Genomic DNA, 57,114 nt, shown 5'->3' with positions numbered 1-57,114 from the left:
CACCGAGGCGGACATGAAAAAGAAGCGCTCGCTTCACTTCACGTCGCTGACCGGGCTCGCCGACCACATCAAGCTGACCGACGGAAGAATGCCGCAGGACGGCGCGGCGGACGGCGTATACGAGGTGCTGGTGACGGACGGGGCGCTGCGCAATATAAACACGGTGCTGAATACGGTTTTCACCGCTAAGGACAGCAAGGGCAACGTGCTGGTTCGCTTTAAGCCGGTCGGCGTGTTCGAGAAGAAACGGGACGACGATCCTTATTTTTACGACGTCTCGCTGTCCGGCTTCAGCTCCGCGGTGGTGATCGATTCCGCCGTCATGGACCGCGACTTCCGCGACCTTGACAAAGTGTCGGTATCGAACGCCAGCTGGTATACCGTCATGGACTATTCCCATATGGAGCTTCGCCAGGTCGACCCTTTCCTGGCCGCGAACAAGCTGGACCAGACCTTTTTCAAAAGCAAGGTGGGAACGTACCAGACCGATTTCAAGACGCCGGCACTGGAGACGCTTCAGACGTATCTGACGCGGGCCAAGCATTTGAAGACGCTGATGTGGTCGCTCAACGTACCGGTGCTCATCATGCTCGGCTTCTATATGTTCATGGTCGCGAACCTGATCGCCGAGCGGCAGAAGAACGAGATCGCCGTGCTCCGCAGCCGGGGCGCCGCTAGGTGGCAGATCATGGCGGCCTTCTCCGTCGAAGGCCTGCTGCTCAGCGCCATCGCCTGGGCGCTCGGTCCGCCGCTCGGCCTGCTGCTGACCGCGGTGCTGGGAGCGTCCAACGGCTTCCTCAGCTTCGTCTCGAGAGCCGCGCTTCCCGTCCGCTTGACGGCCGCATCCTACGAATACGGCGCCATCGCGGCGGGCGCCGCTTTGATCATGCTGCTGATCCCGGTGTTCATGGCGACGCGCGCCACGATCGTCGGTCACAAGCAGCAGCTCGCGCGCCAGCAGCGAACGCCGCTCTGGCATAAGCTGTACCTCGACCTCGTCGCGGTCGCCATCGCGATCTACGGCCTCTATACGTTCCGTACGCGGCTCGACAACTTGAAGAACCTGGGACTTGGCCAGACGGACCTGAACATCGATCCGCTGCAGTTCATCGTGCCCGCGCTGTTCACCGTCGGCGCCGGCTTGCTGCTGCTTCGGCTGTATCCGTACGCGCTAAGGCTGATCTATTGGATCGGCCGGAAGTGGTGGCGTCCGTCCATGTACGCCACGCTCATTCAGGTCGGCCGTTCCAGCAGCCAGTATCAGTTCCTGATGGTCTTCCTCATTCTGACGATCGCCACCGGCGTGTTCAGCGCGAGCGCGGCACGTACGATCAACAGCAACACGGAGGACCGGATCCGGTACGGCAACGGGGCGGACATGACGATGACGGCCCAATGGATCAACGACAAGCCGCCTCCCGCCATGGGCGGCGGACCGGAGCAGACCCAATCGGCCGCGGCGGATACGAACAAACCGGTCCACTATTTGGAGCCGGCGTTCGAGCCGTTCCAGACGCTGCCCGGCGTGGAGCATGCGGCCAAAGTGTTCGTCAAGGAGAACGCCTCGTTCTCGGTCGGAGACAACAGCGGCAGCGCGCTGCTGATGGGCATCGATACCGACGACTTCGGGGAGACCGCCTGGTTCCGGAACGGCCTGCTCGGCTATCCGTTGAACGACTACTTGAACCTGATGGCGTCCGATACGAGGGCCGTGCTGATCTCGAGGACGCTGGCCAAGCAGAAGAACGTCAAGGAAGGGGATACCGTCTGGATCGGATGGGAGGACGCGGCTTCCCAGCCGTTCGTCGTCTACGGGATCGTCGATTATTTTCCGACCTTCAATCCGAACCCGCCGGTCGGCTCGGTCGATGCCGGCGACGAAGAATCGAAGAACAACGCTCCGATGCTGATCGTCGCCCATCTGTCCCGCATCCAGCTTCAATTGGCGCTGGAGCCGTACGAAGTCTGGTATAAGATGAAGCCGGGTTACTCGACGACCGACTTCTATCAAGCGATCGAAGACCGCAGTTTGCCGGTGCTCAGCCTGCTCAATACCCAGTCGGATTTGAACGCCGCGAAGAACGATCCGTTCCTGATGGCGCTGAACGGCATCCTGACGCTCGGCTTCCTGATCTCGATCGCGGTCAGCTTCGTCGGCTTCCTGCTGTACTGGATTTTGTCGCTCCGCGGCCGAACGCTGCAGAACGGCATCATGAGGGCGATCGGCGTGTCCGTGCGCAGCATGTTCGGCATGCTCGTCGCCGAGCAGATTCTTACGTCCGGCGTCGCCGTGCTGATCGGCATCGCGGTCGGCAACCTGGCGAGCAGCCTGTTCGTGCCGAATTTTCAGATCGCCTTCAATCCGGGCACGCTCGTTCCGCCGTTCAAAGTCATCTTCGATTCGCTCGACTACGCGCGGCTTTATACGGTCGTCGGCGCCATGCTGGTGCTCGGGCTCGGCATCCTCGGCTTTATGGTGTCGAGGACCCGCATCCACCAGGCGCTGAAGCTGGGGGAGGACTGACCGATGATCCATTGCGACGGATTGGTGAAAATCTACAAGACCGCCGACCTCGAAGTGTTCGCGCTTCAAGGACTCGACCTGCATATCGAAGACGGAGAGCTGATGGCGATCATCGGCAACAGCGGCAGCGGCAAATCGACGCTGCTCAATATGCTCGGCGGCCTCGACCGGCCGACCGCGGGGACGCTGACCGTGGACGGCAAGGATATGCTGAAGATGACCGAGCGCGAGCGGGTGCGCTACAAGCGTCACAGCGTCGGGTTCGTCTGGCAGAACAACGCGCGCAACCTCATCCCTTATTTGACGGCGCTGGAGAACGTCGAGCTGCCGATTCTGCTCTCGGGCCGGCGCAAGCGGCTGCGGGCGCTGGAGCTGCTTGAATCCGTCGGGCTGATGCACCGCGCCCGCAACAAGCTGCATCAGCTGTCGGGCGGCGAACAGCAGCGCGTGGCGATCGCGATCGCGCTGGCCAACCAGCCGCGGCTGCTGCTCGCGGACGAACCGACCGGCTCGGTCGATTCGAAGATGGCGGACCAGATTCTCGACCTGTTCCGCGAGCTGAACCGCAAGCTGGGCATCACGATCGTCATCGTTACCCACGATCCGCTGCTGGCCAAGAAAGTGGACCGCGTCGTCGCCATCCGGGACGGCAAAATCTCGTCGGAGATGATCCGCCGCAAGAGCTACGCCGAAGAGCTGGAGGAGCTGGAGCGGGGAATCGCCCAGGAAGAGGAGACCCACGTCGAGTACGCCATCCTGGACAAGGCGGGTCGGCTTCAGGTGCCGTCCGGCTATCTGGAATCGATCGGCATCAAGAACACGAACAAAGTGAAGGTCGAGCTTGCGGACGGCAAGATCGTTCTGACTTCGCCCGAGGAGAAGCCCCCGGAAGAAGCTTCCTGAAATTTGGATTCTCCCTTCCGGCGTGGTAAGCTGATCATACCAGGCCCGAAGGGAGAGTCGGTCGATTTGCAACCGCAGGAAATGAGAGAATGGGGCAAGCTGCTCCTCAATTATAAGTTCGCGTTGGACGAAGTCAGCACGAAGTTGAACATTCTAAACGAAGAGCTCCAATTCATCCAAAATTACAATCCGATCGAGCATATGAAGACGAGAATCAAAACTCCGGAGAGCATCCGGGACAAGCTCCAGCGCAAAGGGTACGCCATCACGGTCGAGAACGCCGTCGCCCGCATTCAGGATATCGCCGGCGTGCGAATTATCTGCTCCTTCTCCACCGACGTGTACCGCATCTGCGAGATGATCAGCAATCAGCAGGACGTCACCGTGCTCGAAGTGAAGGACTACATTGCGAAGCCGAAGCCGAACGGCTATCAGAGCCTTCATCTGATCATCGAGATCCCGGTGTTTCTGACCGACCGCATCGTTCAGGTGCCCGTCGAGATCCAGATCCGCACCATCGCGATGGACTTCTGGGCCAGCCTGGAGCATAAGATCTACTACAAATTCGACGCCCGCGTGCCGGGCGACATCGGCCATCAGCTGAAGGAAGCGGCCGATCTGATCGCTTCGCTCGACGAGCGGATGTTCGCGCTGAACGAACGCATGCAGGAGTACCGGCTGGAACAGGAAGTATGACCGATTGACGTCATGACTGGCAAACCGTCAATCCGCCGGACGGCGGCCGGATGAAATCGGCGGAACTCAAGGAGGCTGCAGGGCAGCTTCCTTTTTTTTTGCAATATAAGCGTATAAGTTCCCGGGGTCCCCGCAAAGTACCTGAGTAAGCTTCTAAGCCAAGCCCCACTTTGCGGGGTTATTTTGCGTCTTTCCGCCGATATTCCCGTCCTTCAGGACGTGCCCCGCGGCTTCTTTCAACGCCCTCGTTCAACCGGCAAACCGAACCGGCTTGAACCGGAAAATCTCCTTTCGTTTAGGTAGGAAAGCCCCGCAAGTCGCAACGAACGGGAAAACCTCTCTAAAATAATGCGGTATAAGCCCATTTGCAGCGTGCGGAAGACAATATGGGGCGATTTTCCGGTCCAATACCCCAAACCGTCGGAAATGCAGAGTTTATGCGGAGAATTTCCCTCTCGCGGCACTCCGGAAGGAGAAGGGAAGAACATTTTTTTACCAAATATCTTACGTTAACGTAAACGATATGTTATGATCGAGAGCGGATTAAGGAAAACGGGGAGAGATGAGAAGTGCAGTCAGGCAGCAGGAAATGGTGGATACTGTCGGTCACCAGCTTGGGATCGCTTTTGTCGGCGCTTAATTTCAGCACGTTGATCATTGCGCTTCCGGACCTCATTACCGGACTTCAGTCGTCCCTGCTTCAGGCAATGTGGATCATGCTGGCGTACATGGTGGCGCAGACGGTCATCGTGCTGATGGCCGGCAGTCTGGCGGACCGGTTCGGGCGGAAGCGGCTTTATATTTGGGGAATGGTGCTGTTCACTGTCGTGTCGTTTGCGTCCGGTTTCGCGGAGAACGCCCCGCTGCTGATCATCATGCGGATTCTGCAGGGGATCGGCGGGGCGATGGTCATGGCCAACAGCACGGCGATCGTGGCGGACGCTTTTCCCAAGGAGGAACTGGGCCGCGCGCTCGGAATCAACATCATGGTCGTCGCCGTAGGCCAGATCATCGGACCGGTGCTCGGCGGCTGGCTGACGACGGAGTACGGCTGGGAATGGACGTTCTGGTTCAACGTTCCGTTCGGCGTCATCTCCGTCTTGTGGGGATTGTGGGCGATGGGCATGAAGGACGAGAAAACCAAAGGGCAGACGAAAAAGCTGGACACCGTCGGCATTCTGACCTATATGTTCTCGGTCACCGGGCTGCTGCTCGCTTTGACGTGGGGGCCGATTCAGACCTGGAATTCCCCTGTCGTCTGGATCTCGCTGGCCGTGTTCGTCGTCTGCTTCCCGATCTTCATTCGGGTCGAGAAGCGGCATCCGGCGGCGATATTGCACTTGCCTCTGTTCGCGAACCGGATTTTTTCGCTGGGCATTTTCTCGGCGACGCTGAACGCGATCGCGCGGATGGCGGTCATGTTCATGCTCATCTTTTTCTTTCAAGGGGCTCAATCGTACGACGCGCTGGAAGCGGGAATTCTGACGATTCCGCTAGCGGCGGGCATGCTCGTCTTCTCGCCGGTGGCGGGATGGCTGGGCGACCGGTTCGGCGAGACGACGCCGGCTTCCATCGGACTGTTCGTCAGCATGTGGGGGCTGATCGGGCTGGCGGTCGATACGGACATCCATACGCCGTATTGGCATCTGGCGCTGTGGATGACGCTCATCAGCATCGGCTCCGGTCTGTTCAATTCGCCGAACTCGAGCAGCGTCATGAATACGGCCGGGCCGAAATACCGCGGCGAAGCGTCCGGCATCCGATCGTTGACCACCAACCTCGGGATGATGCTCAGCATCGCCTTCTCGATGCCGATCGTGACGCACAGCATCCCGCGCGACATGATGCTGGCGATCTTCTCCGGCACGCAGGTCGGGATGACCGGCTCCGAATCGTCGCTAGGCGGCTTCATCCACGGCTTGCAGAGCGTCTTCTGGTTTATGGCGGCGCTTATGCTGCTGGCGACGATCCTGTCGGTGCTTCGCTTCGGCGGCAAACGCCGGGCGGCCGACCATCAGACCGCTTCCGTCGGGAAAGGCTAAGGAAGCTAAAGGCAAAAAGGGCTGTTCCGCAGGTCTATCGAGACCAGCGGAACAGCCCTTTTGCTTTCATGCTTCCGCCAGACCGATCTCCGCGAGCCGGCGGTCGAAGCGATCCCGCAGCCGCCGCTTGCCCGCATCGTCGAGGAAAGAGACATCGACGGCGTTGCGCATCAGCCGGGCGATCTCCGGCAGCGAGAAGCCGAGCCGTTCGGCGACCGCCACGCATTCTTCCGACCACGTCGTCCCGGAGACGGTCGGATTGTCCGTGTGGAACGTAACCGACAGACCGCGGTCCCTATAGTCCCGCAACGGATGGTCGTCCCAGCCGGCGACCGCCTTGGTCTGGACGTTGCTGGTCGGGCACATCTCCAGCGGGATTCGCCGCTCGCGGATCCGCTCCAGCAGCGCGGGATCTTCCCGCAGCCGCACGCCGTGTCCGATGCGGACGGCGCCGAGCCCGTCGATCGCCTCGGCGATCGAATCCGGGCCGCTCGCTTCGCCGGCATGGATCGTGCACGGGATGCCGAGCTCTCGGGCGCGGGCGAACACGCGGCGGAACCGGCTTGCCGGAAAGCCTGCTTCGTCCCCGGCGAGATCGACCGCGACGAGCCCGCGGCCGAAATGTTCCGCCGCCGCTTCGATCGCCGCAAGGTTGCGCTCCTCCGGGTGATGCCGCATGCAGATCGCGATCGCGCGGGCGACGATGCCGCTGCTCGCTTCCGCGCGGCGCAGCCCGGCAAGCACCGCATCGATGGCATCGGAACAAGTCAGCCCTTTGCCGACGTGGAGCTGAGGAGCGAACCGAACTTCCACGTACAGGCAGCCGTCCCCGGCGGCCCATTCCGCCAATTCGCGGGCGACCCTCTCGAGCGCGCCGCGCGTCTGAAGGAGAGGGAGGACGAAATCGAATTTGGCCAAATAATCGGCCAGGCTTCCACAGTCATCTCCGACCTGCATATACGGCAGAAGGCCGGCGGAATCTTCCGCCGGAAGCGAGATCCCTTCCGACCGGGCGAGTTCAAGCGCCGTCTCTGGCCGCACGGCGCCGTCCAGGTGAAGGTGCAGGTCGACTTTAGGAAGCCGTTTGACAAGATGGAGTTCGCTCTTCATCGCGGCTTCGACCCTTTCTCCGACGCCGAGGAAGAACTCTCGTCGTCCGCACCCAGCAGCCGATCTTCGATGGCGCCGCGGTAATCTTCGAACGCTCCTTCTCCGCTCCAGCCTCTCTGCTCCATGAGCGACCGGTACCGGAACTGCACCAGCGACAGGCGCTGCCGAAGCCGGCCGCGTTCGTCTTCGTCCCGGCAGCAGGCCAGCAGATCGCCGATCGCCAGCATCTCCTTGCGCAGCTCCAGCTCCGGCGGAATCGCGCCGGCGTTGCGCAGCAGCTTGAAGCCGACGCGCAGCTCATCCGGCACGCCCTCCAGCTCGTCGGGAGGCAGCGGCTTGCCTTTGCCGCTCACGTCATCGAACTCGCCCTTCGCGATCGCTTCCCGAATTTTCTCGTCCGCCAGCGACCACCGCCAATCCATTTTGCATCGGCCTCCTTGCTCCACGAGAGTGTTGAACCGATTGTATCAGGAATCGCGAACGGAAACTACAGCAAAAAGAAGCGCCCTCAGGACGCTTCCCGTTCCGCCAGACCCGCTTCCCGGGAGGCGGGCCGAAGGTGCAGAAGCGAAAGATAGACGAGCAGGCCGACAAACACCGAGACGGCCGCGAGGAGAAACATGGTTCGGTCGCTCGACGCGGAACCGACGCTCCCGAGGAGAACCGAGCCGATGCCGATCCCCCCGTCGAAAAAAATAAACAGCGTGCCGGTGGCGAGGCCGGTCCGCTCCGGCGGGGCCGACTGCACCGCGATCGTCTGCAGGCAGGGGAACAGGCTGCCGAAGCCGAGTCCGATCAGCGCCGCCGACAGCAGGAACGCGAACGCCGAATGAGCCGTCGCCAGAACGATCAGCCCGACGATATAGAGGGCCAGCGTCGGATAGACGATCACGTTGCGGTGGAACCGGTCGAACAGCTTGCCCGTGAAAGGGCGGGCGAGAACGATCATAACGGCATAGACGACGAAGTAGTAGCTGGAGATGTTCTCGAGGCCGAGCTCCTTGGCATAACCGGGAACGAACGACAGAATGCCGCTGTACGCGATCGACAGGAACAGCGCGACAAGCGAGATCGGCATGGAGCGGGGTTCCAGGAACGACTTCCAGTGGAACCGGCGTCCGGCCGCCTGCGGCTTCGGCTTTGCGGAAGCTGCCTCCGGTCTGCGGCTCTTCGCCGTCGCCAGGCCGAACAGCAAGCCCAGTACGCCGAACACGATCATAATCGTGTACAGGACGTTGAAGCTGGACCGCTGAATGACGGTCAAGCCGAGGAACGGACCGAGCACCATCGCCAGGTTCATGGCCAGCGTGTAGTAGCCGAGCCCTTCGCCTTTGCGATGGGCGGGAATCAGTTCCGTGACGATCGCGCCGTTGCCCGTCGTCGCGGCTCCGAAGCTGAGTCCGTGCGCGAACCGGAGCAGCAGAAGCACGCCGAAGGCGGAAATGACCGGATAAGCGAAGGCGGACAGCATATAGACGATGAATGAAAGGATCAGGACGATTCGCCGGGCCGGTCCGTCCATCCAACGGCCGGCGAACGGCCGCATCAGCACGGAGGCGATGACGAACGCGGTCATGACCCAACCGGCCTGCTGCTGATTGCCATGGAGGTGATCGGTGACGAAGGTCGGCAGAGTGGCCGTCAATGCGTAAAAAGAAATGAAAATAAAAAAACTGCTGAAGCAGATGCTGAAGAACCGGCGCGTCCACAAGCGTTCTGACTCTTGATGTCCATTCATTTTTTTTCGGATCGCCTCTTCTTGTTGGATTGGCTAGAGATTCAGCCGTTGCAGCGAATTGTCGGTTACCCGGACCAGAAGCTCCTTCAGCTTCGCAAGGTCTTCGCTGCCGATGCCGGAGGTCGCCTCGGCGACGACATCCTTCTCGATCGGAAGCAGCAGCAGGTAAACCCGATTGCCTTCTTCCGTCACATAAGGGAGGAAGGAACGGCGATCGTCCGGATTCGGACGCCGAACGACAAGCTGCTTGCGCTCCAGCTGATCGAGAATGCGGGTTACGTTCGTCTGGTCCTTGCCGACGCGAAAAGCCAGCTCCTTCTGGCTGATCCCGTCCTCCTCGCGCAGCCGCGCCAGCACCGACCACTGTTCGGTCGTGACTTCATACGGCGCGAAGCGCTGGGCGAGCAGCTGGGAGATCCGCCTCCCGGCCTGATTGATCAGAAATCCGATCGAATCGTCCAGGCTCATGCGATATCGTTCCTCCTTGCAATTAGATGCTATAGCAATTATATATACAACAACGAAGTGGCGTCAAGCTTGTGCATTGGCTTCCGAATTGTTACGCTAAGGACGAATCAAGTCCTATCATGGAGAGTGGCCTTCTGTTATGATCACCCGCACCATCACCGCCTCGGAGAGCGGCAAGCGGCTGCACCGCTATTTGCGGACGCTGATGCCGAACCTTCCGCTCGGCCAGATTTATAAGATGATCGATCAAGGCAAGGCGAAGATCAACGGCAAGCGCAAAAATCAAAATTACGAGCTGGCGGCCGGCGACGAGCTGACGCTTTACGTGGAAGAAGAACGGTACGCGGAAGCGTCCAAAGGGCAGAAAAAAACGAAGTACGTCGGCGTCAACGCGAACATCGACGTGGCGTACGAGGACGAGCAGCTGCTCGTCGCGCGGAAGCCGGCCGGCATGCTTACCCATCCCGACCGCAGCGACCAGAAGGATACGCTGATCAACCGGGTGCATGCCTACCTGTATCGGAAGGGCGAGCTGGACAGTCCGCTGTTCATGCCGGCGACGGCCAACCGGCTGGACCGGAACACGAGCGGTCTCGTGCTCGTCGGGAAAACGGCGGGGATGCTGCATCAGCTCAACCAATGGATCCAGAAGCACGAGATGGAGAAATACTACGTCACCGCCGTAGAAGGCTGGATGGAGGGAGAAGGGGAGCTGACCGGCGACCTGATCCGGGACGAGCGCGGCAACCGGACGAGGGTTGCCCCGCAGCCGGCGGAGTCGGACGGACCGTCCGGCGAAAGCCGCGGCAAATCGGCGATGACGCGCTACCGCGTCCTGCAGAGCGGCCGCCGTTATTCGCTCATCGAGGTCGAATTGATCAGCGGCCGTACGCACCAGATCCGCGCCCACTTTCAGAGCATCGGCCACCCGCTGCTCGGAGACGTCAAATACGGAGGCAAGCCGTTTGCCGGCGTCAACCATCAGCTGCTTCATGCCTGGCGGATTCGGCTGCCCGACGGGCGGGAGTTCCGGGCGCCGCTTCCTCCGCGAATGAGGCAGACGCTGGAAGAGGCGGGTCTCCGCGCAGATGCGCTGATTCTCGAATAAAGACGCTTGAGGACATACGGACCGCATCATCCGGGTACCCGATCGGGGCCCGGATTTTTTTGCCGCGCCTATTGCTCTATGTGTATTAAGTGATATAATACACTTAAGTCAAGGGATACATGGAGGAGGTGCCCGCTTGAATGAGACCACCGTAGGCGGGATGAAGTTCGTTCTCGATTTAAGCCAGCCTCTTTACGAGCAGGTGCTCGCTCAGGTCCGAAGTTCCATTGCGAAAGGTGAGATAGCGTTGGGTGAGAAAATTCCTTCCGTCCGGGAGATGGCGCAAGGGCTGAAGATCAATCCGAATACGGTCATGCGGGCTTACCAGGAGCTGGAACGCGACCAGCTTACGGAGACGAGGCGTGGGCAAGGGACGTTCATTACGACCGACTCCGAAAAGGTGCGGACGATTCGCTACCGGCTCGCGGAAGAAGCGGTGGATGAATTTCTCGCCAAGCTGGGCAGCCTCGGCTTCACGGCGTCGGAAGTGGCCGCCATCCTGCGGAGCAAAGGAGGCGAAGCGCGATGAAGTCAGCGATTCACGCCGCGAATCTGACGAAGAAGTACGGCAAGCGAATGGCGCTCGCCGGATTGGACGTCGATATTCCGGAGCATGCCGTCACCGCGATTCTCGGACCGAACGGCGCGGGCAAATCGACGTTCATGAGAATGCTGACCGGACTCGTCTCGCCCGATCAAGGAACGCTCAGCATCTTGGGACAGTATCCGTCCTGGCAGCTGAACGCCAGCATCTCCTACCTGCCGGACCGGGCCCGCTGGTTCGAATCGCATCGAGTAGAGCACGCCGTAGAATGGGGAGCTTCCCTGCTGCCCGGATTCGATAAAGACCGCGCCTGGGAACTTGTCCGCGCGCTCGGGCTGGACGCCGAGATGGACGTTCGCGGCATGTCCAAAGGGCAGGAGGCGCGGCTCATGCTGGCGATCTGCCTGGCCCGCGACGTTCCGCTGCTCGTGCTGGACGAACCGTTCTCCGGCATCGACATGATCTCCCGGGAGAAGATCGTCGCGGCGCTGATCGACTCGTTCTCGGAGCGGCGGCAGACGGTTCTGATCTGCACGCACGAGATCGCGGAGACGGAGAGTCTGTTCGACTACGCGGTGTTCATGAAGGACGGGCGCAACGCCATGTCGGGCCACGTCGAAGAGCTGCGGGCCTCGCGCGGGTCGGTGCAGGACATTTACCGGCAGCTCTACAGCTAAGGAGGAAGCGATGATGAAAAGCGGCACGTTCAACGCCTTGTACCGGCATGAATTTCATATGGAATTTCGCCGATGGCTGAGCCGGAAGGGGGTCTGGATGTACGTCGGCGCTCTCGTAGTGCTGGCGCTGGCCGCGCTGACGATCTGGGGGGGCCGGGGAGACTTCAAGCCCGAATACATGCTGTACGCTACCTATGCCTTTCCGTATCTCGTGTTCGGCATTTCGTACCGGCTTGTGAAGCGGGAATGGTCGAACGGAACGTACGGCTGGTGGCTGACCCTTCCGTTCTCGCGTTCCAAGCTGATGCTGGCCAAATATGCCGCCTCGCTGGCGCAAGCCGGGCTAACGCTGCTCGTTTATTTCGCGGCGATCGTCCTGCTCGCGCTCTACAATGCGGCGCTCCACGGCACGACGGCGGAGGGAGTGAGAAGCTTCGGCGCCGTCGCCGCCCAATATTTGCTGGTGGTTGCGGCCATCGCTCCTTTTATGCTGTCGCTCGGTTTGCTGGCCGGCGTCTTGGTCCGCTCCAGGCTAAAGGGGATATCGCCGCTTGTCTGGATCTCTTTCGGCGTGCTCGGCAATGCGCTCAATTGGCTCAATATCGCCAGATCCGCCGATTCGAACGGCGATTACGAAATGTCTCTGTTTTCGTCGCATTCGGCATTGGCGTTCTGGATCAGTTTTCCCGTGATCTGGCTGCTCGCCGCGCTGATGCTTGCCGGTTCCGTTCAAATATGCAAGAAATTCATGACCTTATAAGGCGGAGAGGGAGGATCGGCATGGGAAAAGCGATCGAGATGGCGCAAGTCGCGAAATCGTACGACGGCAAGCCGGCGCTCAAGGAGATATCGTTCGAAGTGCGGGAAGGAAGCTGCTTCGGTCTGCTCGGGCCGAACGGAGCGGGGAAATCCACGTCGATGAAGATTTTGTCGGGGTTGCTCGAGCCCGACCGGGGAAGCGTGTCCGTCTTCGGGCGGGACGTAAGGAAAAGCGCCCGGGAGATCCGGCAGCAGATCGGTTACGTGCCCCAAGGAATTACGCTGTACGAGAAGCTGAGCGCGTTCGATAACCTCGCTTTTTTCGGGGAGATGTACGGGGTGCGCGGAAGCGCCTTGAAGCGGCGGATCGGAGAAGTGCTGGAGCAGGTCGGTCTCGCGGACCGGGCCAAGGACGCCGTGGAGAAGTTCTCCGGCGGCATGAAGCGGCGGGTGAACCTCGCGGCGGCGCTGCTGCACCGGCCGAAGCTGATCATCATGGACGAACCGACCGTCGGCATCGACCCGCAGTCCCGCAATCATATTTTCGAGATGATCCGGTCCTTGCAGCAGGGCGGGGTGACGGTCCTGTACTCGACCCACTACATGGAAGAAGTCGAGACGCTGTGCGACGAGCTGGCGATCATCGACCACGGCGAAGTGATCGCGAAGGGCGAGCTCGGCGAAGTACTGGACCGGTTCGGCATGCAGGCCGTTTACTTGGAGCTGCAGGAAGGCGGGGCGCTTCCTCCGGTTCCGTCCGGATTCGGCAAGCCGGCGCCGAGGGAGCGGGGCTGGGTGCTGGAGACGCCGTCTCCGCTCGACGCGCTGACCGCCTGGGCTTCCGCCTGCAAGGCCAGGTCGCTGAAAGTGAAGCAGCTCGAGATCGTACGGCCTTCCCTCGAATCGGTGTTCCTGTCGTTGACGGGCACGACGCTTCGGGACAATTAAGGGAGCTTGGAGAGGGGACATTCATATGGCGCTTAGCATTGCGATGAAGGAATGGAAGCTGCTTTTGAAGGAAAAAGGAACGTTCTTCTGGCTGCTGCTGATGCCGGTTCTGTTCATCATCCTGTTCGGCTCCGTATTCAGCCACTTGGGCAGTTCATCGATCTCGCTGCCTTATATCGACCTCGACCGGACGCAGGCGTCGCAATCGTTTCTCGATTCCCTGGCCCAGAAAAGCGGCTTCCGGCTGGAAGCGAAGGATGCAAGTACGCTGGACGACCAGGTGGACCGGATCCGGAACGGCAAGATGAGCTCGCTGCTCGTCATTCCGCAAGGATTCGCCGACGAGATCGGCGGAGCGGGCGGGAAGCAGGCTTCCGTCGAGCTGTACAGCGACTCGTCTTCGAATACGGTCGCGGCCGTTCGGGCGTCGCTGGAGAACGTCGCGAACGATCTGCGCGAGACGAAGATCGACGGAGCGCTGAAGGCGGCGGGCGAGAACGTCGATCAGCGGAAGCAGGCGCTCGCGTCGCCGCTGCTCATCGACGACAAGCCGCAGAACGCGACCGCCGTCAATACGATCGCGCAAGTCGTTCCCGGGTATACGGTCATGTTCGTTTTCTACGTGACCATCTCGATGATTCGCCGCTTCCTCGGCGACAAGTCGTCCGGCATGACCGCGCGGCTGCGCACGACGCGGCTCGCCCCGCTGAACTACCTGCTCGGCATGTGGCTGGCGTACATGGTCGTCGCGCTTGCCCAATGCGCGGTGCTGCTCGGATTCGGACATTTCGTCTACGGCCTTGAACTCGGAAACGTGGCGGCGATCGTCGTGCTCGTCATCCTGCTGGCGCTGTGCGGCACCGGAATCGGGCTCGCGCTGTGCATGCTCGTTCGCGGCGAGAACCAGGGCATGGCGTTCACCCAGCTGGTGGCGATGGGCGGCGCCGTGCTCGGCGGACTATGGTTCCCGGCCGAGCTCATGCCAAAGACAATGCGGACGATCAGCCACTTCATCCCGCAATACTGGGCGCAGAGCGCGTTCCAGGACATCATGCTGCGCGGCGCTCATCTGGGTGCGATTCTGCCGTCGCTCGGCGTGCTCGCCGCCTTCGCGGCCGCCGGCCTGCTCGTCGCGCTGCTCCGCTTCCGCGGCTTTATGAAGTCCGCGATGAGCTAAAAGGAGAAAAAGCCCGCTGTCTGCGATGTTTTTTATCGCAAACAGCGGGCTTTGGGCTTGGCGAAAGGGCGGATGCGATATAAAACATCGCATCCGGAGCTTCCTAAAAAAGCATTTCGTCCGGGTTCGGGCCGAACCGGCGGTTCTCGTTCAGCGCGTCGAGGCGCGCGACTTCTTCATCGGTCAACGAGAAGTCGAAGATGCCGGCGTTCTCCGCGATCCGCGAAGGCGTCACCGACTTCGGAATGGTGACGACGCCATGCTGCAGATCCCAGCGGAGCACGATCTGCGCCGGCGTTTTGCCGTGCGCCGCCGCAATGTCGGCGAGCGCCGGGTGGTCGAGATGGCCCTGCATGAGCGGGCTCCACGCTTCCAGCTGAATGCCGTTGGCGCGGCAGTAGGAGAGCAGTTCCTTCTGGGTGAGCAGCGGATGGAATTCTACCTGGTTGACCATCGGCGTCATGCGGCCGGCGGCGGCGAGCGCCTCCAGATGGCGAACCTGGAAGTTGCTTACTCCGATCGCGCGGACGCTGCCTTCCTCGTACAGCTTCTCCAAGGCGCGCCAGGTGTCGACGTAGCGGTCCTTGCCCGGCCAGTGGATGAGCAGCAGATCGATCACGTCCAGCCCCAGCCGCTTGCGGCTTCCCTCGAACGCGGCCAGCGTCCGGTCGTATCCCTGATCCTCGTTCCATATTTTGGTCGTGACGAACAGTTTGTCGCGGGACACGCCGCACGTGCGGATCGCTTCCCCGACGTCGGCTTCGTTGCCGTACACTTTCGCCGTATCGATGCTGCGGTAGCCCGCTGCGACAGCGGCGTGAACGGCGCGCTCGACCTCTTCCTTGACCTTCACTTTCCAGACGCCGAGGCCGAGCCACGGCATTTCCACGCCGTTCGAAAGCTTGGCGCTCGCTTGAATCGAAGAAACCATTGGAATTCCTCCTCACATTCTACAAATGCGGCGATTTTGGGTAAAAGCGAATTTCGCTAGGCGAACTTTCGCTGGGCGATTTTCGCTATTGGCGACTTGAACGGGAAATGCTCCCTTTATCGCTCATGAAATGACCATCCGAGCCACGTGAACCGGAAAATCTCCTCTTATTTCGATCGGATCGCGTCCATTGCCGTGCATGATGGAGATCATAGGGAGATTTTCCCTTTCCATCGCCAGTATAGGCTTTATAGGCCGGATTGGATGGAGATTTTCCGGTTCGCGATCGTTCGCAAGAAGGGTTTCGCCCCAATTAGCCGACGAACGACTGGAATCGGGTCCCGTTAGACACCGACGGATCATTCGCTTCCGACGTCGAATGTCCCCGGCCTTCTCGAGCAGAATTAATTCTAGCCGACGATCAAGGAGAACCATTCCTCCCGTTCGACCGGTCCGAAGTAGAACGTCAGGTCGACGCCTTCCAGCGCCGCTTCCACGGACGGCCGATCGTAGCGGACGCCGGTCAGCTTGTCCGTCACGTCCGACACCTCGCCCCGCCCGAAAAAGTCCCCGTATACGGCCGCCTCGCGAATGACGCCCTGCACGACGTTCAGGCGCACGTCGAAGGTGCCGGCGCTCAGCCGCTTGGCCTGGCGCACGTTGAACGCGGGAGATAGGCCGTAATTCCAGTCCCAATTGCGGTACCGGTTGTCGGCCAGCTCGCGGACGGCGGCCCAATCGGTGCCGGCGAGCTCATAGCGCTCGATCGCGGAGCCGCCGAAGATCGATTCCAGCACGGCCTGACGGAACTGTTCGATCGTCATCGGCTCCCGCAAAAATTCCGAGATGTTGGCCACCCGGCTGCGCACCGACTTCGTCGCTTTCGACTCGAACTTGAGCGGGTTCGCGTTCAAAGCCGAGGCGACGTTCTCCATCCGCGAATCGAACAGCAGCGTGCCGTGGCTGAACATGCGGCCTCTCGTGGAAAATTGCGCGTTGCCCGAAATTTTCCGTTCGCCGACCTGAATGTCGTTGCGTCCGGTAAGCTCCGCCTCGACGCCCATTTTGCGCAGCGCTTCGACGACCGGAGCGGTGAACTTGCGAAAGTTATGGAACGATTGTCCGTCGTCTTGCGTGATGAAGCTGAAGTTCAGATTGCCGAGATCGTGATAGACCGCGCCTCCGCCGGACAGCCGCCGAACGACGTGAATCCCGTGCTCCCTCACGTAATCTGCGTTCACTTCCTCGGCGGTATTCTGATTTTTGCCGATAATGATCGACGGTTCGTTGATATAGAAGAGCAAGTAGTCGTTCTCCGCCGGAAGCTTCCGCAAAATATATTCCTCGAGCGCCAGGTTGAGCGCGGGATCGTGCCCGCCGCCATTGTCGACAAACAACAGGTGAATCCCCTCCTTTCAGACCATCCGTTACGCAAGCTTTATTTTACGCGAGCGCGCCGCCCGGCACAAATTTCCTTCGACCAAGCCCGTTCGCTCGGAAGACGGTTGACTTTCGGTCCTCATCGTAATAAGATGTGTTTACGTAAAAAATAATTTTTATGGTGATGATGAAGCGATGGATTCCCAAGCAAAACCGGAGACAGCCGACGTGTACCGGCTTGAGATGCCGGAACAGGCGCTTGCGCTGCTCAATCCGATGCGGGCGGACATTCTCCGCTTGCTGGCGGAGCCGGCGTCCGCTTCGGAAGTCGGCCGGCGAATGGGCGAAGCGCCGCAGAAGATTAACTATCATCTGAAGAGCCTGGAGAAGGTCGGCCTCGTCCGCCGCGACGGCACCCGCCAGGTCAAAAACCTGGTCGAGGTGCTGTACCGGGCGGTAGCGCGCACGTTCGTCATTCCCGATTCGTTCGGCTGGTCCGAGGAGCTGACCGGGCGGATGAAGGACGAAGGAGCGCTGCGCCAGTTGATCAACGCGGCCGAACGGATCCGGACCGACGCGATGAAGCTGATGGAAGTGTCGGAGAACCGCGGCGAAGTGCCGAGCGCGGTGCTCGAGACGGAGCTCTCGCTGCCGGACGAGGCGACCCGCGAGCGGTTCCTGCAAGATTACGCCGAAGCGGTTAAGGGCGTCGTCCGGAAATACCGGGCCGAGGGCGCAGCGGATGGCGAAAGCTTCCGTGCCGTTCTGGCCGTCTACCCTCAAATGGATCAAGGAGGAACGGGACATGAATGAGAACCAGCCCAGCAAGCCCGTCATCGTCTGGGAATCGCGACGCGAGGAGCGAAGCGTCGGACAGTCGGAAGGAGAGGCGACCAGCCGCGTGATCCCGTTGGGCGACGCGGCGGACGCAGCTGCGCCCGTCATCCGGATCAGCTCGTCCGGCTTCGGCGGAGCGGTCCGATTGACGGCAAGGCCGTCGCACGGCAGCCCGCGGGCCGAGCTGCGCAGCGCTGCCTGACGAACATTTTTCGCGAAAAAAAAAGGAGGGTTATTCCATGAGCTTCGTACCGGTAGTGGTTGAACAAACGAATCGAGGCGAGAGATCCTACGACATTTATTCCCGCCTCCTGAAGGACCGGATCATCTTCCTCGGCTCGGCGATCGACGACAATGTCGCCAACGCGGTCATCGCTCAGCTGTTGTTCCTGGCTGCAGACGATCCGGAGAAAGATATTCAGATGTACATCAACTGTCCGGGCGGATCGACGACAGCAGGCCTCGCCATCTACGACACGATGCAGTTCGTAAAGCCGGACGTCTCGACGATCTGCGTCGGCTTTGCGGCATCCTTCGGAGCCGTGCTCCTGACCGCGGGGGCGAAGGGCAAGCGAATCGCCCTGCCGAACGCGGAGATCATGATCCATCAGCCTTGGACGAGCGGCGGCGGCCGAATGCAGGCGTCCGACGTCGCGATCCACGCCGAGAACATTATCAAGACGCGCGACCGGCTGAACCGGATTTTGGCGGAACGGTCGGGCCAGCCGCTGGAGAAAGTCGAGAAGGATACCGACCGGGATTACTATATGACGGCGGAAGAAGCGCAAAGCTACGGCCTGATCGACCGGGTTCTCCAATAAAGAAGGCAACGCTTATCTTGTTCGATAAAGCCGACCGGAAGTCCGACAGAGACTTGCCGGCCGGCTTTTTTTGCATGCCAAGCAAAGTTGTTATTGACGTAGTGAGTATTCACTACGTATAATGACGACAGGGAGTCGAAACGAATAAAGGAAAGAGGCGTTGCCAAGATGGATTCGAACGATCAAGATCAACCCGTCCGAAAACGCGCCCGCGGGATGAGCGTCGAGGAGCGGAGGGCGATGATCGTCCAGGCGGCGCTTCCGCTGCTGGCGGAAGTGGGGCCCTCCGTTACGACGCTGCAGATCGCCCGCGCGGCCGGCATCAGCGAACCGACGATTTTCCGGGCGTTCGCGGACAAGAATGAAGTTCTGCAAGCCTGCCTGGAGGAAGTGACCGATCCCGAACATATCGCGGTCGAGTTGAACGCCATCGACACGGATTCGAGCTTGGAGGAGCGGCTCGTCGAACTGATCGAGGCGATTCAGGCACAGGGGAAACGAACGGGCGCGGTATTGAACGCGATCCGCCTCGCTTCGCCCCCGAATCCGAACTTGAACGAGATGAAAGACCGCCAGGCGGCCTTTCATCGGAAATGGGTCGAGCGGTATGCCGCGGTCCATGCTGCCGTATGCGGCGTTCTGGAACCGGACGAGCCGCGGCTCAGAATCTCCGTGTCCGATATGGCGACGCTCGTCCTGTCCATCGTCTTTTCGCTCGGACGAAACGCTGTTGCGGAGCAGGAGAGCATCACGACGAAGCAGCTGGCGGATCTCCTTCTGAACGGCGCTCTGAAAGGAGCCTGATTCGCGTAGCGGGATTTTACTCAAGAAGGATTGATTTGCGGAGCCGAATCGGTTATCGTCAAATGCATAAACAGTTTAAATATTAAAGGGTGTAAGGAAAATTCAGGGTGGAAAGGGCGATGGCATGGGGAAGGAGCTTGAACAATACGTCGAGCGTTATTACGCAGCCAACGAGACGTTCAGCCGGAATACCCGCAACGCCTTCGTCCATCTGCTCGAGGAGCTGGGGATTGAGCTGACCCGTCCGCAATATTTCATGCTTAAGACGATTCAGGAGAACGAACCGTGCGCCATCTCCCCGCTGGCCGAGAAGATGGGGGTGAAGCCGAGCGCCGTGACGGTCATGCTTGACCGGCTGGAGCTGTCGGGCTACGTTTATCGCCGCCACGACGACCAGGATCGCCGGATCGTCCTCGTTCAACTGACCCCGAAGGGGTTTGACGCCTTAAGGAAGGTGGACGGGGCGCGCAAAGAGAAGCTGGGACAAGTTCTGAACCGCTTGGAGGCGGAAGAACTGAGAATTTTCGTGCAAACGTACGAGAAGCTGGCGCGAATCAACTTTCAGTCCTAACGGCGGCAGTTCATATTCAGTTCATAATGAGACCCTACTTTATATGATAAGGAAAAAGAGACACTGGAGATGATCGATCGATGCTAAAGCTGTTCCGGTTCCTTAGGCCGTACAAGTGGAGCGTGGCGCTGATCATGGCGCTCGTCCTGCTGCAGTCGCTCTCCGGCCTTTATCTGCCGACCTTGATGTCCGACATCGTGGACAAGGGCGTCATTCAGGGAGACACCGGCTATATTCTCCGGGTCGGCGGCTACATGCTGCTCGTTACGCTAGGCGGTGCCGCCGTATCCGTTCTGGCAAGCTTCTATTCCTCCCGCGTCTCGTCGAGCTTCGGCCGGGACGTTCGCGGCAAGCTGTTCGGGCATGTCGAGCAGTTTTCCCTGCAAGAGTTCGACAAGGTCGGGACCGCTTCTCTCATCACGCGCACGACGAACGACGTCACACAGGTCCAAGGCGTGCTCATGATGATCCTGCGCCTCATGACGATGGCGCCGATGATGTGCATCGGCGGCTTGATCATGGCGCTGTCCAAGGACGCGAAACTGACGCTCGTGCTGGCGGTGGCGCTTCCGGTGCTCGCTCTGACGATCTGGGCGATCGCCAGCCGCGGCATTCCGCTGTTCAGGCAAATTCAGAAAAAGCTGGACAAGCTGAACCTGGTGCTGCGCGAAAATTTGACCGGCATCCGCGTCATTCGCTCCTTCAACCGGCTGGAGCACGAGAAGAAGCGGTTCCGGGAAGCGAACGGCGATCTGATGGACACCTCGATCCGGGTCAACCAGATCATGGCGCTGTTGATGCCGATGATGATGCTGATCATGAACTTCGTCCAAATCGCGATTATTTGGTTCGGCGGCCTGCGCATTAGCGACGGCGACATGCAGGTCGGCGACCTGATGGCTTTCCTGCAGTACGCCATGCAGATCATGTTCTCCCTGCTGATGCTGTCGATGATGTTCGTCATGGTGCCGCGCGCCTCCGCGTCCGCCGTGCGGATCAACGAGGTGCTGGAGATCGATCCGGTGATCCAAGACGATAGCCGTTCGGAAAATCGGTTGGCGAATCGGTCCGGAGGTCTGGTGGAGTTCGACAACGTGACGTTCAGCTACCCCGGCGCCGAGCAGCCGGCCGTCGAGAACATTTCGTTCCGCGCGCAGCCCGGCGAAGTGACCGCGATCATCGGCGGCACCGGTTCGGGCAAGTCGACGCTGCTCAACCTCATTCCGCGTTTTTACGATGTCGCCTCCGGCAGTATCCGCATCGACGGGATAGACGTTCGCGAATATACGCAGGAGCAGCTGCGCGCCAAGATCGGCCTCGTGCCCCAGAAAGCGGTGTTGTTCACCGGTACGATCGAAGACAATATCCGCTACGGGAAGGATGACGCGACGGAGGAGGAAGTTCGCCATGCCGCCGATGTCGCGCAAGCTTCCGAATTTATTTCGAAGATGCCGGACGGCTTCGCGTCGGTTCTCGCCCAAGGCGGAACGAACGTGTCCGGCGGCCAGAAGCAGCGGCTGTCGATCGCCAGAGCGCTCGTGCGCCGGCCGGACATTTACTTGTTCGACGACAGCTTCTCGGCGCTCGATTACAAGACGGACGCCCGCCTGCGGGCCGCTCTTCTGCAGGAGACGACGGACGCTTCCGTCATCATCGTCGCTCAACGGGTCAGCACGATCATGGACGCTGACCGGATCATCGTGCTGGACGAAGGCAAGATCGCGGGCATCGGCAATCATCGTGAATTAATGGCTTCCTGCGACGTCTATCGCGAGATTGTCATGTCGCAGCTGTCGGAGGAGGAGATCGCATGAGTGAGCAACCGAAGGGACCGCAAGGCGGCATGCCGCCGGGAGGACCCAGACCCGGAGGCGGACCGAGACCCGGCGGCCCCGGGTTCGGCCCGGGCGGCATGATGATGATGCCCGGCCAGAAACCCAAAAACTTCAAAGGCTCGTTCCGGCGGCTGCTCGGCTATTTGCGTCCGCACCGCTTCAAGCTGATCGGCGTGTTCGCGACGGCGATCCTGAGCACCGTCTTCTCGATTCTGAGCCCGAAGATTCTCGGGAAAGCGACCGACAAGCTTTTCGCAGGGATTATGGGGAATGCCCCCTTCGATTTCCAGGGGATTTGGCAAATCGTCTCCCTGCTGGCCGGCCTGTATGTCATCAGCGCGATCTTCAGCTACGTCCAGCAATTCCTGATGGCGGGCGTCGCTCAGCGCACCGTATCCCAGCTGCGGAACGAGTTGAACGACAAGCTGTCGAGGCTGCCGCTCAAATTTTTCGATTCCCGCACGCACGGGGAAATCCTGAGCCGGGTCGTCAATGACGTCGACAACATCAGCAACACGCTGCAGCAAAGCTTGACGCAGCTCATCACTTCGATCGTGACGCTGATCGGCGCCATCGTCATGATGCTGACGATCAGTCCGCTGCTCACGCTTATCCTCGTCTTGACGCTGCCGCTCAGCTTCCTCGTCATCAGGGCGATCGCCGGGCGTTCCCAACGATACTTCAAGGGACAGCAGGCGGAGCTCGGCCGGTTGAACGGACATGTGGAAGAGATGTATACGGGACATTCGATCGTCAAGGCGTTCGGCCGCGAGCGCCAATCGAAGGAAAAGTTCGACGACATCAACGACAAGCTGTACCATTCGAGCTGGCGGGCGCAATTCGTCTCCGGCATCATCATGCCGCTGATGAACTTCATCGGCAACATCGGCTACGTGGCCATCAGCGTCGTCGGCGGCGTGCTCGTCACCCACCGGTCCATCAGCGTCGGCGACATTCAGGCATTCATTCAATATACCAACCAGTTCACGCAGCCGATCATGCAAACCGCGAACATCGCGAACATCATCCAATCGACGATCGCGTCGGCGGAGCGGGTGTTCGAGCTGCTGGACGAACCGGAGGAAGAGCCGGAACGGGACGGCCGGCTGACTTCCGCGATGGTGAAGGGCGACGTGGCTTTCCAAGGCGTCAACTTCGGCTACAAGCCGGAGGAGCCGCTCATCGAGGACATGAACATCAACGTGAAGAGCGGCCAGACCGTCGCCATCGTCGGTCCGACCGGCGCCGGCAAGACGACGCTCGTCAACCTGCTCATGCGCTTCTATGAGGTGAACGACGGGGCGATTACGGTCGACGGCAAAAATATTACCGATCTGAAGCGCGGCGATCTGCGCAGCCTGTTCGGCATGGTGCTCCAGGACACGTGGCTGTTCAACGGCACGATCCGCGACAACATCGCGTACGGCCGCGAAGGCGCGACGGAGCAAGAGGTGGTGGAAGCGGCCAAGGCGGCGCACGCCGACCACTTCATCCGCACGCTGCCCGACGGATACGACACGATTCTGAACGAGGAAGGGTCCAACATCTCGCAGGGCCAGAAGCAACTGCTCACGATCGCTCGCGCCATTCTGGCGAATCCGGCGATCCTCATTCTGGACGAAGCGACGAGCAGCGTCGATACGCGGACCGAGATCTACATTCAGAAGGCGATGAACGAGCTGATGAAAAACCGCACGAGCTTCGTCATCGCGCACCGCCTGTCGACGATCCGCGACGCGGACCTGATCCTCGTCATGAACAAAGGAAGCGTCATCGAGCAGGGCACGCACGCGGAACTGCTCGCCCAGGGAGGCTTCTACGCCGATCTGTACAACAGCCAGTTCTCGGAAAGCGAGCAGCCGAGCGCGGTGTAAGCGAGGCTGCGGCGTCTCTCCGTTTTGCCTGAACCCTCTCCCTCCGGGCCGGTTGCCCGGAGGGATTTTTTCGGTTCGAACGTTCGCAAGCTCTGCCGACGAACCCCGTCTTTCGGATGCAGGCGAGGCAGGACGGGACATGAAGGTACGGACTTTAACGGGACGTTAAGGTCACGGCTTTTTCCTTTTTATCTGGGACTAAGCTTTCGTTCATCGTCCGTTCACGGGCGCATGGTAATTTTCGGGTAGTCGATAGGCAAGGAGGATCATTCGGGAATGGTGAGAAAGTGGAATCTGGCGATCGGCGGCGCGCTGGCGCTGTCGCTGCTGGCGGGCTGCGGCTCGGGCAAAACGGAGAACGATGCGAGCGGCGCGGCCGTGCAGACGGAAGCCGACGGCGGAAGCGGACAGAACGCGCAGACAAGTCAGAACGGCTCCGGAGGCGGCATGCGCGTCGGAATGGGAATGGTGGACGAGAATGGGAACGCCGCGACCTTGATGGGCAAAATCAAGAGCATCAACGGTCAGACGGTCACCGTGTACAAATCGTCGTTCGACCCGAGCAAAATGGGGGCTCGCCCGAATGGCGGAAACGGAAACGGCGGTCCCGATCCGAATGCTTCCGGGCAGAATGGCGGCCATGCGCAAGCGGGAGACGGGCAAGCTCCTCCGAGCGGAGGACAAGCGTCCGGCAATCAGAATGGGCAGAATGGCCAGGGCGGCCAGAACGGCGGCCGGGCCGGCGGCTTTAATCGGGACGGCATGTTCACGGACGAGACGGAGGACATTACGATTACCGATTCGACCAAGCTGGAGACGACGACGTTCGAGAACAACCAGGCTACGACCAAGGATGTAACCCTTGCCGACCTGAAGGAAGGAGACGTGCTGACGATCTGGCTGAAGGACGGCTCGCAGGAAGCGACGACGATCCGCGTAGGCGGATTCGGCGGCGGCGGGTACGGACGCGGCCGTCAGGGCGGGCAGCAGAACGGCCAGGCGGGCGGTCAGCAGGGCCAGCAACCGCAAGCCTCCGGAGCCGCCGCATCTTCCTCGACAACGAACGGCTGATCCCATCGCTAACAAACCCTTTTCTATAGAAAAGCGAGAAACCGTTCCCGGCGTAGCCGAGGGCGGTTTTTTAACCAAATGATGATTTTCGGCAACAGCCGCCGCATTTCCTAGCCCAGCCCCCTACGAGGAGGCTTCGCGTCGATAAGCCGAGGGGGTCGTGCCGACGATGCGCTTGAACAAGCGGTGGAAGTGCGGCAAGCTCTCGAAGCCGCAGGCGGCGGCGATGGCGCCGACGCCGTCGTCGGACGCGAGCAGAAGCTCCTTCGCGCGAATCATCCGTTTGGTGGCGATGAAGGCGGTGACGTTCATGCCCGTCAGCTGCTTGAACAGCCGGCTGAAATGAGCGGGGCTGACGGACGCCCGGGCGCTCAGCTCGGCGAGGCCGATATTTTCGCAGTAATGGTCGTCGATGTAGAGCAGGATGTCCTGCATCCACCCCGGGGCGATATCGCCGCCCGCCCGAGCTTCCGGGAGCGAGCTGGTCTCCCGGTGGATCGCCAGAAGCAAGCCGTGCAGCAGCAGCGTCACCGAGTGACGGAAGCCGGGTATGCCCGCTTCAAGCTCGTCGTGCATCCGGTCCACGACCGATTCGATCTCTAACCGCAGCGCCGGCGTCGTGTTCAGCTTGAAGCGGCGGCGGGCTTGAGCCTGCTCGAAGCAGCGCAAGTACGAGAACGGCTCGCCGAGCGGGGTCTGCTGGATCAGGATCGGGCTGAAAAAAACGGCCGTCGAGGTGACCGGGTCCACTTTATCGGGAAATGCGCGGTGAATCGTGTTCCCGGGAATGGCGAACAGATCGCCTTCGCGCATCTCGTCGAACGACCGGTCGATGAAGAAGGCCCCGCTGCCGCTGTGCACGTACACGAGCTCGTACCAGTCGTGGAGATGGTCGGTCAGCTCGGTCCGGTAGTTTTTTTTCTCCCGGTAGTCGATCGCGAAAGGGAAGGAAGGCAGGGCGTCGAACTGTTTGCGGAACGGCTTCACGATTCAGATCCTCCCTCATCGGCGTCTCCATCGAACATATCAAAAAACAGTACAAATTTGCAAGAATCCGTTCTTTTCGTATGCATAAATGCTGTTAAAGTAAAAGGGAGAGCGGTTCCATAACGAATCGAGGAGAAGGAGACCGGGAAGCGATGACCAGATTGAACAAAGATGCGCTCAAGGCAGCGGAACGCCGATCCTACGAAGCGGCGGCCCGCGATCCCGTCACGGTGCTGCAGATCGGGGAAGGCAACTTTTTGCGCGGATTTTTCGATTGGATGATTCAGGAATGCCGCAAGGAAGGTCTGTTCGACGGAAGCGTGGCGGTCGTTCAGCCGCGGCCGTCCGGCAAGCCGAAGATCGACGCGCTGGCGGCGCAGGACGGGCTGTATACGCTCGTCACCCGCGGACTGGAGAACGGGCGGCCGGTGGAGCGGACGGAGATCGTCTCCGTGTTCGCGGAGGCGTTCGATCCGTATTCGGAGTGGGACCGGTTCGGCCGGATGGCCGAACGGCCGGAACTCCGGTTCGTCGTCTCCAATACGACGGAGGCGGGTTTGGCCTATAAGCCGGAAGAGCTGAAGGAAGGCGAGCCGATTCAGTCGTTCCCGGGAAAAGCCGCCTGGCTGCTGTACCGCAGATATTTGGCGCTAGGCGGCATGGAGGCGCCCGGCCTCATTTTCCTGCCGTGCGAGCTGCTGGAGGGCAACGGCGACGAGCTCAAGCGCTGCGTGCTGCGCTATTGCGACGATTGGGCGCTGCCGGAGGACTTCCGCCGCTGGGTGGAGAAGAGCAACCGGTTCTTGAATTCGCTCGTCGACCGGATCGTGACGGGCTATGCCGCCGACCGGGCCGACGAATGGTTCCGGGAATGGGGCTACGAAGATCCGCTGCTGAACACGGCGGAGCCGTACCATCTGTGGGCGATCGAGGCGGAGCCCGAGCTCGACGCCGAATTGCCGCTGCAACGCGCCGGACTGAACGTTCATTGGACCCGCGATTTGCGACCTTACCAGCAGCGGAAAGTGCGGATTCTGAACGGCGCCCATACGCTGATGACGCCGATCGCCTTGCTGCACGGCATTACGTACGTTCGCGAGGCGATGGAGCATCCGCGCTTCGGTCCGTTCGTGCGGGAAGGCGTCGAGCAAGAGATCGTCCCGGCGGTTCCGCTGCCGGCAGACGAACTGCTTGCGTATGCGGGCACCGTATACGACCGGTTCTTGAATCCGTATTTGAACCACCGGCTGTCGGATATCGCCATGAACAGCCTGAGCAAGTTCAAAGTGCGCGTCCTCCCGTCGCTGCTTCATTATGCGGACAACGGGCTGCCGCTGCCGGAACGGCTTGTCCTCTCGCTTGCCGGATTGCTCCGCTATTACAAGGCCGAGCGGACGGAAGACGGCTACGCGGGCGCGACGCTCGCGGGGGATCGGTACCTCGTTCGCGACGACGCGGCGCTGCTGGAGAAGATATCGGCGATCTGGGCTGCCGGTCAGACGACCGAGGCCTCCGTCGGCAAGCTGCTGGCCTTGAAAGACATTTGGGGAACGGACCTGTCGGCCGTCGGCGGTCTGGCCGCGCGGGTAGCGGAACAAATTCGGGAGATGGAGGAGGCGGCGAAATGAATAGCTGGGTTCGGCTGCACGAGAACGATCATGTCGTGATCGCCCTGCAGCCGCTAAGCAAGGGTCAGAAGCTGACGCTGGAGGACGGATCCGAGTTGACGGTCGAGGACGACGTTCCCAAAGGGCATAAAGTGTTGACGAAGCCGGCGCGGGCCGGAGAGCACGTGCTCAAGTTCGGCTATTCCATCGGCGTGGCCAAGCAGGATTTGCAGCCGGGCTGCTGGGTGCATACGCACAACCTTGGAACCGGCCTCGGCGGCCTGCTCGAGTACAGCTACGAGCCTGCGCCCGGAAGCGGGACCGCGTCGGCCGCCGCGTCCCCCGTTACATTCCAGGGCTACGTTCGGGAAAACGGGGACGTCGGAATTCGCAACGAGATCTGGATCATCAACACGGTCGGCTGCATCAACAAAACGTGCGAGACGATCGCGAAAAGAGCGGAAGCGATGTTCGGTTCGCAGGTGGACGGCGTTCATCATTTCGCCCATCCGTTCGGCTGTTCGCAGCTCGGAGACGATCTGAAGCATACGCAGAAGCTTCTCGCCGCGCTCGTGAATCATCCGAACGCCGCCGGCGTGCTCGTCGTCGGGCTCGGCTGCGAGAACAACCAGATCGACAGCTTCAAGACGGCGATCGGCGATTACAATCCGGACCGCGTCAAATTCATGAAGTCTCAAGCCGTCGAGGACGAGCTGGAGGAAGGTCTGTCTCTGATCGGCGAACTGGTCGACTACGCGGTCCGGTTCAAACGGGAGCCGGTGCCGCTGGCGAAGCTGAAGCTGGGGCTGAAGTGCGGCGGCTCGGACGGCTTGTCGGGCATCACCGCCAATCCGCTGGTCGGCGCGGTGTCCGACCGGCTCATCGCGGCGGGCGGCACCGCCCTGCTGACCGAGGTGCCGGAGATGTTCGGCGCCGAGACGATTCTGATGAACCGCGCCGCCGACGAGCGGGTATTCGGACAGATCGTCAGCCTGATCAACGATTTCAAGCAATATTTTATCCGGCATGGCCAGGAGATTTACGAGAACCCGTCTCCCGGCAACAAGGACGGCGGAATCAGCACCCTTGAAGAGAAGTCGCTCGGCTGCACGCAGAAGGGCGGGCAGGCGACCGTCACCGACGTGCTCGCATACGGGGAACGGGCCGTCAAGCCGGGACTGAACTTGCTGGAAGCGCCGGGCAACGATCTCGTGTCCGTCACCGCGTTGTCGGCGGCGGGCGCGCATATCGTGCTGTTCACGACCGGCCGCGGAACGCCGTTCGGCGGACCGGTGCCGACGGTGAAGATCGCGACGAACAGCGAGCTGGCCCAGCGCAAGAAGAACTGGATCGATTTCAACGCCGGAAGGCTGCTCGAAGACCGCGGCATGAGCGAGCTGGCGGACGATCTGCTGGCGCAAATCGTCCGTATCGCTTCGGGGGATACGCAGACGAACAACGAGCGGAACGGGTTTCGCGAGATCGCCATTTTCAAGGACGGCGTCATTCTGTAATGCGGCGCGGAAACGGGGCGTACCGGGGGCGGACGCCGGTACGCTCCCGGTACCGGCCGCCCCGATTCTTTTCAAGCGGCGGTACATGGTGGTAAACTGGTTGTGTCGGGACCTGGGGAAAAAGGTCTTGCGAGTTCGCAACTCATCATAGCAATGGTCGAGCGGAAACGCGTACGGCGCTTGGCCGAAAGGGGTTCTTATGTCCACGAACTTATTGGAAACGTTGTCCCGGGAAAAGATTGTCGCCATCATCCGCGGAATCGAAGCGGACAAGGGGGATGCGACGGCACAGGCTTTGGCCGACGGCGGCATCGTGTTTCTCGAGGTGACGCTCAACACGGACGGCGCGCTCGGCATGATCTCGCGGTTCCGCGAGAAATACGAAGACCGGATGCGCATCGGGGCGGGAACGGTGCTTGACCTTGGCCAAGCGAAGGAAGCCGTCGCCGCCGGCGCGGAATATATCATCTCCCCGAACCTGGACGAAGAAGTGATCTATTACGGCGTCGAGCAGGGCGTCGCCGTTTGGCCGGGCACGATGACGCCGTCCGAGATCGTCCGCGCTTACAAGGCGGGCGCTTCCGCGGTCAAAGTTTTCCCGATGGGCGCGCTCGGCGTCAACTATTTGAAGGAAGTGCGCGCGCCGCTGGATCATATTCCGATGATCGGCACCGGCGGCGTGAACCTGTCGAACATCCGGACGGTGCTGGAAGCGGGAGCGATCGCCGTCGGTCTCGGCGGCAACCTCGTGGACAAGAAGCTCGTGAAGGAAGGCAAGTTCGACGAGCTGACGAAGCTGGCGCAAGCGTTCGTGTCCGAGGTCAAAGGAGACAAATGACGATGAGCGGAACTCGTGCGGCCGATGTCGTGACGCTCGGAGAGAGCATGGTTCTGCTTCAGCCGATGAGCGAAGGGCCGCTTGCCTACGCGCCTCTGTTTACGCGTTCGCTCGCCGGAGCGGAGTCGAACGTAGCCATCGGCTTGTCCCGGCTCGGGCTGAGCGTGCGCTGGATCAGCCGGCTCGGCGCCGACCCGTTCGGCGATTACGTCCTGGCGACGCTGGCCGGCGAAGGCGTCGACGTATCCCTGACGGAACGGGACGGCGCCTTCCCGACCGCCGTCTATTTCAAGGAATTCAAAGGATACGGCGACCCGAACGTCTATTACTATCGCAAAGGCTCGGCCGTCAGCCAGTGGACGCCGGACCGGGTCGACCGGAACTGGTTCGAGGGCGCGCGGCATCTTCACGTGACGGGCATTACGCCGGCGCTCGGACCGGGGACCGCCGATACGGTTCGCAAAGCGATGACCGTTGCCCGAGAGATGGGGCTGACCGTCTCGTTCGACCCGAACTTGCGGCGCAAGCTGTGGAGCGAAGAGGCGGCCCGGGAGACGCTGCTGTCGCTCATTCCGCTCTGCGACGTATTCATGCCGGGATTGGAGGAAGCGGAATTCCTCGTCGGCCCGATGACCGAAGAGGCGTATGGCGCGCATTTCTTGACCATGGGAGTGAACGCCGTCGTCCTGAAGCTCGGCGAGGAAGGCTCGATCGGCTTTACGTCGCTCGCGGCCGTCCGCTCGAAGCCGCATAAAGTAAGCCGCGTCATCGACACCGTCGGCGCCGGCGACGCTTTCGCGGCGGGCTTCCTGTCGGCATGGCTTGCGGAAGAAGGCGAGAACGACGAGGAGAGGCTCGGCCTTGCGCTCGCCCGCGCGAACCTGATGGGCGCGCTGGCGACCCAATATCGCGGCGATTGGGAAGGGATGCCGAAGCTGAGCGAAGTGAACCGGATGCTGGAAGGCGGCCGCGAAACGACGCGTTGACGAAGAGGCCCATGCGAAATTGCGCATGGGCCTTTCGCTTTGTCGCAGTCGGCTAATGACCGCGAGCATTCTATTCGTACAGCTTCCGGAACTGTTCGGGAGGAAGCCCCGTCTTGCGGCGGAACGTCGCCACGAAGTGGCTGGCGTCGCGAAAGCCGACCCGCTCGGCGATCGTCTTGATCGTCTCGTCCGGCAAGCCGATGAGCAGTTCCTTCGATTTGCGAAGCCGGAGCTGAATCAGATAGGCATAAGGCGAGAAGCCGAAGGTGTGGCGGAACAGCACGTTCAACGTGCTGGGCGGCATTTCGAGCACCTTGCGCATCCGTTCGAGATCGACGTCCGGGTCGGCGTAGTTCGATTCCATCCAGTCCAGCAGCGGCCGGAGCTTCTCGGAGCTGCGGATAATCGCGGAGCGGTTGTCGAACTGGCCGTATTGGCGAAGCGTCATCAGGAAGCGATAGACGTCCGCCGACGCGTTGAAGCCGAACAAGTCGTCGCTCGCTTCCAGCCGGTCCATCATGTCTTCGATAAAACGGGCGAGGGGCGAGTCGTCCCCTGGCTCCCAGCGGATCGGGTTCGGCTCGAGCATTCCGAGCGGCAGCAGGATGTCCGGCACGGCCGGTCCGCCGAACGTCAAGTAAGCCGTATCCCAGCCGCCGCCGACCGATTCGTAGGAGTGAGGGACGCCGGGTTGAAGGAGCACGCCGGTGTTCGCCGGAAGCGCGAACGCCCGGCCGTTCACGGAGAACAATCCTTCTCCCGCCACCGTCTGCAGCCAGTGATAGAAAGGGTACCCTTCGGGGCGGACCATCTTGCTCGCTTCCTCCGTCGTTCCGATCGTCTCAAGGAACAAAGGCAGCGTTCCGGCCATGCCCGTAGGCAGCACGAACCTTCGCATATTCCGTCCTCCTCCCTTTGTTATTTTCTTATATGCGTCTGGGATATGATTATATTTTATCGAATCTTTCCTTGTTTTAAAATAGAGATATCTTTATAAGACCGGTGAAAGGCGAAGCTTTGAAGCGGCGAACTTTCTCTTCAGGACATCGTGTCACCGGGATTTACTTCTACGAAAAGACGAGGTGTTGGCCGTGATCAACGAAAAGCTGCCGAAGATTTGGTACGGCGGAGACTATAACCCGGAGCAATGGGACGCGGAGACTTGGGCCGAGGACGATCGGATGTTCAAGCTGGCGGGCATCGACGTGGCGACGATCCATGTATTCTCATGGGCGCTCAGCCAGCCGAGCGAGAACGAATACGACTTCGAATGGCTGGACGAGACGATCGAACGCCTGCATCGGAACGGCGTCGGCGTCTGTCTCGCCACCGGCACGGGCGCGCATCCCGCCTGGATGGCGAAGCGCTATCCGGAGGTGACCCGCGTCGATTACAACGGCCGCAAGCGCAAGTTCGGAGGCCGGCACAATTCCTGCCCGAACAGCCCGGTATACCGGCACTTCTCCACGCTGCTGGCGGACAAATTGGCGGAGCGTTACAAGGATCACCCGGCGGTGCTCATCTGGCACGTCTCGAACGAATATGGCGGCTATTGCTATTGCGACAATTGCGCGGCGGCATTCCGCAAGTGGCTGCAAGGGCGCTACGGGTCGATGGACGCGTTGAACAAGGCTTGGAATACCCGCTTCTGGGGCCATACGTTCTACGAATGGGACGAGATCGTGCCGCCGAACGCGCTGAGCGAAGAGTGGGACGGCAACCGGACGAACTTCCAGGGCATCTCGCTCGATTACCGGCGGTTCATGTCCGACAGCCTGCTGTCTTGCTACCGGCTTGAATACGACGCGATCAAGAAGCATACGCCGAACGTTCCGGTCACGACGAATCTGATGGGCTTCTACCCCGAACTGGATTACTTCGAATGGGCGAAGCATCTGGACGTCGTCTCGTGGGACAACTACCCGTCGCTCGACACGCCGTTCAGCTGGACGGCGATGACTCACGATCTGATGCGCGGGCTCAAAGGCGGGCAGCCGTTCATGCTGATGGAACAGACGCCGAGCCAGCAGAACTGGCAAGCCTACAACTCGCTCAAGCGGCCAGGCGTCATGCGGCTGTGGAGCTATCAAGCCGTCGCGCGCGGCGCGGATACGGTCATGTTCTTCCAGCTCCGCCGCTCGATCGGCGCGTGCGAGAAGTATCACGGCGCCGTCATCGAACACGTCGGACATGAGCATACCCGGGTGTTCCGCGAGTGTGCGGAATTGGGCAAAGAGCTGCGGCAGCTCGGCGACAAAATTCTCGATTCGCGGCCGAACGCGAAGGTCGCCATCGTCTACGACTGGCAGAACCGGTGGGCGACGGAGCTGACGAGCGGACCGACGGTCGCGCTCAAGTACGCGAACGAAGCGCATAAGTATTACGACGCGCTTTTCAAGCTCGGCATTCAGACGGATATGATCGGGGTCGAGGCGGATCTGAGCGCTTACGATATCGTCATCGCGCCGGTGCTGTACATGGTGCGGGACGGCTATGCCCGCAAAGTGGAAGCGTTCGTCGAAGCGGGCGGAACGTTCGTCACGACGTTCTTCAGCGGCATCGTGAACGAGAACGATATCGTCACGCTCGGCGGCTATCCGGGCGAGCTGCGCAAAGTGCTCGGCATCTGGGCGGAGGAGATCGACGCGCTGTTCCCGGACGCCCGCAACCAGGTCGTGATGAAGCAAACGGTCGATTCGCTCAGAGGCACATACGAGTGCGGGCTGCTGTGCGACCTGATCCACGCGGAAGGCGCGGAAGTGCTGGCGGAATACGGCGACGACTTCTACAAGGGGATGCCGGCGCTTACGGTCAATCGGTTCGGCAAAGGGGAAGCCTGGTACGTCGCGACGAGTCCGGACGAGCGGTTCATGAGCGACTTCATGGCGAAGCTGACCGCCGACAAAGGCGTTCTTCCGCTCGTGCCGAACCTGCCGGCCGGCGTGGAAGCGGCCGAACGGATCAAGGACGGCAAGTCGATCTTGTTCTTGCTGAACCATAACGCGGGCGAGGCGATCGTCGAGCTGGGCGGCGCGGCGGGCGTCGATCTGCTGACGGGAAGCGGCGTGTCCGGAAGCGTAAGGATCGGCGGCAAGGGCGTCGCGATCCTGGAAAGAGAGGGGTAAATCCGGTGCTGAAGCTGCAATACGACAAACCGGCGGCCGAATGGACCGAAGCGCTGCCGGTCGGCAACGGACGGCTCGGCGCCATGGTGTTCGGCGGCGTGGAGAAGGAGAGCCTGCAGCTCAACGAGGACACGCTCTGGTCGGGCGGCCCCAAGAACGGGAACAACCCCCGCGCCTTGGAGGCGCTGCCGGAGGTGCGCAGGCTGCTGGCCGAAGAAAAATACGCGGAGGCCGATCGGCTGTGCAAGGAGATGATGGGGCCTTATACCCAGACCTACCTTCCGCTGGGCCATCTGACGCTGGCTTTCGAACATGGGAACCAGGCGTCCGGCTATCGCCGGGAGCTGGACATCTCCGGCGCGGTCTCCCGCGTCCGTTATTCCATCGGCGGCGTTCAATACGAGCGGGAGACGTTCGCCTCGTTCCCGGACCAGGCGATCGTCATGCGGCTGACGGCCAGCCGGCCCGGAGCGCTCAGCTTCGCCGCCCGGATGGACAGCCCGCTTCGCTCGCGGACGGCTGCGTCCGGCGATCGGCTTATGCTGCGCGGAACGGCGCCTCGGCATGTCGATCCGAACTATTACAACACGGACCGACCGGTCGATTACGGCGAAGGAGAGGAAGGCGGCGGCATGCGCTTCTCGGCGCAGTTGGCCGCCGTCCTGGAAGGCGGCCGGCTGGAGGTCGACGCCGGCGGGCTGTACGTGTCGGGCGCAACGGCGGTCACGCTGCTGCTGAGCGCGGCGACGAGCTTTAACGGCTACGACCGGCCGCCGGCGGAGGACGGCGCGGACGCGGACGCGCGGGCCGCAGAGAAGCTGGGCGCCGCCTTGGCCAAGACGTACGAAGAGCTGCTGGAGGCGCATGCCGCCGATTACCGCCGACTGTTCGACCGGGTCGAGCTGAAGCTGGGCGAGTCCGTCGCTCCGGAGGATATGCCGACCGACAAGCGGATCGCCGAATACGGCGCGAAAGATCAGGGCCTGGTCGAGCTCTTGTTCCAATACGGCCGCTACCTGATGATCGCCAGCTCCCGGCCGGGCACTCAGCCGGCCAACCTGCAGGGCATCTGGAACGATCAGACGCGCGCGCCGTGGAGCAGCAACTGGACGCTGAATATCAACGCCCAGATGAACTACTGGCCGGTGGAGACGTGCAACCTGGCAGAGTGCCACGAGCCATTGCTCGACCTGATCGCGGGGCTCGCCCGGAACGGGGCGGAGACGGCTCGGGTCAACTATGGCACGCGAGGCTGGACCGCTCACCATAACACCGACATTTGGCGCCAGACCGCGCCGGTCGGCGCCTATGGCGAAGGCGATCCGTCCTGGGCGTTCTGGCCGATGGGCGGCGTGTGGCTGGCGCAGCATCTGTGGGAGCATTACGCCTTCGGCGGCGACCGCGAATGGCTGGCGGAGAACGGCTATCCGATCATGAAGGAAGCGGCGCTGTTCTGCCTCGACTGGCTCATCGAAGACGGCAGGGGGCATCTGGTCACGGCTCCGTCCACCTCGCCGGAGCATAAGTTCCGGCTTGAAGACGGAAGCGGGCTGGCGGCCGTCAGCCGCGCGTCTACGATGGACCTGTCGCTGATTTACGATCTGTTCACCAACTGCATGGAGGCGTCCGGGCAGCTCGGCATCGACGCGGAATTCCGCGAGCGGCTGACCGAAGCCCGGAACAGGCTGCTTCCGCTTCAGATCGGCAAGTACGGTCAGCTTCAGGAATGGTCGCGCGATTTCGAAGACGAGGACGTCCATCACCGGCACGTCTCGCACTTGTTCGGCGTCTATCCCGGCCGGCAGCTGACGGCGGACGGCACGCCCGAGCTGTTCGCGGCGGCGCGGCGATCGCTCGAGCGGCGCGGCGACGAAGGAACGGGATGGAGCCTCGGCTGGAAAATCGGGTTGTGGGCCCGCTTTCGCGACGGCGACCGTTCGCGGGTACTGCTGTCGAACCTGCTGAAGCTGGTGAGGGTGAACAACGAGGTGTACGAGGGCGGCGGCGTCTATCCGAACCTGTTCGATGCCCATCCGCCCTTTCAGATCGACGGAAATTTCGCGGCAATGGCCGGCATCGCCGAGGCGCTGCTGCAGTCGCACGAAGGCGCATTGGAACTGCTGCCTGCGCTGCCTTCCGCCTGGCCGGAAGGTTCGGTGCGCGGCCTGCGCGCGCGCGGCGGTTACGAGGTCGATATCCGCTGGGCCGGGGGCCGGCTGGCGGAAGCGGAGCTTCGCCCGCAGCGCTCCGGTCCGTGCGCGGTACGCACCGGCGGCGGAGCGGTTCGGATTGCTAGCGGCGGGCAAAGCGTTCCGGCCGAAGCTGCCGCGGACGGAACGGTCCGCTTCCTGGCCGAAGCGGGACAAAGCTATACCGTAATCCTTTAGCCGATGACAGGCGGAAAGCGCGTCAGCCGTTTGCGCCGACTTTCGTCTTCGGTCCGTTCGTTGAAGCCGCTCCCTTTCGGGGCTGGCGAATGCAGAGTTCTCCGCCCTGGCCTGAATAATCTTCCTTCATCCGAGGAAGATTAAGGGAACGGAGGTGGAAGGAATGGAAAACAACCGTGAACAAGTCGTCGCGGTCCGCAAGAACGGCGACGGCGACATCGTCGAGCTGAAGCTGTCCTCCGGCCAGGTCGTCGGCTACAAAGAAGCGCAGACGATGGCCAAGGAAGGGAAGATCGAGCACGTCAACGTCTTCCGCGGACGCGACGGAGACGAACATTTGCGCTCGGACGCGGACGGGAACCCGGATAACAATCTGGACAACCTGCCGACGTTCTAAGCGCTGCCGTTAGAAGTGAAGCGGCTTCGCCCGGGATACCCCGGCGCGAGGCCGCTTCGCTTTTTTGATGCCGGCACGATTTCCTGCGAAAATGCATCTTTTTCGGTCTTTTCCCAACGATGCTTGGAAAAGCCTGCGAAAATACATCTTTTTTGATTAGGTATCGGTAATGGACGTCTTATAGGACGAAAAGCCTGCACTTTTGCAGGCATTCGTCTCAAAAGGGCCGCTTTCTCCAGAAAAACCTGCACGTTTGCAGTTTTGAATCGATGAGGGATGGAGGGACGGCGGGGGCGCGAACAAACGGAGCGGTAACGGGCAAGGAAGCAGAGACGGGGTAAAGAAGCAGGGGGGCTGCGGATCGAACGGAGCGGCAACTGGAAATGGAAGGAGAGCGTGACCGCGAGACTGCCGAGCTGCCTACCGGCCGAGGCGGAAACGTAATGCAGCGGGAGATGAGGAAGAGTTGATTGTGTTGTAAGTACAAGTGTTTCGGTGAAGGGCGGTTCGGCATGGCAGACTGGCATTATTTCTCCGCCTAAAGCCTTGTATATTGTGCGGATACAGAGTAAAATCAAGTTGCTATTATGTACGTACAAGTTCGAAATTCCGAGGAGGATTTGTGATGATTTCATTGAAGCCCTACGTGTTCTGGTTTGTGACGGGCAGCCAGCATCTGTACGGTCCGGAGACGCTGGACGAAGTGAACGCGCATTCAAGCGTCATTGCCAAAGGGCTGTCCGGCGACGCCGCCATTCCGTTCCCGGTCGTCTTCAAGCCGGTCGTGACGACGCCGGAGGAGATCCGCAGCCTGTGCATGGCCGCCAACGCGGACGAGAACTGCGCGGGCATCATCACCTGGATGCACACGTTCTCGCCGGCCAAAATGTGGATCGCAGGCCTCTCGGAGCTGCGCAAGCCGCTGCTGCACCTGCATACGCAGTTCAACCGGGACATTCCGTGGGACACGATCGACATGGACTTCATGAATACGAACCAAGCCGCGCACGGCGACCGCGAATACGGATTTATCGGCGCGCGCATGGGCATCTCCCGCAAGGTGGTCGTCGGCTACTGGGAAGATCCGGCCGTTCGCGCCCGCATCGGCGCTTGGACGCGTACGGCGGTCGCCTATAACGAGAGCCGCACGCTCAAGGTCGTTCGCTTCGGCGACAACATGCGCCAGGTGGCGGTGACGGAAGGCGACAAGGTAGAGGCGCAAATCCAGTTCGGCTGGTCGGTCAACACGCACGGCGTCGGCGATCTGGCGGCTTACGTGAATGCGGTTCCCGCCGCGGACGTCGAGCGGCTGCTCGGCGAATACGCGGAGCGGTACGAGATCGAGGAAGCGGGCCGGACGGCCGGACCGGTGCGCGATTCGATCGCTTATCAGGCCCGGCTGGAAATTGCGCTGAAGCGGTTTTTGGATGAAGGCGGCTTCACCGCGTTTACGACCACATTCGAAGATCTGCACGGGCTGGAGCAGCTTCCGGGGCTGGCGGTTCAGCGGCTGATGGAACAAGGCTACGGCTTCGCGGGCGAAGGCGACTGGAAGACGGCCGCGCTGACCCGTCTGCTGAAGATCGTGGCCGGCAACGTCGGCACTTCCTTTATGGAGGATTACACGTACCACTTCGAGCCCGGCAACGAGCTCGTGCTCGGTGCTCACATGCTGGAAGTGTGCCCGACGCTGGCGAAGTCGAAGCCCCGCATCGAAGTGCACCCGCTCGGAATCGGCGGCAAGGCCGATCCGGCCCGCATCGTGTTCAACGGCAAAGCGGGCGCCGCGATCAACGTGTCGGTCGTCGACATGGGCACCCGGTTCCGGATGATCGTGAACGAAGTGCAGGGCGTCGAGGTGGACCGCGAGATGCCGAAGCTGCCCGTTGCCCGGGTGCTGTGGAAGCCGGAGCCGTCGCTGCACGCCGGAGCGGAAGCATGGATTCTCGCCGGCGGCGCGCACCACACGGTATACTCGCTTGTCGTCACGACCGAGCAGATGCTTGATTTCGCCGAGATGGCCGGCATCGAAGCCGTCGTCATCGACAAGGATACGAACCTTCGCGCGTTCAAGAACGAGCTGCGCTTCGGACAAGTCGCCTGGGCCCGCCGTTAACGGCACATTTGCTTTACCTATCCCGCAGTCGGACATGCGTCCGCTGCGGTTTTTTTCTTTTGACTCCAAGCGGAGATGCCTTCAATCCAACGAACATTTTATTAAAGTATTTACTTTATAAAGATGATGGTTTATTATAAACGAGAAATGGAAGGAACGCGAAAGGAGGACAAAAGAAAGCTGTATGCCTAACGATATCTTTTCCGCATTGGCAGATCCGACGCGCCGCCGCATTCTGGAGATGCTTGCCGACCATGAAGAGTTCTCCGCATCCCAGATCCACGGTCAGTTTCAGGTCAGTCCGCAGGCCATCTCCCAACATCTGAAGATCTTGCTCGAGGCGAATTTGATCCAAGTGGAAAAGAAGGCGCAGCAACGCATCTACAGGATCAACACCGATACCGTGGCCGAGTTCGAGGAATGGTCCAAGAGCATGAGACAGCGATGGAGCAAGCGCTTGGATAAGTTCGAAGCCGTCGTGAAGGCGGAGATGGCGAAAGCCGCCCAAAAACCAACCGATCCGGAGGAATCCCCATGAGCCTGAATTCGAACAAGCAAGACCTTGTCATCACCCGAGTCCTCGATATCCCGGTCGAGTGGGTATGGAAAGGCTGGACGGATCCGAAGCTGGTGCCTCTTTGGTGGGGACCCGCGAACTACACCTCGCAGAGCTGCCAAATCGATCTTCGCGAAGGCGGGAAGTATTTGTTCTGCATGAAGGCGCCGCCGGAGCAGGGGGGCGGAATCTTCTACAACACCGGCGTCTATACGAAGATCGTGCCGGGCGAACGCCTTGAATTTACGCAAAGCTTGTCCGACGCGGAAGGCAATCCGATCGATCCGGCGGATGCGGGAATGCCTCCGGATTTTCCCCAAGAGGTCAGATTCGTCATCGAATTCAAAGCCCTGACCGACGACACGACGGAGTTGACGATTACCGAGTTCGATTGGACGCTGGGCCAGATGTCCAAATTTGCCGTGATGGGCATGAACCAGTCGCTCGACAAGTTCGCCGTCAGCATCGGTCCGCTGTCTCGATAAGGGAAGTTAAACGAAACAGGAGGGAGTCGAATTCCCATGTCGAACAAAATTACGCCTTTCCTTTGGTTCAACGATAACGCGGAAGAAGCGATCCAATTTTACGGCTCGATCTTCAAAAATGCGAAGACGTCGAACGTTTCCCGTTACGGCGAGGGAGCGCCGTTTCCGAAAGGAACGCTTATGTCGGCGACCTTCGAGCTGGAGGGGCAGCGGTTCATGGCGTTGAATGCGGGCCCGCACTTCAAGTTCAACGAGGCTGTCTCGTTCTATGTCAACTGCGAGACGCAGGAGGAGGTAGACGATCTGTGGGAGAAGCTCACCGCGGACGGAGGAGAACCCGGGCGGTGCGGCTGGCTGAAAGACAAATTCGGCTTGTCCTGGCAGATCGTTCCCGCCATTCTAGGCGAGCTGTTGGCAGACAAGGATGCCGGGAAAGCGGGACGGGTCACGCAAGCCATGCTGCAAATGGATAAAATCGATATCCGGGCTTTAAAGCAGGCTTATGAGAAATAACCGGCTGCGCAAGCCGACGTTCCTCGTCCCGATCGGACGAGGACGTTTTTTTTCGCCCGAAGGACGATCGGAACCGCAACCCTTTTCTTCTATTTTGAGTCTAAAAGCATCATGAGACGGAGGGGAATCATGGTCGTCCGGATCCATATTTTCCATCTCATCCCCTAACCATGCAGCGGCGGTTTAAGACCTTTTTTGGGTCTTGTGCCGCCGCTGCCGCTTTTATCGGAAATTTGCACTTCTGAACGAGCGGGATACGTGCGTATGATGGGACACGGGCTTCAATTCCATCTTATCGCGAAGGGGGTCCCGGACATGACGGCCGCTTCCGCGACGATCGAGCCGGAAATATTGTATTTGTTCAATCGCGGCCAGTTATTTCATGCTTATCGGACGTTCGGCGCGCATATGGATGAATGCGGCGGCGTTCGAGGCGTCCGATTCGCGGTCTGGGCGCCGAACGCCCAAGACGTTCGCGTCGTCGGCGATTTTAACGGTTGGAGCGGAGCGGGACACGCTATGAGCCGTGCCGGGGCGACGGGGGTGTGGTGCGGTTTCGTCGCCGGACTTCGGGAGGGGGACGCCTACAAGTACGAGATCGTGGACGCGGCGGGCCGCACCTTCCTGAAGGCGGATCCGTTTGCTTTCCGCTCCGAGCTGCGGCCCGGCACCGCGTCCGTCGTGGCCGATCCGTTCTCTTACGCCTGGCAGGACCGGGAATGGTTGGAACGCAAGCGCGCGAACCCGCCTTACGGCAGGCCGATGCACATTTACGAGGTGCACCTCGGCTCCTGGAAGCGGGAGGGGCCTGAGCGCTTTCGAACGTATCGGGAGCTGGCGGACGAACTGGTCGATTATGCGGAAGAGATGGGCTTCACGCATATCGAGCTGCTTCCGGCGACCGAGCATCCGCTCGACGGGTCGTGGGGCTATCAGACGACGGGGTATTACGCGGCGACGAGCCGGTACGGGCCGCCGGACGGCCTGCAGACGCTGGTCGACCGCTGTCACCGCCGGGGGATCGGGGTGCTGCTCGATTGGGTGCCCGGCCACTTCTGCAAGGACGAGCATGGGCTTCGCGAATTCGACGGGACGCCTCTATACGAGCACGCCGATTCGCGGATCGCCGAGAAGCCGCTGTGGGGCACGCTCGCTTTCGACTTCGGCAAGGCGGAGGTGCAGAGCTTCCTGTTGTCCGGCGCGCTTTTCTGGCTCGACGTCTATCATATGGACGGACTCCGCGTGGACGCCGTCGCCAGCATGATCGATCTTCGCTTCGACAAGCCGCCTCATCTGCATACGCTGAACCGTCATGGGGGCAGCGAGCATCTGGAGGCGATCGATTTCCTCCGCAAGCTGAGCGAGACCGTCTTCCGGTTCCATCCCGATACGCTTCTCGTCGCGGAAGACTCCTCCGCCTGGCCCGGCGTCACTTCGCCGACCTATCTGGGCGGCCTCGGCTTCAATTACAAGTGGAATATGGGCTGGATGAACGACATGCTCCGGTACATGGAGACGGATCCGTCGGAACGCCCCGCCCGGCACTCCCTAATTACCTTCTCGCTGCTGTACGCCTTTTCCGAAAATTATATTCTTCCGCTATCGCACGACGAAGTCGTCCACGGCAAACGCTCCCTGTTGAACAAAATGCCGGGCTCCTACGAGGAGAAGTTCGCGAACCTGAGGCTGTTTTACGGCTATTGGACGGTTCATCCCGGCAAAAAGCTGTTGTTCATGGGCGGAGAATTCGGGCAGTTCGACGAATGGAAGGACGGCGGGGAACTCGATTGGCCTGTGCTGGAGTATCCGCTTCACGCCGGAATGCAGCGGTATTTCCGCGATCTCGGCGCGCTGTACCGGGCCGAGCCGGCACTATGGGAGCTGGACCATCGGCCCGAAGGCTTCGAATGGATCGATGCGGACAACGCCGCCCAATCCGTGCTGTCTCTCATCCGCAAAGGAAGGGATCCGAAGCGCCATCTGGTCGCCGTCTGCAACTTCTCCCGCCGGGCCTACCCGGCTTACCGGATCGGGGTGCCCGCCGGCTCGGCATACCGGATCATCCTGAGCAGCGACGCGCCGAGCTACGGCGGCGAAAGCATCCGGAAGCCTCGCCGGGTCAAGTCTTCGCGCAAGCCGTTCCACGGACGGCCGTTCAGCGTCGAAATCCCGCTGCCTCCTCTGACGTTCCTGCTGTTGGAGCCGGACCGGGTCGCGACGGAATGAACGGGAGCGGGAGCCGCTCCCGCTCCAGGCGAAAATATCGGTCAAAGAAAGGAGCAGCGCCTATGCGCCGCAACGAATGCATCGCCATGCTGCTGGCGGGAGGGGAAGGGCGCCGGCTCGGCGTGCTGACCAAAGATTTGGCCAAGCCGGCCGTTCATTTCGGCGGGAAGTACCGGATCATCGATTTTACGCTCAGCAACTGCGTCAATTCCGGCATCGAGACGGTCGGCGTGCTGACTCAATACCAGCCGCTCGTGCTGAATCAATATCTGGGGATCGGGAGCCCCTGGGGGCTCGATCGCCGCGACGGCGGCATGCACGTGCTGCCGCCTTACGTGCGCCCGAAAGGAGGCGTCTGGTACAAAGGGACGGCGAACGCGATCTATCAGAACGCGGGGTTTATCGAGCGGTACGACCCGGAGTACGTTCTCGTCATTTCCGGCGATCACATTTACAAGATGGACTACGGCCGGCTGTTGGACACCCATAAGGGCAACCGGGCGGACGCGACGATCGCGGTCATTACCGTGCCGTGGAAGGACGCCGGCCGGTTCGGCATTCTGGAAGTCGACGAAGAGGGGCGAATCGTCGAGTTCGCGGAGAAGCCGAAGCAGCCGAAGAGCAACCTCGCCTCGATGGGCGTCTACATGTTCTCCTGGTCGGCTCTCCGGGAAGCGTTGATAGACGACGAATCCGACAGCCGATCCTCCAACGACTTCGGCAAGGACGTCGTCCCGAGGATGCTGCGGGGAGGCGCACGGCTGTACGCGCATCGGTTCGAAGGCTACTGGAAGGACGTAGGCACGGTCGAAAGCTTGTGGCAGGCGAACATGGACCTGCTGGAGGACGAACCTGCGCTCCGCCTGAGCGACAGGGAGTGGCGAATCTATTCCGTCAATCCGAACCAGCCGGCCCAGTACTTGTCCCCGGAAGCAAGCGTAGGCGGCTCTCTGATCAACGAAGGCTGCTTCATCGAAGGAACGGTGAACCGCTCCGTGCTGTTCCATGGCGTTCGGGCGGCGGAGGGCAGCCTCATCGAAGACTCGGTCGTCATGCCGAACGCGGTCATCGGCCGCGGCGCCCGAATCGTCCGCGCGATCGTCGGAGAAGGAGCGCGCGTCGGCGAAGGCTGCCGAATCGGCAGCCCCGGCTCCGCGGAGATCGCGGTCGTGGGCAGCGGCGACGAGGTCGCGGCGTCAGAGGCGAAAGCGGAGGTGGAGCCGATATGAAGCTGCCCATGATGGGCGTCATCAATCTGGTGCACGAGCCGGAGGAGATGAGCGCGCTCACCGCAAGCCGGTGTCTGGCGACCGTCCCGTTCGGCGGACGGTACCGGCTGATCGACTTCGTGCTCTCTTCGATGGTGGATTCCGGCATTCCGAAGGTGGCGGTATTCGCGCACCGGAAATTCCGTTCGCTGATGGATCACCTGGGCTCGGGAGGCCATTGGGATCTTCACCGCAACCAATGCGGCCTCTTCGTGCTGCCTCCGTCCATGGAGGATATGGCGGATTTCGGCAAAGGCGACTTGTACCAGTTCTACCGAAACCGGGATTACTTCACGCGTAGCGCGCCCGAGTACGTCGTCCTCGCCCGCAGCCATATGGTGTGCAATCTGGATTTCGAACGCGTGCTCGACCGGCATCGCGAACGGGGAGCGGACGTCACGGTGGTCTGCAAGCGGTGGCCCTATGCCCAGACCGGGCTGACGCGCAAGGTGAATCTGAGCGCGAGCGGCCGCGTGGTCGATATGCAGGATCATTACGGCCGCCTGGAGAGCGATATCGTCTCGATGGAGATGTACGTGCTGCGCAAGGATCTGCTGCTCGATCTCGTGGAGACGTCGCTCGCCCAGGGCAAGGACCACTTCGTCCGACACGCCCTCATGTCCCGGCTCGGAGAGCTGAAGGTGTACGCCCACCTCCACGAAGGCTATCTCGGAGTCGTGAACACGGTGGCGTCCTACTACCGCCACAGCATGGAGCTGCTCGGCCGCGACGTCTGGTTCGAGCTGTTTAACCGGCCGGGCCCGATCTATACGAAGGTGAAGGATGAACCTCCGGCGATGTACCGCAGCGGCTCCCGGGTCCAGCACTCGCTCGTGGCGAACGGGTGCGAGATCGAAGGCGAGGTGTACGGCAGCATCCTGTTCCGCGGCGTCAAAGTCCGCAAGGGAGCCGTCGTGCGGGGAAGCATCGTCATGCAGAACGGGATCGTCGGCGAGAACGGATCCCTGGAAAATTGCATTCTCGACAAGGAAGTGGAAGTGCGGGGCTCGCAGCAGCTTCGGGGCTCGGCGGAGCTTCCGCTCCTCGCCTTCAAACGGAAAATCATCTAAAGGGGGAGTCCGATGAAGGTTTGGTTCGCCGCTTCGGAAGCGGCGCCCCTGGCGAAGTCGGGCGGACTGGCGGACGTCGTCGGATCGCTGCCGAAGGCTTTGGCCGCGCGAGGCATCGACGTGACCGTCGTCCTGCCGAAGTATGACGCCATTCCGGACGATATCGTCCGCGGCGCCAAGCTGCTCCGGCGCTTCGACGTCTCGATCGGTTGGCGCCTGCAGTATTGCGGTCTAATGGAGACGCATGTGGACGGGATCCGCTATTTGCTCGTCGACAACGAGCATTACTTCAAGCGGGGCTATCTGTACGGGTACGGGGAAGAAGAGGCGGAACGGTACGCTTTCTTCAGCTTCGCGGTGCTCGAAGCTCTCGTCCGCTGCCAAAGCGAGGAGCTGCCGGACATTCTGCACTGCCACGATTGGCAGACCGGGCTCGTGCCGCTTTTGCTGCGCACCCGCTATTCGCACGTGCCGGCGCTTCGCGGCGTCCGTACGCTGTTTACGATCCACAATCTCGGATATCAGGGCGTATTCTCCCGCGGCAAGCTGCAGGACGTGCTGGGCGCCGGCGACGAGCTGTTCTCGCCGGGAGGGCTTGAATTCTACGGCGACGGGTCCTGCCTGAAAGCCGGTCTTCGCTACGCCGACAAGCTGACGACGGTCAGTCCGACTTATGCGAGAGAGATCCAGACGCCTGAATACGGAGAGAAGCTGGACGGCCTCCTTCGCGAGCGGGCGGGCGATTTAAAAGGGATCTTGAACGGCATCGACTTGACGAGCTACGATCCGGAGACCGACCCGCACCTGGCCGTCCGTTACCGCGATTCGTTGTCCCGGAAGCGGCTGAACAAGACGGCGCTGCAGCTCGAGTTCGGGCTGCCGGAGAACGAAGGCGTGCCGCTGATCGGCATCGTTTCGCGCCTCGTCCGCCAGAAAGGCTTCGATCTGATCGGAGAAGCGCTGCCCGGCTTGATGGCCGAGAACGTCCAGCTGTTCGTCCTCGGCGCGGGCGAGCCTCGGGTCGAAGCGATGCTGCGGGAGGCCGTGGAGCGGTATTCGGGACGGATGCGAGTCTGGTTCGGCTTCAACGAAGGGCTGGCGCGCCGGGTCTATGCGGCGTCGGACCTGTTCCTCATGCCTTCGCTCTTCGAGCCTTGCGGCCTCAGCCAGCTGATCTCGCTGCGCTACCTGAGCGTGCCGGTCGTCCGGGAGACCGGCGGGCTCAAGGACACGGTGCAGGCATATAACGAATATACGGGAACCGGCAACGGGTTCAGCTTCGGTCCGGCGACGGCCCACGATCTGCTGTTCACCGTCCGGCGCGCGCTGGCCTTCTATCGCGACGAAGCGGTCTGGGGGCGGATCGCGGCGAACGGAGCCGTCCGGGATTACGGCTGGGACTCGTCGGCCCGCGAATACGAGGAACTCTACCAAGGGTTGGTCCGCGAAGGAAGGGGAATGGGCTAAAGTGGCGCGACACCTGGTCATCGGCAACGGGAAAATGTTGATCAACCTGGACCGGAACGGTTATCTCCGCGACCTGTATTTTCCCTACGTAGGGCAGTTGAACCATGTCGGCGGACAGCCGTGCCGGGTCGGCATCCGGTGCGGCGGCACGTTCGCCTGGCTCGACGAGCCGGGATGGACGTTCGAGCTTGACTACATCGAGGACGCGCTTGTGACGAACGTGACCGCCAGACACGAAGAGCTGGGCGTTGAGCTGCAGATGAACGACGGCATCCATCAAAGGGAGAATATCTTTCTAAAGCGAGTCATGGTTCGCAATATGGCGGAAGAAGAGAAGGAGATCCGGCTTTTTTTCCACCAGGACTTGATGATCGACGGGAACGATGTGGGGGATACGGCGGCATTCTATCCGGCGAACCGGACCGTTTTCCACTACAAGCGCTCCTCCTACTTCATGTTCAACGGACAATCTCCCCAGGGAGGCATCTTCCAGTACTCCACCGGCATCAAGCGGTTCCACTCCGCGGAAGGCACATGGCGGGACGCCGAGGACGGCGAGCTGATGGGCAACGCGATCGCCCAGGGCTCGGTCGACAGCACGATCAGCCTGCGCGCGGAAGTGCCGGGAGGCGGCGACTGCTCTTTCTATTATTGGATGTCGGTCGGCCCCGATCTGGAAGAAGTCAAGCGGCTTGATCAATATGTCCGGGAGAGCCAGCCGGAGAAGCTGCTGAGCCGGATCGTCATTTACTGGAACAACTGGCTGTCCCGCGCGAACCGCGACTTCGGCGACCTGCCCGCGGACGTGGTACGGCTGTTCCGGCACAGCCTGCTGATCGTGAGGACGCAGACGGACGAACGAGGCGCGATTCTGGCGGCCAACGACAGCGACATTCTGCAGTACAACCGCGATCATTACAGCTATATGTGGCCGCGGGACGGAGCGCTCGTCGCCGACGCGATGTCGCAAGCCGGCTACCATAGCATGATCGCGCCTTTTTTCGAGTTCTGCAACCGGGCGCTCTCGCCGGAAGGCTACCTGTATCACAAGTACAACCCCGACGGAACGGTCGGCTCGAGCTGGCACCCCTATTACGTTCAGGGTCAGCCCCGGCTTCCGATCCAGGAGGACGAGACGGCGCTCGTGCTGCACGCGCTCTGGAAGGACTACGAGCGGCACGGAGAGATCGAGCTTCCGCAGTCGCTCTATCCGACGCTCGTGCGCAAAGCGGCTTCGTTTCTGTGCGGTTTCGTGGAGCCGTCGCTCGACTTGCCGCTTCCCAGCTACGATCTGTGGGAAGAGAGGTACGGCATCTGGACGTACACCGCTTCGTCGGTTTATGCCGGGCTGACGGCGGCGGCCGATTTCGCCGATCTGTTCGGAGACTACGAGCGAAGCGACCGGTATCGCAAAGCGGCGGAACGGATGAAGCGAGGCATGCTCGTTCACTTGTGGGACGAGGAGAGCGGCCGGTTCGCGCGCGGACTGGTGCTGCGCGACGGCGTCTGGGTAAAGGATATGACGCTCGAGAGCAGCTTGTTCGGCTTATTCGAGTTCGGCGTGCTGCCGGCCGACGACGACCGTGTCGCGCGCACGATGCGAGCCATCGCCGGCGGGCTGTCGGTGAAGACGGACGTCGGGGGCATCGCCCGTTACGCCGGCGATTACTATTTTCAGATCAGCCACGACGCCGCCCGCGTGCCGGGCAATCCGTGGATTATTTGCACGCTGTGGGGAGCGAGCTTCCAGATCGAGACGGCCAAGCGGACGGAGGATCTGGCGGCGCCCCGGGCGACGCTCGAGAGGATCGCCCGCCACACGCTCGAAGGCGGCAATCTGCCGGAGCAGCTGCATCCGCTCGACGGCACGCCGCTTTCGGTCGCGCCGCTCACCTGGTCGCACGCCACGTATGTCAGCGTCGTGTGCAAATATTTGCGCCGGCGCCGGGAACTGGCGTCCGCCTCCGCCCCTCTGGTAGAATAGGAGAATCATAGACAGCGGGAACGCTCTCTTTTTTGGGGAAACGCAACTTTTTCCCGGCAGCCGCTGTATGTATGAGGGACTCGGCAAGAAGGAGGGGCTCGAATGACCAGAACGAATTCCCGCTTCAAGGGGTCGCCGGCGGACGATTCGGACGTGTTCGCTCCCGTGTTCTACGTCTTGTGCGGCACGACGGTGCTGTGCGTCGCCATGCTGGCGGTCCGCGCCTTCCATCTCGACTCGGCCCGCTTTCATTTTCTGTTATGGAACTTGTTCCTTGCCTGGCTGCCGCTTATCGTCGCGATGGTCGCCGTCGGCGCGGCCAGGTGGATGCGGGGACCGGCGCTGGCGCTGGCGATGCTGGTGCTGGGAGGGGCCTGGCTGCTGCTGTATCCGAACGCGCCCTACCTGACGACCGACCTGATCCATCTCATCGGAAATCCTACGTATATGTGGAACGCGCAGCAACAGTCGGTTCTCGTCTGGTACGACCTGGTCGTCTTCTTCCTGTTCTCCTGGTGCGGCCTGCTTCTCGGCTATTTGTCCATGCTTCACTTTCACATGCTTGTCCGGCGCTTTATGGGACGGTTCGCCGGCTGGCTGTTCATCGTGGTCGTCTCGTTCCTCGGAGGCTTCGGCGTCTATCTCGGAAGGATGATACGCCTGAACAGCTGGGACGTCGTCTTCAGCCCGTTCCGGCTGATCGAAGGAGTCCGGGCCGGCCTGGACCACCGGGGCGCGAAATTCACGCTGCTGTTCGGCATGCTCATTCTGATCGTTTACTTGTCCCTGTCCAGTCTGCGCGGCTTGAAGTCGTTGCGGACGGGCGCGGAAAATTCAAGGTCGGTCTAATGAGAAAAATAAGACTTGCGGAACCATGACGAACATTGTAGCGTATGGGATAATAGAGTGGCGAATGGAGGCGGTTTGGATGAGTTTTCTGAAAAAATTGACGGAAACGGTTAGCAAAGGCGTGTCGACGGCGACCGAAAAGGCGCAGCAGACGGTGGAGATCACGAAGCTGCACACGCAAATATCCGGCAAGCGCAAAGAGATCGAGAGGCGGCACGCCCAGATCGGGGAAGCCGTCTACGAAGCTTATCTGGCCAAGGACCTGTCCAAGGCGGAAGCGTCGATTCTGCCCGAATGCGAAGCGATCTCCGGGCTGCGCAAAGAGATTGTGGGCTTGGAGGATCGGATTCGCGAACTGCGCAACGAGAAAGAGTGCGAATGCGGCCACACGGTTCCTTACGATACGAAGTTCTGTCCGTCCTGCGGCCACAAATTCGAGTTCCCCGAGCCGCTGCCCGTCGAAGTGCTTCCGGAAGCGGAGAAGGAGCCCGAACAGAGCGCCGCTCCGGAGCCCGTCATCGTGGAAGCGGAAGCGCGCACGGTGTGCGCGGAATGCGAAGCGCCGCTGCAGCCGGACGCTCGTTTCTGCCCGGAATGCGGCCATTCCGTCGGCGCCTGAAAAACGTACGAATCGCGATAACGGCAACCGCCGCCCCCTGTCCGAGGGGTGGCGGTTGCCGTTTTTTTCTATTCTTGGTGATGTTTTGTGCCCCTCTGTTCGCAAGTGAGGACTTTTTTTTCGATTTTGCTAAAGACATTCAATAAATTATGTTATAAAATATAACATAATAAAGGTTGATGATGCTCTGAACTGATGTTTGTGTGATGTATTATAACGCATTGGGTTTTTGTCAAGAACCGCCCGAGGGGGGAACGCGATGTCTGCCATACCGCGTAAAGATTCCATGTCCGGCCTGTTTGCCGGAGCGTCCGATAAGTCCTTTGTGCCGACGGCCCTGGAAGAGACGGTCCGGCTTTCCGATCTGCATGCGCGGATCCAGAGGCTGTCCCGGCTGCTTCTGGAAGGCGGCGGACTTTACGCCTTTGTCGACGAGATGCAGACGCTGCTCGGCCAGCCTGCCGCGCTCGTGCTCGAGCCGGATCGGATCTGGCTGTCCGCAGACCTGCGCGAAGGCGAACCGGACCGCGAGCGGAAGCTGCTTCTCGCGATGCTGCCTCCCTCCGTATCGGGAGAACCGCAAGCGGCCGGATACGTGAAGCTGACGGACGGCGGCAGAGCTTTCGTCAGCCCGCTTTCGGCCGTCGGAGGCAAGCGGGCCAGTCTCGTCCTGCTGGAACGGCGCCGTCCGTTCGAGGCGATCGATGCCGCCAGCGTCGAACGGCTGGCGCCGCTGGCCGGATTGGAGCTCGCGAACGTCGAGGCGGTTCGCGAAGTCGAGAGCCGCTATTTGGACCGCTTCCTGCAGGATTGGTTGAACGGCAAGATCGTCTCCGAGAACGATTGGAAGCTGCGCGCGGAGGTATGCGGGTGCGTGCTGCCGAAACGCGCGAAGCTATGCGCGGCGTTGGTCGGCTTCTCCGGACCGGAGGTGCCGTCCGGGGAGCGCCTCGCAGAGTTGGCCGCCTTGATCCGGTCGGCAAGCTTTCACCAGGCGGAGCCGCCGCTGGCCGTTCCGGTAGGCGCGGAGCTGGCGCTTATCGTTCCGGTGCCGTTTCCGCTGTCGCACCAGCGCGAGCTCCACGCTGCCGCGCCGGCGGATAGCGCGCTGCGAGGGCTGCTGGGCGAGCTGCGTTCGCTGACGGGCGACGCGGGCCTCCGATTGTTCGCCGGACGGGCGATCGAACGTCCCGAACTGCTTCCCGTCAGCTTGTCCCAGGCGCGGAGAGCCCGCCAAGTGTCCGAAGTATGCGGGATGGCGGAGGACTCGGTGACCTACGACCGGCTGGGCGTCTACTCGCTGCTCTACCTGATTCCTTCGGGAGAGGAACGGGAACAGTTCCTGCAGCGGTATTCGCAGCCGCTTCAGCAAGCCGACCGCAGGGGAGGGGGGCGGCTCGCGGAGACGCTGGAGATGTTTTTTCGCTGCAACGGCAACATCAAGCTGACGTCGAAGCGGCTGTTCGCGCACTATAACACGGTTGTCTATCGCTTGGAAAAAATACAGCAGATTTTGAGCGTATCCCTGGACGATCCCGAGGATCGGCTGCAGCTTCAGCTGGCGCTAAGGCTCGGACAAATGTCTTCCGGCTCCGCGGAGACGAACTGACGGGAAGACTTGCCGCAAGCGGGCGACTGCGGGGACGAAAAAAAGGCTGCCCGTCGGGCCGGTAGTCCGGCCATCCGGGCAGCCGCATAGGCTGAGGGGGCTTCCTTCGAGTCAGAACCAGCCGGTGCGAAGAATGATGACCAACAGAATAAAGAGGACGAGAACGAAAGCGGCGCCTCCGCCGTATCCGCCGACTGCGCAACCTGCGCCTGCAACCGGGTAACCCATCGCAAAACCCTCCCGAGTCGATTTTGTGAGGACGTCATGCAATGACAGCATATGCCGCTCGGGATTGTTGTTCCTGTGCGATTACCCGGGTTCGCCGGACGATGCCTGCAAACCGGCGGATGTCCCGGATAGCGCGTAGCGGTCGTTGAAATGCCGGATATTGACGATTCTCGATTCCGCGATGTGCGGACCTCCCCCGTTGCCCGCCCGGATGAAGCAGGAGTTGGAGACGCCGTTGACTCGCACCGGACCGACCAAGATTCTTCCTTTCGGCGCTTCGGAACGGTATTGCACCGGGGGCGGGGTTACGGGAACGGGGCTGGGCAGAAAGAACAGCGGGTAAGACTCGAACGACAATTCGTCCCGCTCGAAATTCGCGATCGCCCGCTGAATCGCCAGCACCCGATCGAACAAGCGGACGGAGTCGCACGTGTCCCCGAATTGAACGACGGACGAAGCCGACACCGTGTTGATCTTTATGCTGCCGACGGCGGTAAATCGTCCGCTGTTCATCCTTCTGCTTCTTCCTCTTCGGCAATGGCGGGAAACGGAACAAGCGGCCCGACGATGACGGATTCGGGCGGCGTATCGAAATAAGAGTAGAGGACGATCGATTCCGTGTCGCCCATCAGCAGCGAAGAGGCGCTCGCCAAACCTTGGATATTCAGGGCCCCGACGGTTACGGGGCCGCTCTGCACGTTCATTTCGATCGGCGCTTTCATGCCGGATCCTCCTCCTTCTCTATGTCGGGAAGCTGAAAATGGCGTAAATAATTCGTAAGAGCGATCCTTACGTCCCTCATCGTCTTGTCGAGGACGCCCCGGCGCCACTGCTTCCGATCCTCGTCGGTGCCTTCGGCCGGATAGGGGGACACGCGCGCGTAATGATGAGCTCTTCCGCTCAGCTGAGAACGGACGTCGGCGATAATCATTCGCCGGTGCTGATCTTCAAGTTCGACTCGCAGTTGTCCGCATAACGAGTGCAAGAGCGCATCTCCGTTGCGATCGAACGTTTGAACCGCTTCCTGCTGCAGGGAACGGATGGTTCCGGCCAGATCCGCCCGGCCGCTCTCCGCCGGAGTCGGCGGCGTCGGCGGAGTCTGAGGGATGAACGGTTCTACGAACGGCGATTGGCCGGCCCCGCCCGTCGTGAAAAACGGAGCCCCGAAAGGGGGTTGCCCGATTCCGCCGGAAGGGGAGGTCGGCCCCGGGGAACCCGGCTGTCCATTCCCGCCGGGAGCGGCGAAGGGGCCGGCGGAGCCCGGCTGGCCAAGCGCTCCCGGAGGCGAGGCGGCTGTCCACATACCCGGTACGGGCACTTCGAAGGAATCGATATCCTTCATCGCCTGAGGCGTGAGGCCGATGTTGAGCGTTCCGTCCAGCCTCGACACTTTCAGCTGGTCGAAGTGATATTCGACATGAACCGGAGGGGTGCCTTGAAGCTCCTCCAGCTTCTTCTCCGCCGCATCCAATCTTCCGGCCAGATCCTCCAGGCGCTTCTCCATTGCTTGCAGCGTTTGCGCCCAATTCTGGCCGCTCGCCGGTTCGGCGTATCCGTAGCATGGATAATTCATTCGAATCACTCCTTCGCCCGGTTTGACGAACCCGAGCTCGGGCTAGGAAAGGGAACGAGCGAGAGCGCGCTCGCTCCCTCTTGTGCGACTTGGGCGCTCCCCAGTTGAGGAGCCGGCCCGGTGTAGCCTCCCGTATTGTAGAGCTGCGATAGCGATTGGATGCTCCCGGCGCTGCCGATCTGCAAGACGGAGGAGTTGGTGACGGAATCGACGCGGAGCTGGTTTATCGTGATTTGTTGCTGGATATTCCACTGGTTCATGCGACACCGCCAGTGCCGGTGTTGACCGGCGTCGAATTGGAGTCCGCGACGTCAGGATCGTTCGTGTTCGTCGCGCTGATTCCGTTGTTGGTTACCGGCAAGTCGCCGGTCAGGAACGACCCGGCTCCCGAGTAGGTCTTGGATGTGCTCGACGGATTGATCTGAATGCAGTCTCCGAACTGAACGACCGCGCTCGTGCCGAGGCTCAATATTTTGACGGCTCCGACAATGGATGGCATAGGCGTGACGACTCCTTTGATGTGGCGTCATGCTGCATTGTATGAAGGCGATCGCCTATCGGTTCGTTTTTTCCGCCGCGGTTTCCGAATGGGCACCCGACCTCCGGAACCGGCATAAGCTGTCAGCAGCAACGAACGGAGAGGGTGCGGGCATGAGTTCTTTTTTCGATAGCGGGCCGCTGCCGGATTTTAAGGAGATTCAAAAATGGCTCGGGCGCGAAATTCCATGGAAGCTCGCGGAGCGCTGGGAGAAGGCCCAGAACAACGATTGGTTGAACCGGTACGTTCAGGACATGATGGAGAAGGCCGGCAAGGCGGCGAACGACGGCGTCTGGCTTCGCACGGACACGGTCAAGGACGATAAGCATGTCACGGTGACGCTGCATCCTTCCAAAGATTTGGGAGAGCAGGATCTGCGTCTGTTCGCCGCGACGGATCGGCTGCGGGTGACGGCGGGGGACGGTCGCAAGCGCATCGTCCGTTTTCCTTGCCTGGTCTATCCGCGAACGGGCAAAGTTCTGCATAAGGACGGCAAGCTGATCGCCAAGTTCAAGCGGCGCCGGACGGAGAGAGACGAAGTGGAATTGTTTATTCAACCTTGAATCCGTTATAATGCAAAATAGGAAGAGCCGTCCGAGATTTCGAGACGGACGGCAAGCGGTCAAGGGAGGATTAGCGTCTTGGACATTACGGACGTGTCGAACGTATCGCCGGGACTGTTCGTCACCGGAATCATTTTTATTCTTCTGGTTGGATCGCTGCTCAGTCTGGGCGTCCTGAGCTTCTTTCAGCGGCATAAACGGCGGGGGAGTTTGTATTTCGCAGGCTCGGTGCTTTCGTTCGTGCTGATGCTTTGGGTCGTCAATCGCTGGTTTGCGTAACGGTGCCCGTCCGGGAGACCGCCAGGGAAGCAATTCCCGGCGGTTTTCTTTTGCGCAAATTTCGAGATTTAACGCAACTTTTGGGGGAATTCCTACGTTAAAGTAGGGACTGATTTCCTAATGCTATGCTTTGTTTTACTTTTTTCGTACTAAGGAGATGGAGATGGATTCATGAGAAAAGCTTTATCCGCGGTTTTGCTTTTATCCCTTGCTTTCCCCGCCGGCGCCTATGCCGGATCGGCCGATGACGGCTCCAGCACGCTCGTTCTGTACAAAAACCAGACGAAAGTTACCTTGGACGGCGTCGATTATCAAGCCGCCCAGCCTACCGTTTATTCGGGAGGATCCGCCTACGCGTCGCTGAGCGCGATGGCCGCCCGTTACGGCTACGTCGTCCGTTATGACGCTTCGACGAAGGAATCGATCGTCACTTCGAGCGATAAGGAAATCCGTTGGAAGATCGGCGTATCCTCGTACACGGTTAACGGGACGACGACGAGCTTCGCCGGCGTGCCGTTCTCGACCAAAGGCAGCCTGATGATTCCGGTTCGCGCCTGGGCGACGGCTACCGGTTCGGATCTGTCCGTCACGGGCACGACGATCAGCCTTTCTTGGCAGCAGATTCTTTATCCGACGGCCGACTTTACGGTTGATCCCGCGGAAATTTACGCGAACCAGACGACGGTTACGTATACGAGCCATTCGGCCAACGCATCGGCCATTGTCAGCGAGAGATGGGAAGGGAACGACACGGTGTTCGCGGAACCGGGTCCTCACACGATTACCCGCTGGGTGCAGAACGCGGCCGGCGAATGGAGCGACCCGTATTCCGTCACGATCAACGTTCTGCCCCAGAACGAACCGCCGACCGCGATGTTCACGACCGACAAGGATACCTACAAGATCGGCGAGCCGATCAAGTATACGGACCTGTCCACGGACGACGAGAATGCGATCGTCTCGGCAGACTTCAGCAATAACAAGCCGGTCTTTTTCACGCCCGGCACGCAGCGCATCCATCTGACCGTTACCGACAAGCATGGCCTTACGTCGGAGTACGAGAAGACGATCGAGATCAGCGACCAGGTCATGTACACCGAACAGCAGTATAACGAGCGCTACACCGAGCCCGGCGAAAAGTTCGACATTGAGGGCTCCAACGTCCTGGGTTACTCGCTCGTGCCTTATACGTTCACGGTATCCAATCGCGCCCTGATCGCTTCGAACAGCCCCGAAGTGCTGACGAAGGAAGGCATTCTGTACCGCGATACGATGAACGGCGATTTCCGCCTGTTCCTCTATCACCAGAATTCCGGCACGAAGCCGCTCGCGATTTATCTGGCGGCGAAGAATGAGGGTACGGAGAACGCGACGGTCAGCCTCGGCTCCTCGGGCCAGGCCGGCCCGAACTCGTTCGGACTCTGGACCGGCAAGCTCGCTTCGGAGCGCTACCTGGAATCGAAGACGGTCGGCGAGACAAAGCTGACGACGCTCGCTCCCGGCGAGACGGAGCTGATCATGCCTGAATTGGGCAATACGCCGCTGAAGCTGAACGATGTGTTCTCGGCGTATGCCGATTTGAGCACGACGGCGCCGGTCCAGTTCACGCTGTTCGCCGTTTATCCGGACAATCGAGCTCCGCTTAACGCGCTGGCAACGTTCGGGAACCTGCCGCGCGACGGCAAGCACATCCGCGGGACATTCCAAGGCGCGGACCGCGAAGTCCAGATCGATTCGACGCTCGGCTCCAAGCCGCAGCGAATCCTGTTCGGCGACCATACGAACGACCCGGCGCTGGACGGCCGCGACATGCTGAACGGCGTTTATGAGAACAACTGGGGCAACTTCGGCGTCGTCTATCATATGACCGTTCACGTGGCGCCGAACACGCTCATTACGGCGAACGCTCGCGGAGGCGTATACTCCGGCGTGTTCAAGATCAATGACACGGCCGTATTGGTATCCAACTCGAGCCTGCTGCAAAATCCGAATCAGGCGTGCGTGCTGTATCGGACCGGGCCCTACGAGGAAGTCGTGGAGATCAGCTTCATGACGGCGCTCGGCTCCAACCTCCCGGTCAACATTCTGTTCCAGCCGCTGCCGCAGCCGGCGTCCTGATCCATACTTTAAGCGCGAAGCCGCCCTCGGGGGATCTCCCGAAGGCGGCTTCTCGCATTGGCGTGAAATCGATGGGTGAGGCGAAAGAGAGCAACCAGGTTCCTCACATTGGCGTGAAAGCGTCGGATGGTGCGAAAGAGAGCAACCAGGTTCATCACATTGGCGTGAAAGCGTCGGATGATGCGGAAGAGAGTAACCAGGTTTCTCACTTTGGCGTGAAAGCGTCGGATGGTGCGAAAGAGAGTAACCAGGTTCATCACATTGGCGTGAAAGCGTCGGATGGTGCGAAAGAGAGTAACCAGGTTTCTCACTTTGGCGTGAAAGCGTCTGGTGGTGGATTGTCAACACAAAACTGGACAACGATTATGAGGGCAACCGTCTGACTTCAGCAGGC

General features: G+C 60.9%; 55 protein-coding genes (1 of these 55 only partly in view). 41 read left to right on the top strand and 14 right to left on the bottom strand.

Annotated elements, in window-relative coordinates:
- From H7C18_RS12110 to H7C18_RS12095, 4 genes are all read left to right on the top strand, one after another.
- Positions 1-2,524: the 3' portion of an FtsX-like permease family protein gene (locus H7C18_RS12110; protein WP_185129326.1), read on the top strand. The gene continues 362 nt to the left of window position 1, outside the view; 2,524 of the gene's 2,886 nt are visible here — the last part of the coding sequence; its start codon lies off the left edge, out of view; the stop codon is at positions 2,522-2,524.
- A 3-nt stretch (positions 2,525-2,527) separates the two neighbouring features.
- Complete coding sequence (locus H7C18_RS12105) at positions 2,528-3,427, top strand: ABC transporter ATP-binding protein (RefSeq protein ID WP_185129325.1); 900 nt, start codon at positions 2,528-2,530, stop codon at positions 3,425-3,427.
- Between the two features lie 81 nt (positions 3,428-3,508).
- Positions 3,509-4,123 carry a GTP pyrophosphokinase gene (locus H7C18_RS12100; protein ID WP_185129368.1) on the top strand — a complete coding sequence of 205 codons (615 nt, stop codon included), beginning with the start codon at positions 3,509-3,511 and terminating at the stop codon, positions 4,121-4,123.
- A 569-nt stretch (positions 4,124-4,692) separates the two neighbouring features.
- Entirely contained in the window at positions 4,693-6,165 is a 1,473-nt protein-coding gene (locus H7C18_RS12095) for a DHA2 family efflux MFS transporter permease subunit (RefSeq protein WP_185129324.1), read from the top strand.
- Between the two features lie 66 nt (positions 6,166-6,231).
- On the opposite strand, the gene add is transcribed toward H7C18_RS12095, so the two are convergent.
- From add to H7C18_RS12075, 4 genes are all read right to left on the bottom strand, one after another.
- Positions 6,232-7,275 carry an adenosine deaminase gene (gene add, locus H7C18_RS12090; RefSeq protein ID WP_185129323.1) on the bottom strand — a complete coding sequence of 348 codons (1,044 nt, stop codon included), beginning with the start codon at positions 7,273-7,275 and terminating at the stop codon, positions 6,232-6,234.
- Complete coding sequence (locus H7C18_RS12085) at positions 7,272-7,697, bottom strand: DnaJ family domain-containing protein (RefSeq protein ID WP_185129322.1); 426 nt, start codon at positions 7,695-7,697, stop codon at positions 7,272-7,274. Before H7C18_RS12085 ends, add begins: the two co-directional genes overlap by 4 nt.
- 86 nt (positions 7,698-7,783) lie before the next feature.
- Positions 7,784-8,986, bottom strand: coding sequence for an MFS transporter (locus H7C18_RS12080; protein WP_238357658.1), 1,203 nt, complete (start codon positions 8,984-8,986; stop codon positions 7,784-7,786).
- Between the two features lie 60 nt (positions 8,987-9,046).
- Positions 9,047-9,481: a MarR family winged helix-turn-helix transcriptional regulator gene (locus H7C18_RS12075; protein WP_185129320.1), complete on the bottom strand. Its 435-nt coding sequence runs from the start codon at positions 9,479-9,481 to the stop codon at positions 9,047-9,049.
- A 139-nt stretch (positions 9,482-9,620) separates the two neighbouring features.
- Between H7C18_RS12075 and H7C18_RS12070 the strand changes: the two genes are divergently transcribed.
- The 6 genes from H7C18_RS12070 (at position 9,621) to H7C18_RS12045 (ending at position 14,694) form a co-directional block, all read left to right on the top strand.
- The gene (locus H7C18_RS12070) at positions 9,621-10,589 is read left to right on the top strand and encodes an RluA family pseudouridine synthase (RefSeq protein WP_185129319.1); all 969 of its coding nucleotides are present in this window, start codon (positions 9,621-9,623) and stop codon (positions 10,587-10,589) included.
- A 136-nt stretch (positions 10,590-10,725) separates the two neighbouring features.
- On the top strand, positions 10,726-11,118 hold the full coding sequence (locus H7C18_RS12065) for a GntR family transcriptional regulator (protein ID WP_238357657.1): 393 nt from the start codon (positions 10,726-10,728) through the stop codon (positions 11,116-11,118).
- On the top strand, positions 11,115-11,810 hold the full coding sequence (locus tag H7C18_RS12060) for an ABC transporter ATP-binding protein (RefSeq protein WP_185129318.1): 696 nt from the start codon (positions 11,115-11,117) through the stop codon (positions 11,808-11,810). Before H7C18_RS12065 ends, H7C18_RS12060 begins: the two co-directional genes overlap by 4 nt.
- Before the next feature lie 13 nt (positions 11,811-11,823).
- Complete coding sequence (locus H7C18_RS12055; RefSeq protein ID WP_185129317.1) at positions 11,824-12,570, top strand: ABC transporter permease; 747 nt, start codon at positions 11,824-11,826, stop codon at positions 12,568-12,570.
- A 20-nt stretch (positions 12,571-12,590) separates the two neighbouring features.
- The gene (locus H7C18_RS12050) at positions 12,591-13,517 is read left to right on the top strand and encodes an ABC transporter ATP-binding protein (RefSeq protein ID WP_185129316.1); all 927 of its coding nucleotides are present in this window, start codon (positions 12,591-12,593) and stop codon (positions 13,515-13,517) included.
- A 25-nt stretch (positions 13,518-13,542) separates the two neighbouring features.
- A complete protein-coding gene (locus tag H7C18_RS12045; RefSeq protein WP_185129315.1) occupies positions 13,543-14,694 on the top strand; it encodes an ABC transporter permease in 1,152 nt (383 codons plus the stop codon).
- Between the two features lie 103 nt (positions 14,695-14,797).
- Here H7C18_RS12045 and H7C18_RS12040 read toward each other — a convergent pair whose 3' ends face one another.
- Positions 14,798-15,625 carry an aldo/keto reductase gene (locus tag H7C18_RS12040; protein ID WP_185129314.1) on the bottom strand — a complete coding sequence of 276 codons (828 nt, stop codon included), beginning with the start codon at positions 15,623-15,625 and terminating at the stop codon, positions 14,798-14,800.
- A gap of 410 nt (positions 15,626-16,035) precedes the next feature.
- Positions 16,036-17,025, bottom strand: a complete 990-nt coding sequence (locus H7C18_RS12035) for a lipoate--protein ligase (protein WP_185129366.1) — start codon at positions 17,023-17,025, stop codon at positions 16,036-16,038.
- A 175-nt stretch (positions 17,026-17,200) separates the two neighbouring features.
- Between H7C18_RS12035 and H7C18_RS12030 the strand changes: the two genes are divergently transcribed.
- From H7C18_RS12030 to H7C18_RS11995, 8 genes are all read left to right on the top strand, one after another.
- Positions 17,201-17,818, top strand: a complete 618-nt coding sequence (locus H7C18_RS12030; RefSeq protein ID WP_185129313.1) for an ArsR/SmtB family transcription factor — start codon at positions 17,201-17,203, stop codon at positions 17,816-17,818.
- Positions 17,811-18,044 (top strand): hypothetical protein, encoded by a 234-nt coding sequence (locus tag H7C18_RS12025; protein WP_185129312.1) that lies wholly within the window; start codon positions 17,811-17,813, stop codon positions 18,042-18,044. Before H7C18_RS12030 ends, H7C18_RS12025 begins: the two co-directional genes overlap by 8 nt.
- Positions 18,037-18,663 (top strand): ATP-dependent Clp endopeptidase proteolytic subunit ClpP, encoded by a 627-nt coding sequence (gene clpP / locus H7C18_RS12020; protein WP_273386591.1) that lies wholly within the window; start codon positions 18,037-18,039, stop codon positions 18,661-18,663. The genes H7C18_RS12025 and clpP overlap by 8 nt, the downstream gene beginning before the upstream one ends.
- Before the next feature lie 168 nt (positions 18,664-18,831).
- Positions 18,832-19,467 carry a TetR/AcrR family transcriptional regulator gene (locus H7C18_RS12015; protein WP_185129310.1) on the top strand — a complete coding sequence of 212 codons (636 nt, stop codon included), beginning with the start codon at positions 18,832-18,834 and terminating at the stop codon, positions 19,465-19,467.
- A 124-nt stretch (positions 19,468-19,591) separates the two neighbouring features.
- Positions 19,592-20,038 (top strand): MarR family winged helix-turn-helix transcriptional regulator, encoded by a 447-nt coding sequence (locus H7C18_RS12010; protein ID WP_185129309.1) that lies wholly within the window; start codon positions 19,592-19,594, stop codon positions 20,036-20,038.
- Between the two features lie 80 nt (positions 20,039-20,118).
- Positions 20,119-21,852, top strand: coding sequence for an ABC transporter ATP-binding protein (locus H7C18_RS12005; protein ID WP_185129308.1), 1,734 nt, complete (start codon positions 20,119-20,121; stop codon positions 21,850-21,852).
- Positions 21,849-23,747 (top strand): ABC transporter ATP-binding protein, encoded by a 1,899-nt coding sequence (locus H7C18_RS12000; RefSeq protein WP_185129307.1) that lies wholly within the window; start codon positions 21,849-21,851, stop codon positions 23,745-23,747. The genes H7C18_RS12005 and H7C18_RS12000 overlap by 4 nt, the downstream gene beginning before the upstream one ends.
- A 276-nt stretch (positions 23,748-24,023) precedes the next feature.
- The gene (locus H7C18_RS11995) at positions 24,024-24,818 is read left to right on the top strand and encodes a hypothetical protein (protein ID WP_185129306.1); all 795 of its coding nucleotides are present in this window, start codon (positions 24,024-24,026) and stop codon (positions 24,816-24,818) included.
- Between the two features lie 123 nt (positions 24,819-24,941).
- On the opposite strand, the gene H7C18_RS11990 is transcribed toward H7C18_RS11995, so the two are convergent.
- Complete coding sequence (locus H7C18_RS11990) at positions 24,942-25,805, bottom strand: helix-turn-helix domain-containing protein (protein ID WP_185129305.1); 864 nt, start codon at positions 25,803-25,805, stop codon at positions 24,942-24,944.
- A 152-nt stretch (positions 25,806-25,957) separates the two neighbouring features.
- Here H7C18_RS11990 and H7C18_RS11985 point away from each other — a divergent pair, with 152 nt between their 5' ends.
- From H7C18_RS11985 to H7C18_RS11970, 4 genes are all read left to right on the top strand, one after another.
- Positions 25,958-27,433, top strand: coding sequence for a tagaturonate reductase (locus tag H7C18_RS11985; protein ID WP_185129304.1), 1,476 nt, complete (start codon positions 25,958-25,960; stop codon positions 27,431-27,433).
- Positions 27,430-28,926 carry a UxaA family hydrolase gene (locus tag H7C18_RS11980; RefSeq protein ID WP_185129303.1) on the top strand — a complete coding sequence of 499 codons (1,497 nt, stop codon included), beginning with the start codon at positions 27,430-27,432 and terminating at the stop codon, positions 28,924-28,926. Before H7C18_RS11985 ends, H7C18_RS11980 begins: the two co-directional genes overlap by 4 nt.
- Before the next feature lie 199 nt (positions 28,927-29,125).
- Entirely contained in the window at positions 29,126-29,764 is a 639-nt protein-coding gene (locus H7C18_RS11975) for a bifunctional 4-hydroxy-2-oxoglutarate aldolase/2-dehydro-3-deoxy-phosphogluconate aldolase (RefSeq protein WP_185129302.1), read from the top strand.
- Positions 29,765-29,766: 2 nt separating this feature from the next.
- Entirely contained in the window at positions 29,767-30,750 is a 984-nt protein-coding gene (locus H7C18_RS11970) for a sugar kinase (protein WP_185129301.1), read from the top strand.
- A 70-nt stretch (positions 30,751-30,820) separates the two neighbouring features.
- Here H7C18_RS11970 and H7C18_RS11965 read toward each other — a convergent pair whose 3' ends face one another.
- Positions 30,821-31,648: an AraC family transcriptional regulator gene (locus H7C18_RS11965; RefSeq protein WP_185129300.1), complete on the bottom strand. Its 828-nt coding sequence runs from the start codon at positions 31,646-31,648 to the stop codon at positions 30,821-30,823.
- A gap of 193 nt (positions 31,649-31,841) precedes the next feature.
- Between H7C18_RS11965 and H7C18_RS11960 the strand changes: the two genes are divergently transcribed.
- The 15 genes from H7C18_RS11960 to H7C18_RS11890 all read left to right on the top strand — a co-directional run bounded on the left by H7C18_RS11960 (position 31,842) and on the right by H7C18_RS11890 (position 51,421).
- On the top strand, positions 31,842-33,875 hold the full coding sequence (locus H7C18_RS11960; RefSeq protein ID WP_185129299.1) for a beta-galactosidase: 2,034 nt from the start codon (positions 31,842-31,844) through the stop codon (positions 33,873-33,875).
- 8 nt (positions 33,876-33,883) lie between these two features.
- Complete coding sequence (locus H7C18_RS11955; RefSeq protein WP_185129365.1) at positions 33,884-36,262, top strand: glycoside hydrolase family 95 protein; 2,379 nt, start codon at positions 33,884-33,886, stop codon at positions 36,260-36,262.
- Positions 36,263-36,425: 163 nt separating this feature from the next.
- On the top strand, positions 36,426-36,659 hold the full coding sequence (locus tag H7C18_RS11950) for a DUF3892 domain-containing protein (protein WP_185129298.1): 234 nt from the start codon (positions 36,426-36,428) through the stop codon (positions 36,657-36,659).
- 625 nt (positions 36,660-37,284) lie between these two features.
- Positions 37,285-38,775, top strand: coding sequence for an L-arabinose isomerase (gene araA / locus H7C18_RS11945; RefSeq protein WP_185129297.1), 1,491 nt, complete (start codon positions 37,285-37,287; stop codon positions 38,773-38,775).
- A gap of 184 nt (positions 38,776-38,959) precedes the next feature.
- The gene (locus tag H7C18_RS11940; RefSeq protein ID WP_185129296.1) at positions 38,960-39,313 is read left to right on the top strand and encodes an ArsR/SmtB family transcription factor; all 354 of its coding nucleotides are present in this window, start codon (positions 38,960-38,962) and stop codon (positions 39,311-39,313) included.
- A complete protein-coding gene (locus H7C18_RS11935) occupies positions 39,310-39,816 on the top strand; it encodes an SRPBCC family protein (RefSeq protein WP_185129295.1) in 507 nt (168 codons plus the stop codon). The genes H7C18_RS11940 and H7C18_RS11935 overlap by 4 nt, the downstream gene beginning before the upstream one ends.
- A gap of 36 nt (positions 39,817-39,852) precedes the next feature.
- Positions 39,853-40,329 carry a VOC family protein gene (locus tag H7C18_RS11930; RefSeq protein ID WP_185129294.1) on the top strand — a complete coding sequence of 159 codons (477 nt, stop codon included), beginning with the start codon at positions 39,853-39,855 and terminating at the stop codon, positions 40,327-40,329.
- Positions 40,330-40,644: 315 nt separating this feature from the next.
- Positions 40,645-42,555 carry a 1,4-alpha-glucan branching protein GlgB gene (glgB, locus tag H7C18_RS11925; protein WP_185129293.1) on the top strand — a complete coding sequence of 637 codons (1,911 nt, stop codon included), beginning with the start codon at positions 40,645-40,647 and terminating at the stop codon, positions 42,553-42,555.
- A gap of 62 nt (positions 42,556-42,617) precedes the next feature.
- Positions 42,618-43,784 (top strand): glucose-1-phosphate adenylyltransferase, encoded by a 1,167-nt coding sequence (locus H7C18_RS11920; RefSeq protein ID WP_185129292.1) that lies wholly within the window; start codon positions 42,618-42,620, stop codon positions 43,782-43,784.
- The gene (glgD, locus tag H7C18_RS11915) at positions 43,781-44,893 is read left to right on the top strand and encodes a glucose-1-phosphate adenylyltransferase subunit GlgD (RefSeq protein ID WP_185129291.1); all 1,113 of its coding nucleotides are present in this window, start codon (positions 43,781-43,783) and stop codon (positions 44,891-44,893) included. The genes H7C18_RS11920 and glgD overlap by 4 nt, the downstream gene beginning before the upstream one ends.
- 12 nt (positions 44,894-44,905) lie before the next feature.
- Positions 44,906-46,360, top strand: coding sequence for a glycogen synthase GlgA (gene glgA, locus H7C18_RS11910; protein ID WP_185129290.1), 1,455 nt, complete (start codon positions 44,906-44,908; stop codon positions 46,358-46,360).
- A 1-nt stretch (position 46,361) separates the two neighbouring features.
- Positions 46,362-48,344 carry a glycoside hydrolase family 15 protein gene (locus H7C18_RS11905; RefSeq protein WP_185129289.1) on the top strand — a complete coding sequence of 661 codons (1,983 nt, stop codon included), beginning with the start codon at positions 46,362-46,364 and terminating at the stop codon, positions 48,342-48,344.
- 102 nt (positions 48,345-48,446) lie between these two features.
- Positions 48,447-49,193: a DUF1361 domain-containing protein gene (locus H7C18_RS11900; RefSeq protein WP_185129288.1), complete on the top strand. Its 747-nt coding sequence runs from the start codon at positions 48,447-48,449 to the stop codon at positions 49,191-49,193.
- A gap of 79 nt (positions 49,194-49,272) precedes the next feature.
- Positions 49,273-49,812 (top strand): zinc ribbon domain-containing protein, encoded by a 540-nt coding sequence (locus tag H7C18_RS11895; protein WP_185129287.1) that lies wholly within the window; start codon positions 49,273-49,275, stop codon positions 49,810-49,812.
- Between the two features lie 259 nt (positions 49,813-50,071).
- Positions 50,072-51,421 (top strand): PucR family transcriptional regulator, encoded by a 1,350-nt coding sequence (locus H7C18_RS11890; protein WP_185129286.1) that lies wholly within the window; start codon positions 50,072-50,074, stop codon positions 51,419-51,421.
- A 111-nt stretch (positions 51,422-51,532) separates the two neighbouring features.
- On the opposite strand, the gene H7C18_RS11885 is transcribed toward H7C18_RS11890, so the two are convergent.
- From H7C18_RS11885 to H7C18_RS11860, 6 genes are all read right to left on the bottom strand, one after another.
- Positions 51,533-51,649: a sporulation protein YjcZ gene (locus H7C18_RS11885; protein ID WP_185129285.1), complete on the bottom strand. Its 117-nt coding sequence runs from the start codon at positions 51,647-51,649 to the stop codon at positions 51,533-51,535.
- Positions 51,650-51,730: 81 nt separating this feature from the next.
- Positions 51,731-52,162: a spore germination protein GerPE gene (locus tag H7C18_RS11880; RefSeq protein ID WP_185129284.1), complete on the bottom strand. Its 432-nt coding sequence runs from the start codon at positions 52,160-52,162 to the stop codon at positions 51,731-51,733.
- Positions 52,159-52,371 (bottom strand): spore gernimation protein GerPD, encoded by a 213-nt coding sequence (locus H7C18_RS11875; protein ID WP_238357655.1) that lies wholly within the window; start codon positions 52,369-52,371, stop codon positions 52,159-52,161. Before H7C18_RS11875 ends, H7C18_RS11880 begins: the two co-directional genes overlap by 4 nt.
- Positions 52,368-53,222: a spore germination protein GerPC gene (gerPC, locus tag H7C18_RS11870; RefSeq protein WP_185129283.1), complete on the bottom strand. Its 855-nt coding sequence runs from the start codon at positions 53,220-53,222 to the stop codon at positions 52,368-52,370. The genes H7C18_RS11875 and gerPC overlap by 4 nt, the downstream gene beginning before the upstream one ends.
- Before the next feature lie 5 nt (positions 53,223-53,227).
- Complete coding sequence (locus H7C18_RS11865) at positions 53,228-53,482, bottom strand: spore germination protein GerPB (RefSeq protein WP_185129282.1); 255 nt, start codon at positions 53,480-53,482, stop codon at positions 53,228-53,230.
- Positions 53,479-53,721 (bottom strand): spore germination protein, encoded by a 243-nt coding sequence (locus H7C18_RS11860; RefSeq protein WP_185129281.1) that lies wholly within the window; start codon positions 53,719-53,721, stop codon positions 53,479-53,481. The genes H7C18_RS11865 and H7C18_RS11860 overlap by 4 nt, the downstream gene beginning before the upstream one ends.
- 152 nt (positions 53,722-53,873) lie before the next feature.
- Between H7C18_RS11860 and H7C18_RS11855 the strand changes: the two genes are divergently transcribed.
- The 4 genes from H7C18_RS11855 (at position 53,874) to H7C18_RS11840 (ending at position 57,103) form a co-directional block, all read left to right on the top strand.
- Positions 53,874-54,323: a hypothetical protein gene (locus tag H7C18_RS11855; protein WP_185129280.1), complete on the top strand. Its 450-nt coding sequence runs from the start codon at positions 53,874-53,876 to the stop codon at positions 54,321-54,323.
- A gap of 78 nt (positions 54,324-54,401) precedes the next feature.
- A complete protein-coding gene (locus H7C18_RS11850; RefSeq protein ID WP_185129279.1) occupies positions 54,402-54,602 on the top strand; it encodes a hypothetical protein in 201 nt (66 codons plus the stop codon).
- 171 nt (positions 54,603-54,773) lie between these two features.
- On the top strand, positions 54,774-56,720 hold the full coding sequence (locus tag H7C18_RS11845; protein ID WP_185129278.1) for a stalk domain-containing protein: 1,947 nt from the start codon (positions 54,774-54,776) through the stop codon (positions 56,718-56,720).
- A 71-nt stretch (positions 56,721-56,791) separates the two neighbouring features.
- Positions 56,792-57,103, top strand: coding sequence for a hypothetical protein (locus H7C18_RS11840; RefSeq protein WP_185129277.1), 312 nt, complete (start codon positions 56,792-56,794; stop codon positions 57,101-57,103).
- Positions 57,104-57,114: the final 11 nt, after the last annotated feature.

Source organism: Cohnella zeiphila (assembly GCF_014212055.1).
GTDB classification, from domain to species: Bacteria; Bacillota; Bacilli; order Paenibacillales; family Paenibacillaceae; genus Cohnella; species Cohnella zeiphila.
The sequence above is the reverse complement of the archived record's forward strand: the minus strand, read 5'-3'. Positions and strand labels throughout refer to the sequence as shown.

Excerpts from the sequence above, each read along its gene's own strand:
- H7C18_RS11885 (WP_185129285.1), bottom strand. The coding sequence starts at position 51,649 with ATGGGTTACCCGGTTGCAGGCGCAGGTTGCGCAGTCGGCGGATACGGC.
- H7C18_RS11900 (WP_185129288.1), top strand. The coding sequence starts at position 48,447 with ATGACCAGAACGAATTCCCGCTTCAAGGGGTCGCCGGCGGACGATTCG.
- H7C18_RS11980 (WP_185129303.1), top strand. The coding sequence starts at position 27,430 with ATGAATAGCTGGGTTCGGCTGCACGAGAACGATCATGTCGTGATCGCC.
- H7C18_RS12105 (WP_185129325.1), top strand. The coding sequence starts at position 2,528 with ATGATCCATTGCGACGGATTGGTGAAAATCTACAAGACCGCCGACCTC.
- H7C18_RS12075 (WP_185129320.1), bottom strand. The coding sequence starts at position 9,481 with ATGAGCCTGGACGATTCGATCGGATTTCTGATCAATCAGGCCGGGAGG.
- H7C18_RS11845 (WP_185129278.1), top strand. The coding sequence starts at position 54,774 with ATGAGAAAAGCTTTATCCGCGGTTTTGCTTTTATCCCTTGCTTTCCCC.
- H7C18_RS12100 (WP_185129368.1), top strand. The coding sequence starts at position 3,509 with ATGAGAGAATGGGGCAAGCTGCTCCTCAATTATAAGTTCGCGTTGGAC.
- H7C18_RS12005 (WP_185129308.1), top strand. The coding sequence starts at position 20,119 with ATGCTAAAGCTGTTCCGGTTCCTTAGGCCGTACAAGTGGAGCGTGGCG.
- H7C18_RS11930 (WP_185129294.1), top strand. The coding sequence starts at position 39,853 with ATGTCGAACAAAATTACGCCTTTCCTTTGGTTCAACGATAACGCGGAA.
- H7C18_RS12000 (WP_185129307.1), top strand. The coding sequence starts at position 21,849 with ATGAGTGAGCAACCGAAGGGACCGCAAGGCGGCATGCCGCCGGGAGGA.
- H7C18_RS11895 (WP_185129287.1), top strand. The coding sequence starts at position 49,273 with ATGAGTTTTCTGAAAAAATTGACGGAAACGGTTAGCAAAGGCGTGTCG.
- H7C18_RS11950 (WP_185129298.1), top strand. The coding sequence starts at position 36,426 with ATGGAAAACAACCGTGAACAAGTCGTCGCGGTCCGCAAGAACGGCGAC.
- H7C18_RS12070 (WP_185129319.1), top strand. The coding sequence starts at position 9,621 with ATGATCACCCGCACCATCACCGCCTCGGAGAGCGGCAAGCGGCTGCAC.
- H7C18_RS11940 (WP_185129296.1), top strand. The coding sequence starts at position 38,960 with ATGCCTAACGATATCTTTTCCGCATTGGCAGATCCGACGCGCCGCCGC.
- glgD (WP_185129291.1), top strand. The coding sequence starts at position 43,781 with ATGAAGCTGCCCATGATGGGCGTCATCAATCTGGTGCACGAGCCGGAG.
- add (WP_185129323.1), bottom strand. The coding sequence starts at position 7,275 with ATGAAGAGCGAACTCCATCTTGTCAAACGGCTTCCTAAAGTCGACCTG.
- H7C18_RS12015 (WP_185129310.1), top strand. The coding sequence starts at position 18,832 with ATGGATTCGAACGATCAAGATCAACCCGTCCGAAAACGCGCCCGCGGG.
- H7C18_RS11865 (WP_185129282.1), bottom strand. The coding sequence starts at position 53,482 with ATGAACCAGTGGAATATCCAGCAACAAATCACGATAAACCAGCTCCGC.
- H7C18_RS11970 (WP_185129301.1), top strand. The coding sequence starts at position 29,767 with ATGAGCGGAACTCGTGCGGCCGATGTCGTGACGCTCGGAGAGAGCATG.
- H7C18_RS11975 (WP_185129302.1), top strand. The coding sequence starts at position 29,126 with ATGTCCACGAACTTATTGGAAACGTTGTCCCGGGAAAAGATTGTCGCC.
- H7C18_RS12030 (WP_185129313.1), top strand. The coding sequence starts at position 17,201 with ATGGATTCCCAAGCAAAACCGGAGACAGCCGACGTGTACCGGCTTGAG.
- H7C18_RS12085 (WP_185129322.1), bottom strand. The coding sequence starts at position 7,697 with ATGGATTGGCGGTGGTCGCTGGCGGACGAGAAAATTCGGGAAGCGATC.
- H7C18_RS11855 (WP_185129280.1), top strand. The coding sequence starts at position 53,874 with ATGAGTTCTTTTTTCGATAGCGGGCCGCTGCCGGATTTTAAGGAGATT.
- gerPC (WP_185129283.1), bottom strand. The coding sequence starts at position 53,222 with ATGAATTATCCATGCTACGGATACGCCGAACCGGCGAGCGGCCAGAAT.
- H7C18_RS12050 (WP_185129316.1), top strand. The coding sequence starts at position 12,591 with ATGGGAAAAGCGATCGAGATGGCGCAAGTCGCGAAATCGTACGACGGC.
- glgA (WP_185129290.1), top strand. The coding sequence starts at position 44,906 with ATGAAGGTTTGGTTCGCCGCTTCGGAAGCGGCGCCCCTGGCGAAGTCG.
- H7C18_RS12025 (WP_185129312.1), top strand. The coding sequence starts at position 17,811 with ATGAATGAGAACCAGCCCAGCAAGCCCGTCATCGTCTGGGAATCGCGA.
- H7C18_RS12040 (WP_185129314.1), bottom strand. The coding sequence starts at position 15,625 with ATGGTTTCTTCGATTCAAGCGAGCGCCAAGCTTTCGAACGGCGTGGAA.
- H7C18_RS12060 (WP_185129318.1), top strand. The coding sequence starts at position 11,115 with ATGAAGTCAGCGATTCACGCCGCGAATCTGACGAAGAAGTACGGCAAG.
- araA (WP_185129297.1), top strand. The coding sequence starts at position 37,285 with ATGATTTCATTGAAGCCCTACGTGTTCTGGTTTGTGACGGGCAGCCAG.
- H7C18_RS11890 (WP_185129286.1), top strand. The coding sequence starts at position 50,072 with ATGTCTGCCATACCGCGTAAAGATTCCATGTCCGGCCTGTTTGCCGGA.
- H7C18_RS12045 (WP_185129315.1), top strand. The coding sequence starts at position 13,543 with ATGGCGCTTAGCATTGCGATGAAGGAATGGAAGCTGCTTTTGAAGGAA.
- glgB (WP_185129293.1), top strand. The coding sequence starts at position 40,645 with ATGACGGCCGCTTCCGCGACGATCGAGCCGGAAATATTGTATTTGTTC.
- H7C18_RS12010 (WP_185129309.1), top strand. The coding sequence starts at position 19,592 with ATGGGGAAGGAGCTTGAACAATACGTCGAGCGTTATTACGCAGCCAAC.
- H7C18_RS11875 (WP_238357655.1), bottom strand. The coding sequence starts at position 52,371 with ATGAAAGCGCCGATCGAAATGAACGTGCAGAGCGGCCCCGTAACCGTC.
- H7C18_RS12055 (WP_185129317.1), top strand. The coding sequence starts at position 11,824 with ATGAAAAGCGGCACGTTCAACGCCTTGTACCGGCATGAATTTCATATG.
- H7C18_RS11965 (WP_185129300.1), bottom strand. The coding sequence starts at position 31,648 with ATGCGAAGGTTCGTGCTGCCTACGGGCATGGCCGGAACGCTGCCTTTG.
- H7C18_RS11985 (WP_185129304.1), top strand. The coding sequence starts at position 25,958 with ATGACCAGATTGAACAAAGATGCGCTCAAGGCAGCGGAACGCCGATCC.
- H7C18_RS11840 (WP_185129277.1), top strand. The coding sequence starts at position 56,792 with ATGGGTGAGGCGAAAGAGAGCAACCAGGTTCCTCACATTGGCGTGAAA.
- H7C18_RS11935 (WP_185129295.1), top strand. The coding sequence starts at position 39,310 with ATGAGCCTGAATTCGAACAAGCAAGACCTTGTCATCACCCGAGTCCTC.
- H7C18_RS11860 (WP_185129281.1), bottom strand. The coding sequence starts at position 53,721 with ATGCCATCCATTGTCGGAGCCGTCAAAATATTGAGCCTCGGCACGAGC.
- H7C18_RS11920 (WP_185129292.1), top strand. The coding sequence starts at position 42,618 with ATGCGCCGCAACGAATGCATCGCCATGCTGCTGGCGGGAGGGGAAGGG.
- H7C18_RS11880 (WP_185129284.1), bottom strand. The coding sequence starts at position 52,162 with ATGAACAGCGGACGATTTACCGCCGTCGGCAGCATAAAGATCAACACG.
- H7C18_RS11995 (WP_185129306.1), top strand. The coding sequence starts at position 24,024 with ATGGTGAGAAAGTGGAATCTGGCGATCGGCGGCGCGCTGGCGCTGTCG.